Below are 57,671 nucleotides of genomic sequence, written 5' to 3'. Positions count from 1 at the left end.
CCACTAAGAATTGCAGATTCTGTACCAGACATTCCTCTCATAGAGAAATCGTGACCTTGCCAAGTGATAAACTCCAGATTCTCTTTATCCGTTTCTGAAGCATACTTACTAAGAATTTTTTGATACTGCTTGGCGATAGTTGCAGAGGTACAAGGTTGCCATATGATACTAGAAAGTAATGTTTCTAAATAGTTTGTTAACCAAAAGAATTCTAGTTTTGTATTTATCAATGTAAACATTGGTACCCTAATAGGTACTTCTGTACCTTCCGGTAATGCTTTTATCTCGATCGGTAAATAACCTAATTCATGTAATTCCGAAATATGCTGAATATCATAATCTACACCTAAATAATGATCTACATATTTTTTGTATTCTGAAACAACTTCTTCTTTTGGGAGATTAAAAAAATCTTGGTTGAATCTTTTTATCAAATATTCTTTTACAAAATACTGTAATCCAAAGAACACTACATGATTAATACCTTCTATTCTACTCTTTCTTGGAGTCCAATTAGAATACACTAAGGTAGTTCCATCTGGGTATTGTTCTTTGTGACCTAATTTATAACCGTCTGTTAATAGTAGTGGATTCATATAATTTTATTTTGCGTTAATTATACGCAAATATAGTTTTTATTTTGAAAACTAGAAAATATTTAATCCGATTTCTGTTGAATACCTATATTTTCTAGTCGTTTCGAGTACTTTCTAAATACTCTTTGAATGTTTTCTGAAAATTAATAAGATCTATCTTTTCTTTTTTAATTTTTTTTCCATTTTTATATTCTTCATAATAAGAGTCGGTCTCTTTCTCAAAGAAACGTATACCTTTTATTATCTCGCCTTTCTCTCCCGTAATAATATATCCTCTGAAAATCTCAGGTTCTTGTAGGCGTTGTCTATCTTCTTTTTGGATTTCTACAGTGAAAGCCTTAATAAACTCATCAAAAAAAGATTGCATATTCTTATTTGCGAAAATCTCTGGTTTCTCAAAATACATTTTTTGTATATCTATCAGATCTAACTTGCCTGAGTATTTTTTAAAACCGCCTCTTCCAAAATTATATGTAACATTATTTTGGTCATATGTAAACAATGTGCAATCAGCTGGTAAACTTTTGATTTCTCCTTCTTTATAATAGTTAGCACCTATTTTCTCTCCTTCTATGTGATAGTTAGTGATCCAAGTCTGGTTATCATTAAACAATCGTATTTCTATACTTTCTCCGGCTGCTGCTATTGTTGGAGATCCAATAATAAGTGTATCAGAAACTAGAACCAAAGAAGTCCTCTGATAATAATGCATTGCAAATGCATCAATATGCAATGCTGTCGTTTTTTCTTTCTCAATTTTTTTAGAAATTATTCCTGAATCCAATTCCATATACTCATATCCGTCTGTTATTTTACCATTCTGATAAACAGATTTAATATTCAATTTGGGCTTATACTTATTCTTGATATACTCATTATAATCTTCTTCATTCATTGCTTCTCCTTCTTCCTCTTGAAATCCATCTATTTCAGAAGATTCCATTCCTAAAGTCATTTGATAAATATCCAAAGAATATTGAAATTTTGTTTCTCCATTCTCATAATAATCCACTCTTGGAAATTCATCATTTCCTTTTGAGAAATATCCGTTATACGGTTTACCATCTTTATAAAAACCCTTATAAGTTTTCTGAGGTTTTTCAATAATAACAAAGGAATCATACTCAATAAAGTCATCCATATTTTGAGAATTTACAGTATTAAATAAAAAAATAAAGCACCCTAAAAGAAAAACAGCTTTAACGCTACTTTTGGTTGTATACCTTAACGGAAAATTGACAACAATCATTTATAAAATTTTAGAAGATAAAAATCGATACTATTTCTAACAAAAAACACCCTGTTTCCAGTTAAAATCGAAGGTGTTAATTTCGGCCTTTTTCATTAGGATACAAAGAAGTTAATGGATCACTTTGCCAAAATTCTTTGCTATCAATATCTAATATGGTAAGTTTTCCTGTAAAAGCTGCTCCCGTATCGATATTCAATAGGTTATATGCTTTTATTGGTGTTTCTATTTTATAATCAGTAGTAGGTGTATGTCCAATATAAATTTCTTTATAATGATTAAATCGCTTGGGAGAAGTAAGCATATCTTCTAACGTTTTTTCTTCTACTTTATCGGCTAGTAAGGCTGCTTCCCATAACGTTCTATCCCAATAATAATTAGATTCGTATTCTTCTTTACCGACACCATGCATCGAAGTAAATCCTGCGTGTAAGAAAAGCCTATTTTCTGTGTCTATATAATAATTCTGTAAATCCTTAAAAAACTGTTTATGCGAATTATCGGCTAATAAACCTGATTGGATATAACTGTTTATTGTTTCTTTTCCTCCATGAGCTAACCAAACAGGATTGGTAGCTCCTTTATCCAGCCATAAACCACACCATAAATCGTGATTCCCTCTAATAAAAATACATTCATTGGATACCGAAAGATCTATTAATTTCTGAATGGTTTCTGCAGATTCACTCCATCCATCAACATAATCTCCTAAGAAAATTAACTTGTCTTCTGTCGTTAGTTCTGCTCTTTTCAAAACCTGTAGCAATGCCTTGTAACCTCCGTGAATATCTCCAATTACTAGTGTTCTCATAGCTTATAATTTTAAGACCTCACAGGTTTTTGAAACCTGTGAGGTCTAGTCAATTATTTTGTCTTAAACTCAATATATTCCGTTGCAACCGAGTCCGTTAGCCAAACACCATTATCGGATTGATAAAATTCGATACCATCGCGATGCATATCTCCCGATCGAACCGTTAGTATAATCGGTACTCCTCTTCTGGAACCTACCTTCATTGCTGTTTCTAGTTCTTCGCTAAGATGTACATGATGTCTACTCATTTTTAGCAAGCCCTTTCTTCGTATATCTTCTCTAAATTTCCCTACCGTTCCATGATACAAAAATTCTGGAGGCTGTACGGGTGTATACTCCAAATCCACTTGTATAGAATGCCCTTGATTCGCTCTGATTTTCGTTTCGTCTTCATTAAACGCAAAACGCTTTTTGTCATTAGTAGCTACAACTTCTTTTAAAGTTTCTATATTTAGTTGATTACGATGTGTATTTGCTTTGGTTATCAACTCTTCTACATCTGCCCAACCATTTTCGTCTAATTTTAATCCTATTTTTCCTGGATTGTGCCTTAGAATAAGGCTTAAAAATTTACTTATGTTTTTATTCTTTGTATTCATTTTATATTTATTTATGTCAGTCTGAGCTTGTCAAAGCCCCATTCATCTTGCATTTACTTCGACAGGCTCAGCATGACATTCTAACTTCATTAAAAAGTTCTATTCATTATTTTTTTTAATTCTTCATAATCCGAAAGCACTATAAATAAATCGTGTTCATATTCTGGTATGATATTTATTTTTAAGGATTCAATGATTTCATTCCAAAAATCACCTATAAAGAATAGTTTAGGCCTATTCTCGGATGAATCTTTTCGAATAATATCTAATGTCAAAAATACTTCTGATAGTGTTCCTATGCCTCCTTTTTGAACAATAAAAAGATCTGTTTTATCAATTAGTATTTCAAGTCTTTGATATAACGTTTCGGTTACAACAGTTTCCTTTAGAAAATCATTCCCTTTTACTGAGCCTACTTGTTTACAAGTAACTCCTACTGCTTTTCCTCCTGCATCGGTAATCCCTTTAGAAACTGCTTCCATCATTCCACCATATCCTCCATTTTTAACTACATATCCTTTTCCGGCTAATAAGGAACCTATTAATAGGGTCTCTTTATATTCTTTACTTTCTCGATTCTTACCAGATCCTCCGAATAATGTTGCATATTTTATCTCTTTCATATCCTTAACAATTTATCATATAGCTTATAATTCTCTTCATCAAAGCAAACAAAAATCACCTCTTCTATTTCATCTGATTTAAAATCCTTAACTGTTTCAATAGCAATTTTGGCTGCTAGCTCTTTAGGGAACTTATAAATCCCTGTACTGATGTTGGGAAAAGCAATTGTTCTCGCTCCATTATCCATCGCTAATTGCAATGAATTGACATAACAACTTCTCAATAGCTCTTCTTTTATTTTTCCTCCAGTATTCCATACAGGTCCAACGGTGTGAATTACATATTTAGCAGAAAGATTTCCTGCAATAGTAATCACCGCTTCACCTGGATTACATTTACCTTGGGTAGCTCTAATCTTTCTACAAGCTTCTAAAATTTCAGAACCACCTTTTCGATGAATCGCACCATCAACTCCTCCTCCACCTAACAAAGAAGTATTGGCGGCATTGACAATAGCGTCTACTTTTATAGCGGTAATATCAGATTGGAGTACTTTTAGTTTCATCTTTATTCTTTATCTAGTTATCTAATTCCTATTCTTCGTTTTGTATCATCAGGAACTTCATATATTTTTTCTCCAGGCACTAATCTTTTAGCTTCCTTATATTTCCCTTCTTTTAGTAATAATCGAATTTTCTTGGTTAACGGAGTTAAATCGTTTATTTCCTGTATCCATTCTTCATTATACTCTTTTATTAAATCTCTACCAATACCCACCTGAATGGATCTAATTTGCATCTTAGTTCCTTTCAATGTTCTTTCTGGATCCCATTGAATATGAACTTTTGCATTTCGGAATTCCTTATCCCATAAAGCACCACTTTTATAAATAGTTTTATCGGGATCTGTTAACACTCCAATTGACAGGGCTTTTTCCCAACTAACTTTCTTTATTTTTATTCCAAGGATATACTCCTGATTGGATTTTGTTCCCCAATTACTTCGTTCCATTAACCATAAATACGATGGTTTGATCCAAGTCATTCGGTTAAAAGAAAAAGGTGATTCGAACTTATTATTTTTGATAGCAGACACTGCAATGGATTTACCATAGGCCTGATATACCGTAATCGTATCTCTATCATAATCTGCTCTTATTTCCTGCTCCATTTTTATCTTCCTACTATTATTTTAACTTCAAATATGTATTCAACTTCTCATTTCCAAAAATCAATGGTTTTTCAAAAGGTGTTACCAATTCTTCCAAATTATTAGATTGTACTAGTTCATATTGTTCTTTTACAAATTGTGAAATATCCTCTATCTCCAATATATCTTCGGACGCATATGATTTTATATACTCTTTTCTTAATCCAATCTGAATTGCTCTTCTTTCTAGCTTTACTCCATAAGGATCGTGATCAGGATCCCATTGTAGTCTAACATCAGAATTAGTAACATCCTCTTGCCAAGCTTCATAAGATGAATATAATTCAGGTTTAAATGAAGAGTACACCGCGTTACTTAGGTAACTTTCGAAAGCCTCTCGCTTTAGATGTATAGCTAACACAACTTCTTGTCCTTCTTTCGTTCCCCATCCATTACGATACATCATCCAAAGAAAATTAGGCTTAATCCAAGTCATTCTTTCTAAACTAAATGGACCTCCGAAAAATTGATTTTCAACTGCAAAATTTCCAATTGCTGGTCTGTATGATTGATATACCACTATTTTCTGATCATCATACTGAGCCATAATATGATATCCATGTTGTGGCCAGACTTGTTCTTGTTCTTTATAATTTGTTAACTCTAATTTCATTTTAATGTCCTTTTAAAAAACCTTTTATGGACTCAGCATATCTCTTACTTCCATCAGGGCAAAACCTAATAAGTTTTTTCCTCTCCATAAGTTGGGATTTTGAGCTTTTTCATTTGCTTGTCCCATCCCGATTCCCCATATGCGATCTCTTGGACTCGCTTCTACAATAATTCTTTTCTTGGTATTCAATAAAAACTGTTTCTGTTCTTCGTGCTGTGAAAACTTATGATAGTTTCCTTGTTTTACAATTTCGTACTTATGAGCATCCCATACCTTAGGATCAAAGTTTCTAACCTTTCTACCTAGTTGTTTTGCTTCCATTGGTTGATTGCAATCAATAATCTCTTTTAAAATTTCAATGTCTTCAAACAATCTGGCTTTTTCAGCCATCATCCAATGTTCTGCCGTTTTATAAACAACTCCTTCTACTTCGAAGGGTTGATTCCACCATTGACTAAAACAACTTTTACCAATACTTCCATCCTTATTAGGCATATGGCCCCAGAAGAATAAGTATTTTAAACTTTTTCCTTTATTGAATTGTTCCTGTATATGTTGTAATGTGTATTTCATTATTTCTTTTATTCTTCAATTGCCTCGTTCTCGATACATTTTGTATTCATTCCATTACTACAAAACACTCGAACAGACGTATAATTAAATTAAACTTTCATTAAATCTTTCTATCAAATCATCTATATCTTCAAACCTTGCTAACTGGAGTTTCCAAGTTTCAGGAATTGTATTATATCCATAATACAATCCTGCCAAGCCACCTGTTACTGCAGCTGTAGTATCCGTATCTTCACCTAGATTCACTGCTTTCAGTGCAGCTTCTTCATAAGATTCTGAATTAAGTAAACACCAAAATGAGGCTTCTAAAGTTCTCAATACGTATCCAGTTCCTTTGATATTAAATCTATCTTGTTTCGAGATATCTTCTTCTAAAATTCTGGAAAACAAAGTAATTTCTTTTGGATTAAAATCGTTTTCAATAGCAAAATCTAATATTGGCTTTTTAATAGCTTCATAGGCTTCAAATTTATCCCTGCCATTTAGAAGCAATAAGGTATATTCTACATAAATAAAACAAGAAAAAACAGATCTCAAATGCCCGTGTGTAATAGATGAAACTCTTTTAATAATATCATACCTTGTATTAATATTACTTTCATCTTTTAGAAAATATACCAGTGGTAATATCCGCATCAGAGAACCATTCCCATTAGAATATTCATCCAATCCTCCACATAAATCCGGTGTCATTCCTCTTTTATATTGATAGATTGCATTTTTAGTTGTTATACCAATATCAAAAACAAAACCTCTTGGTGTCCAAAAATTTTCATAAAACCAAGCTGCAAATTTTGAAGCTATATCATTTAAATCGTACCCGTTACACAAACTATCCATCAGGCAAAAAGTTAGTGAGCTATCATCAGACCAAGTTCCTTCTGGTTGATTATGTGTACCATATCCAATCATATCTCGAGCTGGTCTTTTATCCATTTGATCTCTATCCAAGAACTCATATGGTACTCCTAATGCATCACCAACGGCTACTCCAAATACTCCTCCTTTTATTTGTTCTAATAAACTTTTCATTTCACTTTCTTCTTTACTTCATTGATCAATTCTTCTAAACTATCTACTTGTTTTACTTCATATCGCTCACAGACAATAGCTACATTTCCTTTCCTCCAGAATCCGTCTGGACAACAAACGATTAGTTTTCCACTTCTAGCAAATAACCCTAATTCTAAAAGCGTAATTGGTGACTTGGTATTATTATCAAAGTACATTATGATCACATCAGACTTTTCTAACGCTTCTAGTTCCCAGTTTACTTGTTCCTTAAAAATGGGGTTGTCTATTTTTTGTTTCCAACTAGCATCCCAACTTGCTCTTCTGGGATTTAAAATCGTAATATCTTCTTCTGAAAACTCACTTATTACGATATCCTGCCATCTTTCTGCAACACCTACTTCGATACTACCTGCTAGAAAAACACTTAGATTTTTATCTAGTTCTATTTTTGTTGGTGCTGTTATTACTTTCATGGTTTTATATTTTAAAATCTTAGATTCCAGCCTGCGTTAGAATAACAGTATTTAATGTTTAGCTATATAACTGAAAACTGCACTACTTTCTCCTCTTCTATATCTCTAAAAGAATTGGTAGTAAAAACAGTATCAAATGACTTGTTTAATTTCTCAAAGCCTTTGCTAAAAATTCCGTGACTAACTACCAAGCTTAGCTTTCCTGCATTTTTTTCTTTTAATGCTGTTGCCAATCCTAAAAATGTTCCTCCTCCATCACAGATATCATCAACAATTACACAGTGTTTTCCTTTAAGATCATCTTCGTATACTCTAAATCCAGATAGTTTCCCTGTTTTTACATCTCTTTTCTTAGAACATTCTACAACTTCTATTCCTCCTAAATACTCAGATACTTTATAAATCTTTTTTAATGCTCCTCCATCTGGAGATATCAATACCACATCCTCCTTAATTTCATACAAACATTGTTTTACATACTCATAGTTCTCAATCACTTTTACATTATTCAACAACGCCGGAGTTACTTCAGAATGTGGGTCAAAAACCATCACCTGGTTATAGTTTTGCGTATTTATAATATCCGCATATACTTTTACACTTAGTGATTCTCCACTAACCATAACTCTATCCTGTCTTGCAGCAGGAAAATACGGAATCAAAACATTAATTAATTTCACATCCATTCTACGCAACGCATCTGTGGCCACTAACAATAAACCAACATCATTAAATGAATTCAATCTATGTGTAATTGTTACTTCATTACCTATGGATTTTTCAGAGATTTTGATATGTGGCTCACCACCATTAAAAACAAACGAAGTAAACTCAATTGATTTATCGAATGGAGTAAATGACTGATCTAAATGTAAATACTGCATAATTGTGTTATTTTTACGCAAATATAAAACAGATCAATATATTGACAAAATATTTTGCGTAAAAAATACAATAAACATTTAAAAAAATTCGAATTGACAGAATTACTCCTCCCTTCTGTCTTTCATAAAACAAAATTATTTTATGAGATCCACCTTCTCTCGTAAGGGAAGAAACCTCTATTTTTGACTATGATTATTTGGTATTAACGAACCTGAATAGTGGACAAGAATTTAAAATAAAACGGCGTCACTTCGAGTGATTTTTTTGTAAAAAAATCGTATCGAGAAGCTTTCATAAACAAAAAATTCACTTGTCTTCGATACAATTTTCTATCGAAAATCACTCTGACTGACGTAAATTTTCTTATCCATTATTACTTTATATCGAAAAGAAAACCTTCTTCTTTAAGTTTGAAGTATTGTTTATGATTGAATTTGAAAAGATTTGCTGGTCTTCCTCTTCCTTCAGAAATTTTTTCTTTTAACTCCTCTAAAATACCGAAGCTCAAAATTTTCTTTCTAAAGTTTCTTCGGTCGATTTGTTTATCGAGAATCGTCATATATAATTTCTCTAAGTCAGAGAAAAGAAACTTATCTGCTAATAAATCGAAACCTATTGGTTCGTAAGTCAATTTATTTCGTAATCTTTTCTTGGCTACATCTAGTATCGTAGCATGATCAAACGCTAACTCTGGGAGTTCATTGATATCGAACCAAGCTACATCATTAGCATCGGTATCTGCTTTTATAGTATGATGTTCTGGTTTTACTAAACCAAAATAGGTAATACTCACTACTCTATTTCTTGGATCTCGACCGGGTTTACCAAAAGAATATAACTGCTCTAAATAATCTACAGTAACGTTAGTCTCTTCTTTAAGTTCTCGTTCTACAGCATTTTCCAAACTTTCATTTTCTAATACCAAACCACCTGGTAAGGCCCACGAATCTTTAAAAGGCTCTATATCTCTTTTTATTAAAAGCACATGCAATGCTTTATCCTTGTATCCAAAGACCACTGCATCTACCGCTACTTTAATATTTTGGCGTACCATATACGCGAAACTACAAAATTACCCATCTTTATAAAACAAAAACTCCCGAAGAATCATCTTCGAGAGTTTTATATAATATATATTCTAAAATTAAGCGTTTTGCTTTTTAATTAGATTCAAAGCAGAACCTTCTTTGAACCATTCGATTTGAGAATCGTTATACGTATGATTTACTTCAATCACATCTTTAGAACCGTCAGCGTGAACAAATTCGATGTTCAACGTTTTTCCAGGTGTAAAGGCGTTTAAATCTAAGAAATTGATAGTATCATCTTCCTGAATTTTATCATAATCCGCTTCATTCGCAAACGTTAATCCTAACATACCTTGTTTTTTAAGGTTAGTTTCATGGATACGAGCAAAAGATTTTACAATTACCGCAACAACACCTAAATGTCTTGGCTCCATTGCCGCGTGCTCTCTAGAAGAACCTTCTCCATAATTGTGATCCCCAACTACTATTGTAGGAACACCAGCAGCTTTGTAAGCTCTTGCAGTATCTGGTACACCACCAAATTCTCCGTCTAATTGATTTTTAACAAAATTTGTCTTTTTCCCAAAGGCATTCACTGCTCCTATTAAGCAGTTATTGGATATATTATCTAAATGTCCTCTGTAGCGTAACCAAGGCCCCGCCATAGAAATATGATCTGTAGTACATTTTCCGAAAGCTTTGATTAACAGCTTTGCCCCTTTAATCTCATCACCTATTGGCTCAAAAGGAGTTAATAACTGAAGCCTTTCTGAAGTTGGGCTTACATTAACTTGTACTCCACTACCATCTTCTACCGGCGCTAAGTATCCTGCATCCTCTACTTCGAAACCTTTAGGAGGTAACTCCCATCCAGTTGGCTCATCAAACATTACTTCTTGTCCTTCTTCATTAATCAATTTATCCGTAAGTGGGTTAAAATCTAGTCGCCCAGAAACTGCAATGGCAGCGGTTAATTCTGGAGAGGCTACAAAAGCATGTGTATTTGGATTTCCATCTGCTCGCTTAGCAAAGTTTCTATTAAAAGAATGAACGATACTATTTTTAGGTGCATTTTTGGGATCACTATATCTTGCCCATTGTCCGATACAAGGTCCACAAGCATTAGTAAATATCTTGGCATCTAATTTTTCGAATATTCCAAGAATACCATCTCTTTCTGCTGTGTATCTTACTTGTTCAGAACCAGGATTAATTCCTAACTCGGATTTCATTTTTAGACCTTTATCCAATGCTTGTTGCGCAATAGAAGAAGCACGTGATAAATCTTCATAAGAAGAATTGGTACAAGAACCTATAAGTCCCCATTCTACCTGTAATGGCCAATCATTCGCTTTTGCTTTTTCTGTCATACTCGTACCAACCTCAGTAGATAAATCTGGTGTAAATGGCCCATTTAATAATGGTCCCAATTCTGACAGATTAATTTCTATAACCTGATCAAAATATTGCTCAGGATTTGCATATACTTCTGGATCTGCAGTTAAATGTTCTTTTACTTTATTAGCAGCATCTGCTACTTCAGCTCTTTCTGTAGCTCGTAAATAACGCTCCATGGATTCATCATACCCAAATGTAGATGTTGTAGCACCGATTTCGGCTCCCATATTGCAAATAGTTCCTTTTCCGGTGCAAGACATTGAAGTTGCTCCTGGACCAAAATATTCTACAATTGCATCGGTTCCACCTTTTACAGTAAGAATTTCCGCTACTTTTAGAATCACATCTTTTGGTGCTGTCCAGCCAGATAATTTACCAGTCAGTTTAACACCAATCAATTTAGGGAATTTTAATTCCCAAGGCATTCCGGCCATTACATCCACAGCATCAGCTCCACCAACACCAATTGCTACCATTCCTAAGCCTCCCGCATTTACCGTATGAGAATCAGTACCAATCATCATACCTCCCGGAAATGCATAATTTTCTAATACTACCTGATGAATAATTCCAGCTCCAGGTTTCCAAAAACCAATACCGTACTTATCAGATACCGATTCTAAGAAATTAAATACTTCACTACTAGTATTCATAGCTGATTGTAAATCTTTATCAGCGCCAACTTTGGCCTGAATCAAGTGATCACAATGTACTGTAGTTGGAACTGCAACTTTCTTTTTTCCAGCTTGCATAAATTGTAATAATGCCATCTGAGCAGTTGCATCCTGACAAGCGATTCTGTCTGGTGCAAAATCAACATAATCCTTACCCCTTGTAAATGCTTTTTTACTTTTACTATCCCAAAGATGTGAGTACAAAATTTTCTCTGCTAATGTTAAAGGTTTTCCTGTTACTTCGCGAGCAGCATCTACTCTTTCTGCAACCTGAGCATACACCTTTTTTATCATATCGATATCGAATGCCATATAGTTGTGTTTTATGTATTTTCGTTATTCTTTTTTTAAGTATTCCAAGATACGAAATATCGAATGACTACGAAAAGAGTATCGAGAATATAGAATGATTATAAAAAATATTCTATAAGCTTAAAAATAAACATTATACAGACTAAAAACAACTTACCCATACCGCCGATTGTAAGCAATCAATTTTAAACTTGATCCCCCAAACTGTCTATTTTCATCAAAAAATTTATTTCATATATCAAAAACATCTTTAGCTAAAACAAAAAAGCCTTAATACAACTCGTATTAAGGCTTTTAAACTATTATATATCTTTAATTACATAACCAACTGTTTCTGAGAAGGTTTAAACTTAGTTAATACAATACCATCAACAGCAGCTTCATATTCTTCCATGGTTGGTGTTCTACCTAAAATAGTAGATAAAACCACTACTGGTGTAGAAGACAACAAAGATTCTCCTTTTTTGCCATCGGCATCTCTAACAACTCTTCCTTGGAATAGACGCGTAGAAGTAGCCATCACCGTATCTCCTGGTTCCGCTTTTTCCTGGTTACCCATACATAAGTTACATCCAGGACGTTCTAAGTATAACATATTCTCATACTTGGTACGTGCTAAACCTTTTGGTGCACTATCATCAAACTCAAAACCAGAATATTTCACTAAAACATCCCAATCACCTTCTGCTTTTAACTCATCTACGATATTATATGTAGGAGGCGCTACAACTAAGGGAGCATTAAACTTAACTTCACCCTGCTGAGCTTCAATGTTCTTTAACATTTGAGCTAAAATTTTCATATCTCCTTTATGGATCATACAAGATCCTATGAAACCTAAATCTACCTTCTTTGTTCCTCCATAAAAAGATAATGGTTGAATATTATCGTGCGTATAACGCTTAGATACATCTTCATTATTTACATCTGGATCAGCTATCATTGGTTCTACAATCTTATCTAGATCAATAACAACTTCAGCATAATACTTAGCATCTGAATCTGGCTTTAATGCCGATTTAGTTCCTGTTTTAATTTCCGTGATACGGTTATTTGCTTTATCAACTAACCCTTTAAGATCTTGTTTCGGATTATCCATCCCTTTATCAATCATAATTTGAATACGATCTCTAGAGATTTCTAAGGATTCGATTAAAGTATCATCTTCAGAAATACAGATAGATGCTTTTGCTTTCATTTCTGCAGTCCAATCTGTAAATGTAAATGCTTGATCAGAAGTTAATGTACCAATATGCACTTCTATAATTTTTCCTTGGAAAACATTTTCACCTTCAAACTGATTTAACATCTGCTCTTGAGTCGCGTGAACAACATCACGGAAATCCATATAAGATTTCATTTCTCCTTTAAAAGTAACCTTTACAGACTCTGGAATTGGCATTGTAGCCTCTCCTGTAGCTAATGCTAAAGCAACTGTTCCTGAATCCGCTCCAAAGGCAACTCCTTTTGCCATACGTGTATGCGAATCTCCACCTATGATAACATCCCAATCATCAACTGCTATATCATTTAATACCTTATGAATTACATCAGTCATTGCGTGATATTTCCCTTCAGGATGACGCGCAGTAACTAATCCGAAGTCATTCATAAACTTCATTAATCTTGGAATATTAGCTTTAGACTTGTCATCCCAAACTGAAGCTGTATGACATCCTGATTGATAACCAGCATCAACAATTGGAGAGATTACTGTAGCAGCCATATTCTCTAATTCTTGAGAAGTCATTAAACCTGTAGTATCTTGAGAACCTACAATGTTAACTTCGACTCTAACATTCGAACCTGCATGTAATGTTTTACCAGGTGTTGTTCCTACTGCATTTCTATTGAAAATTTTCTCAACAGCAGTTAGACCTTGTCCTTCCACAGAAACTTCTTTGGAAGCAGCATACACTTGAGGAACGTCAATTCCTAAAACTTTACAAGCAAATGTTTGTAATTTCTTACCGAAAACAACAGCATAAGAACCTCCTGCCTTAATAAACTCCATTTTTGGTGGTGTTAAAGCAGTTGAGATATCTTTTAACTCTTTGTCTCCTTTATATAATTTCTTTGTTTTTGTATTTATTGTAAGAACTGTACCTGTAGCTACAGAATAGGCTTCTTTTAAGATTGCTTCTCCTTCTTCATCTACAATTGTATTTCCTTCAGCATCTTTTTGCTTTACCCAATTTTTTAAATCAATACCAATACCACCAGTTACTCCAACAGTTGTTAAGAATATTGGTGCAATACCATTGGTACCAGCAATTACTGGCGCTATGTTAATAAATGGTACATATGGGCTAGAAGGAATACCTGTCCATAACGCAACATTATTTACACCAGACATTCTAGAAGAGCCTACTCCCATAGTTCCTTTATCAGCAACTAACATCACTCGTTTATCAGGATGTTGTTGTTTTAAAGCCAATAATTCATTTTGCATATCCTTATTGTGCTCAAACATACACTGACCGTGCAATTCACGATCTGATCTAGAATGCGCATCCGCTCCCGGAGATAATAAATCTGTAGAAATATCACCTATACCTGCAACAAAAGTTACAATCTCTATTTCTTCTTCTACGTCTGGTAACTTTGTAAAAAACTCTGCTTGAGCATAACTCTCTATTAATTCTTTAGCAATAGTATTACCTGCTTTAAAAGCTTTTTCTAATTGTTCTGTATCTGCCTCGTACAAGAAAACCTGTGTTTTTAATACTTTAGCTGCTTCATTAGCTATAGCAGTATCATCACCCAAAGCTAAATCTAACAATACTTCTACAGAAGGTCCACCTTTCATATGAGATAATTGCTCAAAAGCAAAAGCAGGAGTAATTTCTTTAACTACTTCTTTACCTAAAATAATTTCTTTTAAAAACTGAGCTTTTACACCAGCAGCACTTGTGGTTCCTGGTAAAACATTATAGATAAAAAAGTTAAGGGAGTCATCACGATGTGCATTATCGTTATCCTTAATTTGCGAAATAATTTCGCTTAATAACTCAGCTCCATCGATTGGCTTAGGGTGTAACCCAAGGGATTTCCTTTCTTCGATCTCCCTGATGTAATCATTGTAAGTGTTCATAGTACGTAATAGAATTCTTTCCTGGTTTAATATAAATGTTTGGAAAACGATAACTTTCTCCTCCTTGTCAATAATAGAAAAAGCCCTATTATATTTATACTGCTATATAATGACAAGCTATATATTCTGTAGTGAAATTATGGTAGTCCTTACATCTTTTCAACATTCTTATTTGCCTTAAATTTCTCAAAAAAATCACTATAATTTTCTATACATAATAGTAAAGGTATATTCTTAACTGAGAAACAGTATTTTGTGTTTCTGCAACTTAGACTCATACCTCTTTATTATATCGATATCGAGAGCAATATTGTTTTATAACACATATTGAAAAGTCTGACGAAAATACGAATTTTAAAGGATTTTATTAAATGAATGACCTTAATAACCCTTTTTTACATTTTTGAAAAAAATATCATATTTATTTGTAGAAATCGTCAATTATAGAACTATTAAAATGGTAATCGTATAAAAAAATATCTAATATTTTAACTCTCATCTTTTAGAATTACGAAAACGTTATAGTAATTTGTTAAGTTATCACACAAAAAACAGTCATTTCTGACCTAGAAACTAAAAAAAAGTGAAGCTTTACCAGCTTCACTTTTTAAACGCACCGTAAACTACATTTAATAATCCCTTTTCTATTCTTTCTCAGAATTGGAACCTTTCTTTCTTTTTTTCTTCTTTATCTCTCCGTATTTTTTTAATTGTTCCTCGCTAAGAGATGATTCGAATTTATTCTTCTCAGTCTTCATAGCCTCTTTATGTGATTTTTTCATTTCTTTCTGATCATCACTTAGGGTTGATTTTAGTGTTTTATGCTTTCCTCTTCTCGAAAGATCTTCATTCCGTACAATTGCTAATTGTTCATCAGTGTATGTTGCTTCCAAAGTTTTCCTATGTTCCGTGCGCAACTGTCTTTGATATTCTAATTGTGCTTTTTGATCTTCAGACAAACTTTCATTAAACTCTTTTCTTAATTCTTTTTTTTGTCGACGACCCTCTTTTCTATCTGCTACATCTTCTGATTGGGCCGACATTGTCAAAATTCCCAAAAACAAAATCATTATGTAAGTTATACTATTTTTCATCTATCTATTTTTCTTAATTATTCAACTATATTTTAATGAACGTTCAGTACTAAGACTAAGAACACTCAAAAAGGTTTAATTAGGATAAAGAAAACTTATAAAAAACTTAGATAAAAACATTAGTATACCTTAGAATAGTGTTGCGGATAGTTGGTATTAAATAGCCAAAAATTAAAGATTTCTAGTTACACTAAGTTATTTCTTTACAAACCCTTAAAAGAGAACTAAAGAAATGTTAAAAGAGGGGTTATTTCCCCTTTATATTTTATTTTCGCGCTTTAAAATTGAAGATATCTGGTAATGGTTTTCCCCAAGTATCCATTCCTCGTAAGATTCAATTGTTTTTAATTGCACAAAGCCCATTTCCTACTTAAATGGGCTTTTATTTTTTTTTAGAAAAAATAATCTAAGCTCTTAAAACTTGAAATTGAATTCATTTCTCTTCCAAGAATTCCCATATTTCTTGGTTAAAAAATCTTTCATTACATTATTATAGCTTTTTATACTATCCATAACAATACACTTTGGAAGAAAACACCCATCAATTTCTTTAAACCTAAAATGATATTTTTTTTCAGTAGCGCTAAGAGGAACTATAAAATTTTGTCTCAACTCTTTGGCTAAGGCACTATCTATCAAATTACTGTTTAATTTACTGGAAAAAACTTGATAAGATTTTGCAATATAAACTGCTCTTTTCTCTGTTGTTATTCCTGTTATCAATAATGTAGGTTGACCCTCACGAAGATGTTTATGTGCAGAAGTTCTAGAAATAACATCTCCATATAATGTACATTCTGCAGTATTAAAATCCTCTTGAGCAACAATATTTATACAGAAAAATAATGATAAAAAGATAATTTTACACATTCTATTCTTCAACTATTTTTGCTAAAAGTAACCTTTAAAATAAACTTTGAATGATATCCTCAATACTTACTCCTTCTGCTTCTGCTTTGTAGTTTTTGATCATACGATGGCGTAGTATCCCCATCGCAACTGCTTGCACATCTTCTATATCCGGAGAAAACTTTCCTTTAATAGCTGCGTTCGCTTTTGCTGCTAAAATTAAATTCTGAGAAGCTCTCGGTCCTGCACCCCAATCGATATAACTTTTAACTAAATCCGTTGCTGATTCTCCATTCGGTCTCGTTTTAGAAACCATCGATACTGCATACTCTACAACATTATCAGCTACCGGAATACGACGAATTACATGCTGGAAATCAATTATCTCCTGCGCTGTAAACAAAGGATTAATAGTTGCAGAAGTATCTCCCGTAGTACTTTTTACGACTTCTACTTCTTCCTGGAAACTAGGGTATTTTAATTCTATTGCAAACATAAACCTATCTAGTTGTGCTTCTGGTAAAGGATATGTTCCTTCTTGCTCAATAGGGTTTTGTGTTGCCAAAACGAAATAAGGTAGATCTAATTTATAATTATGTCCTGCTACAGTTACTGATCGTTCCTGCATTGCTTCTAACAAGGCTGCTTGAGTTTTTGGTGGAGTTCTGTTAATCTCATCCGCCAGAATAATATTAGAAAATACAGGTCCTTTTATAAATTTAAAATGTCTAGACTCGTCTAAGATTTCACTTCCTAAAATATCACTTGGCATTAAATCTGGTGTAAACTGAATCCTTTTAAAATCCAATCCCAAAGCCTTAGCGATAGTATTCACCATTAAGGTTTTTGCCAGTCCAGGAACTCCTATGAGTAAAGCATGACCTCCAGAAAATACAGAAATTAGTATCTGATCGATTACTTCTTCCTGACCTATGATTATTTTAGCAATTTCTTTTTTTAGTTCGGTATGTTTGCTTACCAGTTTTTCTACTGCTGCAACGTCAGACATATTATTTTTCTTTTTTTAACCAGTTACCGCTAAATTCACAGTCTCTGTACTCTCCATTAATTTTTATGTAGGTATCATTAATTTTTTCTTCCTGCCACGCACGTATTGCTTCAATTTGTTTTTTTCTAAGAGCCAGTTCTTGTATTTTCAAATAGTCTTTAGAATAATCTGCAATATGCTCATCAAAACGATTTAGCACCGTAATTAATTTAAACTTTTTACGGCCTTGACGGTCTTGATCAGGGATCACTAATGAAACTTCATTAGTTTTCAATTTCGATACTTGATCGTACAATATAGGATCAATTTTGGTAAGTTCAAAACGTGTATCTCCCGTTGTTGGATTTAATAATTGTCCTCCATCTTCTTTCGTTTCCTTTTCGTTACTGAACTTTCGTGCAGCATCCTTGAAACCTATGGTTCCATTAACTATTTCTGTACGCACAGAATCTACAAGTTTTTGAGCTACTTCTACGCTTTCTCTTGTCACATCTGGAACTAAAAGAATATGTCTTACATCAATTTCTTCTCCTCTAACCTTATCCAATTGAATAATATGCCATCCAAAATCAGTTTTAAAAGGCTCACTAACTTCTCCTACCTGCAAACTAAATGCTACATCCTTAAATTCTTTAGCAAACGGTGTCTGACGGTTCAGTGTATATTTCCCTCCTTTTGATTTAGATCCAGGATCCTGAGAATATAACACTGCTTTTGTAGCAAAGCTACTTCCATTCTCTACAATATCTGTTCTAAACTGTTTTAGTCTATCAATTACTTTCTGTTCTTCTTCTTCAGGTATTTTAGGATCTATTACAATCTGCGCCAGTTCTAGTTCTGTACCAAAAAGCGGTCTTTCATCTTCTGGAATTTCATCAAAAAATTCTCTTACTTCTTCTGGTGTAATCTCAACGTCTTCTACTATTTTAGAACGCATTTGTTCTGCCAATCTATTTCCTTTATTAATTTCGAAAAGTTCTTTTCTAAAATCTTCTTCACTCTCTTTTCTATAGAATTTCAGTACTTTATCTATCGTTCCAAGTTCTCTTGTCATATAACTTAGTTGTTGATCAACCATAGAATTAACCTCAGCCTCCGTAACAAGAACACTGTCCTGAACCGCGTGATGCGCATATAGCTTATTCTCGAATAAACTTCCTGCCAATTCACAACGGCTAACATCAGATGCAGAAACTCCTTCACTTATCAATTGCTGATATGCAATCGTAACGTCGCTATCCAATATTACATATTCCCCTATAACCGCAGCAACACCGTCTATCTTAATTCTTTCAGACGGCTTTACAGAATCCTCTTTTTTCTCTACTTCCTTCTTTACATCTTCAATGATTTCCTGAGCGTATATCTGAGCACCTGCTCCAAATAGCAATAATGCGACAAGACAAGTAGCATTCTTAATTATAGATTTCAAATTGTTTGTTTTTAATAGCATCTTTCGTAATATCCTTTTCTAATTTTTTTATAAGCTCTCGCTTCCTCTTATTTAATATAATCTGTCGTATCGTTGGTTTTATATATGTTAAAGGTGCTGTTTCGTTTTTCTTGAGCACTTCTTCAATCTTAATCATGTATACTCCCAAAGAATCGCGCAATTGCACATATTTACCTTTTTTCAACACCTTATTTCTATCCTGAGTCTTAAGCACTGGTATCTTATTTAATACCTGATCAAATTGAACCCAGATAGAATCGCCAAAGGAAAATGTAACAAATTCTAACTTTTTTGTCAGCAAATCTTCTTCATCCTCTTCTTTAAAACGATTAAAACGTGTTTGCGTTGCAACAATATTATTATAATCAGGTGGCAAATGTAAGTAACGTAACTTTACTAATTCTTCATTAAGATTAAAATTTTCCAAATTTTCTGAATAATAGGAACTCATATCTTCCTCTGTAATCTCCATATTAATAGATTTATTGATCACAGCATCTTTATATGCATTAATATATAGCGTACTCTTATAGTCTTCTACAAGCTTATCAAATTCCTGAAGTTCTGTTTCGTTTAAGTTACGTTTAGACTGATCTATAAACAACTGTCTTGTTGCCCAAATATTAATGTAGTTGTTTATTATATTAATACTATCCTCCTTTGCGGTACGATCTGGTACTAAGTTTTTAATATCGTCTTTATAAAGATATGTTTCGTTTACTCTTGCTACTACTTCTCTATTCGCCTGACGATTTATATTTCCGCAAGAAATAAATAAAAGAAACAGCAATATGATTGAGAGATATCGCATTTATATGGATAGGTCTTTTTTAATTTTTTTCAGGGTCTTTTTGTTTAACTCTACAGAATATTTCTTTCTAAGTTCACTTAACCATTTTTTCTCAAGATCTTCTTGAAAATCATTAATCACCTTACCTTTAGTTTCTTCAAAAGTTTTAATTCTAGAAGGTATTATCTCTTCTACTTTTATAAGAGTTATATAGTCATTCTCATTAACACTAACAATTTGTCCTTTCTCTCCAGAAAAATCATTAGCAGTCGCGTTTTCACCCTTAATTATCTCCTCCTGAGAGAAAAGTACTTTATCTGTATCTGAAGTATTCACTTCTTTTTTTATTTCTTCTATAGATTTTCCTTTTTCAAAAAGAATTTTTACTTTTTCTATTAATGCTTGATTAGAAGCAGATGCTTTTATAACCTTATATGTTTCTTCTTGAAGATATATTTCCTTTCTGGATTCATAGAACTTTTTGAGTCCAACAGAATCTGTCTTTGCTGCGTTCCATATTTTAGACTCCATTAGATCAAATAACAACAATCCATCTCTATATTCGGAAATCACATTAGCAAAATCCTGATTATCTTCTTCTAGATGCTCTTCATAATATTGAAGCAACTGAGCAGATTCGTATTCATCATACATCATATCCACATAAACAGACACATCCGAAATTCTGCTTTTACCCGCGCCTCTCTCTTCTATAAACTTGGCGAAATCTTTATACAAATAACTTTGATCATCAATAGAAAACATAGTTTTCTCCATCAGTGGATCATTGGACGGAATTTCCCATTTTTCTTTGAAAATAGTAGCTGGCACAATCTTTTTGAAATATGTTATCGCTTCTTCATTTCTTTTTAAAGCATACTTTTCTTTAAGAGAATTTATAAATGACTTCGTAATTAACTGAGATCTACTATCTTTTTTTATTTTTTGAGTAAGCTCTCCTTTTAGTTCTTCAAAGGTTTTAGGAGGATGTTTTTCCAATAACTTTATGATATGCCATCCATATTTCGTTTTAACCGGTTCTGAAATTTCTCCAGGTGATTGTAAAGCAAAAGCAACTTTCTCAAAATTCTCAGAATTTAAGGCTCCCTGTCCAAAACGATTTATTTTACCTTCATTAACAGCAGTATTACGATCGTCACTATATTGTTTTGCTAAAGATTCAAAAGAAGCCTTTTGTTTTAATTGCGAACTAATCTCTTTAATTCTTTCTTCTGCTTCCGTTTCAGTTCTTTCTTTATTAAAAGCAACCATTATATGAGCTACGGTAACTTCTCCTAATGCTTTTTGTTTATCATTAACCTTTACAATATGATACCCAAAACGTGTTTTAAACGGTTCCGAAACCCCTCCTACTTTTGTTGTAAAAGCGGCTTGCTCAAAAGGATACACCATTCTAAATGCTGAAAACCAGCCTAAATCACCTCCGTTTTTTTTCACAGAAGGATCTTGACTATATTCAACCGCTATTTCTTTAAAATCAGCTCCACTAACAATTTTATTTCTAGCTTCAGTGATCTTCTGATATGCTACTAAAGTATCTTTAGGAGATGCACTAGATTGAACCTGAACTAAAATATGACTCGCATTTACTCTTTCTTGCAAACGGTCATACGCCTCTTTTACCAAAGCATCCGAAGCTTTTGTATCCGTAAGATATCCTGAAGATAGTTGTTTTTTATATCCTTCAAGTTCTTTAACATATGAATCTTTTTTATCTAGTCCTTGTTCTTTAGCTTCCTCTAATTTTAGTTTGTAGTTAATGAAAAGTTCTAAATATTCATCGATATCCTTTTGAGATTCATCTTTTACCAGATCAATATTCTTAAGATACACCCGCTTAAATTCTGATGTATAGACAGGTGAATTATTAATCATTAGAAGTACAGGATCTTTTTGTTGACCGTATACCAGGGAGCAAAATATTACTCCTAAAAAAAGTACAATAGATTTTTTGTGCATAGTTCTCTTTAATAAAGTCCCCAATCGGACAAAAATAACAATATTAATGCGTTTTGCAAGCTCTTTCTTGTAACGAATGATAATGGTAATATAGTATTAAATACCTTTTAAAATTTTGCTAATCTCCTTATCTTGTGTTTTTATATCATTTTATTAATATCTAAGCAATTGATAATACACGTTGGAAAGAAAACTAAAACTCATTTGGGATTTCAGAGGTCCCGCAGCAAGTAAAACAGCAGAGCATCACGAAATTCATCTTAAAGAATATATCATTTCAGAAAAATTATCTATGAATATCACTGGATATCAAGACATCAACGAGATGCATAGTATTGCTTTTATGGTGGTCGCAGATTCTGAAATGAAAATGATAAGAGATGCTTTAAAACCTCATCGCGGTCAGCTATATGAAGAATAGATTTTTAAAAAATATTTTTCTTGGCACGTATATTGTCTTAGACCTTATATATTTGCAAAAATTTTAAATAGAAAATAAAAAAAATCACAATGAAGAACATACTATTTCCGATTTTATTATTGATCATTAGTGCACAAACGATTGCGCAATCTAAGGTAGGAACAATCGACAGCGAATTTATTCTTTCTAAATTGCCAGAACTTACTAAAGTACAAGAAGATTTAAAAGCTTACAATACTAAGTTAGAAGGTGATCTAAAAGTAAAAGTTGATGATTATCAAGCAAAAGTAAAAGCGTATCAAGAAAGTGTAGCGACAATGACAGAGCCTATGAAAAAAACTAAGCAGGAAGAGATTATCGCTTTAGAGAATGATATCACCAAATTTCGCCAGAATGGATCTCAACTAGTTCAGATAGAACAAAACAGACTCTTACAACCTTTGTATACTAAAATAGGTACAGCATTAGAAGAAATAGCTAAAGCTGAAGGTTATACTCAGGTATTAACAATTACAACGAGTGGATTAGCTTATATTGATCCAAAATTTGATCTTACAAAAACTGTAATGACTAAGCTAGGTATTCCTGTACAATAAATAATAGAGACTTAAGCATATAAAAAAGCGTTTCAAACTATTTTGAAGCGCTTTTTTCATGTAGTTCTTTGAGCTTATCTTCTATTTGCATCAAATAGATCTCATTATACACTTCTTTATAAGGATCCGATTTCTTATACCCTTTAGATACTAACTCTTTAGCTTTTTCTATATATACTAAAGCCTGAGCCTTATCACCTATTTCTAATAATGTGATTCCTTTATAATAATAGGACAATGAAGATTTATCATACACCTTAATTCCTAAATCAAAATCGGCAAGTGCTTCTTTATATTTTTTTAAAGCTACGTAGCTTATTCCTCTATACGGAAAAGCGGAAGGATCAATATACTCGTTCCCTTCTTCATCTATAGCTTTTGTAAACTCTATAATGGCTTCTTCGTGTCTTCCTAATGCTTGCAAGACCTCTCCTTTTAAGAAATTCACATTATTACCCCAAGCATAATCAACTCTTCCTGGTGTGTAATCATCATATTGATTGAGATATTCTATGGCTCTATCATAGTCCTTATATAAATCTGTCATTAACCAAGAAGTATAATACAAAGCCTCTTCTGGGTCTAATTCTAATGATCTCTGCAACAAAGGGAAAGAAATATGATAGTCTCCTATTTTACTATGTGCAATAGACTTTTCTCTATGATAGGATTCATTATCTGGATTAAGCATAAGTAAGGTATCTAAATACGCCTGACGAATTGTATTGGCCTGGTAATAGTAGTTCCGTTCATACTCTAATTCTTTTGTTTTTAAAGCCTTTTCTTCTTTTGTTAGATTTTCTAACTCAATATTCTGAGTCTCTTGACAGGAACAAAGAATCAAAAACAGGAGAACATTACGGATATATGCGAATGATTTTTCCATCTTTTATTCTAAAACTTATGTAAATATAGGTGTCTATAACTTCATTGTTTCTTTGATTTCTTCCTGGAACCCAATCTTGTAAACTTTTTGTTATTTCAAAAATCTGATTACTAATAGTGTCCGAAAACTCTTTTGGATTATAGTCATAATCAAATGCCTGCTTTTCAAACATCCCTGCTTTTCCTTCACAATTAACTACAAAACGAACTTGAAATATTCCGGATTCTTCTGAATCTTCTGGAGCTTTATAGGTTTTAGCAAATATTTTTCTAATGTGATATAGTCCTCCATTATACTCGGTTCCTTTTCCATAATAACGGTCTACCGGATAATTTTTATTAATGTACGGGTTGCACAACTGAAAAGAAACTGGATCTATATTTTTCTGAGGCTTAGCAGTCGTATTATATGTAATTTTCTTATAATCTCCATCAACAAAACCAAATACTTCAATTTGATTTTCGGAAACTGATAATACCTGTTCTATGAATTGAAAATCTCTATCGCAGGCTAATTGATTACCTTTTTTAAGCAAAAACACTTTATCTTCATAAGAAACTAATTCGAAACAATGTCTTAGATAAGTATTAGTATCTTTAGGCATGTATTTAACTTTATAATCTTTTTCGAAGTGGAATACCCCTTTTTCATTTTCCCAATAGCTGGATAACAATAACTCCTTAAACCTAAAGATATCGACCGGATCAGAAGGTATAACTCGATGTGCTAACCATTTTCCAAAATAAAGTTTATCACCATTTACCCTATATCTTCGGATAGGAAAAACAAGTGTATCAAATACCAAAGAATCTTGTCTAAACTCTAATTTATAAGAATTTTTATTTTCTGAAGATAAATTTTTCAGATGCACAGAATCTCCTTTAAAAGTTAATTGACGAGTAATCGGTCTGTAAAAACCATTATCTAAATGAGCGGCTTGTATTAACCATTCCCCTTGAGCTGTTTCTTTATTTAAAAGCGATTCTTCGGCAGTATTACAACCATAAACCACCACTATCAAAAGTGACAACGAAATAGATGATTTTAAAAAGCTTATAATTTTCAAATGATTTATTGTTTGGTTAATAAACATACAAAAAAAAACGCTTCAATTATTTTGAAGCGTTTCTTATATCCTTTTTTTCGTATAAATTACCTACTATAATTCGGTGCTTCTTTCGTTATCGTAACATCATGAGGATGACTCTCGTTAATCCCACTTGCTGTAATTTTCACAAATCGACCGGTTTCTTTAAGTGTTGCTATATCTTTAGATCCGCAATATCCCATTCCTGCGCGTAATCCTCCAACAAATTGATGAATACTTTCATAAAGCTCTCCTTTATACGCTACACGCCCTACAATACCTTCTGGAACTAATTTTTTAATATCATCTTCTACATCCTGAAAATAGCGATCTTTTGATCCTTGCTTCATTGCTTCTACTGATCCCATTCCTCTATAGGACTTAAATTTTCTACCTTCATAGATGATGGTTTCTCCTGGAGATTCCTTTGTTCCTGCTAATAAAGACCCTAACATTACGGTATCTGCTCCTGCGGCAATTGCCTTTGGAATATCACCGGTATATCTGATTCCTCCATCTGCAATAACTGGAACACCAGATCCTTTAATTGCTGAGGCAACTTCTAAAACAGCTGAAAACTGAGGAAACCCCACTCCTGCAACCACTCTAGTCGTACATATAGATCCTGGTCCAATCCCTACTTTTACTGCATCAGCTCCAGCTTCTACTAAATACTTAGCCGCTTCTGCTGTTGCAATATTACCAACTACTACATCCAAGTTTGGAAACTTCTTTTTCACTTCTTTAAGAACAGTAACAACTCCTTTAGTATGCCCATGTGCTGTATCAATAATTACAGCATCTACTCCTGCCTTTACTAAAGCTTCTGCACGATCTACAGCATCTCCTGTTACACCAATTGCTGCAGCGACGCGAAGACGTCCTAAACTATCTTTATTAGCACTTGGTTTCAATGTAAGTTTTGTAATATCTCTAAATGTAATTAAACCTATTAGTGTATTTTCGTCGTTTACTACTGGCAACTTTTCGATCTTATTATTTTGCAGTATAACTTCTGCTTCCTGCAATGAAGTTCCTTCTCCAACAGTAACCAGATTTTCACTAGTCATTACTTCTGATATAGGTCTTTCATTATTCTTTTCAAAACGTAAATCCCTATTGGTAACGATACCCAGTAGCTTATGATCTTTATCCACAATTGGTATTCCACCGATGCTATGCTCTCGCATATTATTTTTTGCATCTGCAACTTTTGCATCTAATGGCAAGGTAACTGGATCTATGATCATTCCGCTTTCCGCTCTTTTAACCTTACGCACTTTCATAGCTTGTTCCTGGATAGTCATGTTTTTATGTAACACACCTATACCTCCTTCTTGCGCCATAGCAATAGCCATACGACTTTCTGTAACTGTATCCATAGCTGCAGAAACTATAGGAACATTAATAGTAATATTTCTAGTGAATTTTGTTTGAATACTTACTTCTCGTGGTAACACTTCAGAAAATGCTGGGACTAAAAGTACGTCGTCATAGGTAAGACCTTCTCCAAGGATTTTGGAATCGTGTGCTGTCATCGCAATTAAGATTTAATTGCGTGCAAATATAAGCCTTTTTTAAAGGAATCCTATAAAACAATAAGAGTAATATATTTTTTATTTTCAGGTGAATCGACCTAAAAACACTTAGCTCTGACTTCCTTTTCAAAATCCACTTAAAACAGCCTTAAACACTGAATTTAAACCTATTAAGAATAATTTCAATTAACCCACTCTTGAAAAAACGTTGATAAAATATTTACTTTTTTAACATTAATTTAATATTTAAACAGTATATTTCGTTCAGGTAGATCCCAAATTACCTGTAGCCCTAAAAAAGAATAACCTATGAGAATTAGTATTAGCTTGCTATTGGTATGTATATGTATCAATATTACGAATGCCCAGTTTACAGAATCCCCGCTTACCAAAGTTCAATTCAAAAATTCAAAACAAACCGAACGTAAGAAATCTAAAAAAAGTTTATTTACTAAAAGAATAATACCGTTTTCCCTAATTGCTTCGGGTATTCTTCTATCGACCAGTGATTTTGAGAAATCCTTACAAAAAGATATTAGAGGTTCTATAGGAAATGATTTTTATTTTGGTCTTGATGATTATACTAGATATGCTCCAATTGTTCAGATGTATGCCGCAGATATTTTTGGGGTTGAATCCAAAAATCATTGGTTTGATCAAACTAAGAATCTTTTAATATCATCTTTAGTAACAAGCGCTGCAACAACTATTCTAAAACGAGAAGTGGGTAAACCAAGACCAGGCGATCCATCAAAACTAAACTCTTTTCCTTCTGGACATACTTCTATGGCTTTTGTTTCTGCAGCTGTGTTATACGAAGAATTTATAAATACTAGCCCACTTTTAGCATATAGCGGATATGTTTTTGCTGTTACTACTGGTAGTTTAAGAATGATGAATAATAAACACTACCTGTCTGATGTGCTGGTTGGTGCAGGTATCGGAATCTTAACGACTCGATTAGTATATCATTATGAACACCTTATTTCCTGGAATCCTTTTAAAAATTCAGAAGATATTGCTTTTGCACCTCAGTTTACAGGTGATAGCGTAGGGTTGTACTTTTCTAAATCTTTTTGATCTTAATAAGTTAATAACCTTCTGCATAAGAGAAATTTTCTTTAGACATATATTTTAAGTAATCTAATTTTAATCTTGTAATTTGGTTAAAATGTAGATAGTCATGTGCCAACCAATTGGCTAGAAATTGAGAAGCGGTCATTGGACCTAGATCCGAATGTATGGTTATATTTTCCCATTTTGGATTCGTTAGAGATGTTAACCAATTTATTGATGTTTGTCGTTCTTCTAAAAAACGATATAACATTACATCATAGTCTTGCTCTATGTATTTTCGTTCCTGTACCCAGCCTTCGGGGTCGATTGGTGTAAATTGCTGATCAGGAACATCAAGTATATGTTTCGTTCTTTTTCTAAAATCTTCTAATTCTTCATCATACAGATGACTCACGATCTCCAGTAAGCACCATCTATTCGGTTTATCTTTCCATACATATTCTTTTCTGGGAATGCCTTGTAAAAGCCGTTTAAAAACTAATTTATTTCTTTGTAAACCTTCAATTACTAGTTTATGATCCATGCTCTTATTATATTATGATTTCTAAATTATTTTGTTATTGAAATACCTGTTTTAAAAGACAAAGAAGTCTCTAACTTATATAAGTTCGATCCTTCTAAAACACCACTTATCTATTACTTTTTTTAGTTATTAATAATCTCCACAAACCCATATAACCAAAATATTACCCCTAATAGAAAAGGGTAACAAACCCCTATTAAGATCAGTGGTTTCACTCTTTTTACATATAATGGTATGACTTACTTTTGGAAAAACAATATTGAAGTTCTTATAATTATTTGAATTAGCCAAATTCAATATATGTAATAAACAAAAAGCCTAAGAAATTACAACGCCAAAAACTCTCTCTTTGAGTATGGGCCAGTCAGAACCGAGGGTAAGAAAAAACTAGATGAATGTAATTGTATACATTTCTGACAACAGTGGAAGTATTCGAAACTAAGTGGTACTAATTTTTTTAGGCTTTTTTGTGATATTCAATTTCGAACTATTAAAAACATGAATCTATTGTACCAAATCTCTTCTTGTAAACACACCTACTCATCCGGTACTCATTTTAAATCTAAAAATGCTTAATTATGATCACCATTAGTTCTAAAAGAATCACCAGTTTTTTAATCATTCTTGCCATTTCGTTTCTCGGTATTACTTGTGGAAAAGAAAAATGCCCAAAACCGGATGCAGAAAGTATTCAAGCAACAATTACTATTGCTGCTGGAGGATTAGCTGTTAGTGGGAGTGCTGGATCTGTAAAACCAGGAGCTACCGTAACCATTACCGACGCTGCAGATATATCCACTACTGTAACCGCAAACAATGACGGAAGCTTTTTTGCTCCTTTTGGTCAGTCCAATGCTGGAGTTGGAGATGCATTATCCATTACTCAAAAAATCAACAATTGTGCGGAAAGTAATAGTACAAACATAACAATACAGCGACCTTAATAACCAACCGCGAAAGGGTTGTCAAATACTTAATAGTATTGTCAACCCTTTTTAAATCAATTTAGTTATCATAGGGATCCATTATACTAACGGGTTTATGCCCTTGTTCTTTTTTAAGTTGCTTTTTATTAAAACTTCCTTCGAACTCATTGGAGTATATATTTCCTGTATCAGCCAAACTTGTAGTCATTCCTACATATAACCTAAATCTAAATTTCGACTTAATTTTTCCTTCTAAACAGGGAGCGGTAAAATTCCAATATTCATTTGGATTGATATATACTGAATGATAACTATTACCACACCAACTACTCGGTAGGTATTCTATATCTTTCCATTTATTATTATGAAAAACTTGTCGAATAAGAGAAATTCTACTGTCTTGAGCAGATAGTTTAATAATGGAATCTGTATTATTGATTAGAAATACTTTAAACCCTTTCACTCCTTTTTCAAATTCAACAATAGAATCGGTATTGACAACAAGCTGAAAGTCTGAAGTCTTCCCTATTTCCTTAACAAATTGATCATTTTTTATAGGTTTGTTAGATGCCTGATAAAAACCTCCGGGAGCTTCTGTATCACTCTTACTAGTTCCTGCGTAAAAATATCCTCGAAGTTTATATTCGACATCTAGACATTTTAACTCCTGCGCCTTGGCATATCCAAAGCACATTATTAACAAAGTGGTAAGTATGCTATTTCTCATATCAATTGGTCTTCAAAACTTATACCAAACTAGTGATTGTTACCGCTAACAAAAACTGATATTTTGCTAAACCATCTTTTGACTGAGTTAACTTATGAGTTTACTTAGTAAATGTACTTGGGATACTATTTATACTAAATTCTTTTATAAAGCCTAAAAAAACTGTCTCGAAATAAAACAAGACAGTTTTTTAGGCTTTGGTAGTATTATTCTTTAGAGACTTCTTTTATCCAATCTAACATAATCAACGTACATATAAGTATTCCAAAAAATATTTATTCTAGAATTATTAAAAATTCCCGTATCCGAACCTACATTCAAATTAAATATAATATTGTGATCTTTAAAATTCTCTAGCTTCAGGTCATTATCCACACTATTAGTGTAGTTAGCAACACGATTACCATCTACATAAATTTGAACCGTCACAGAACCATTTCTATTGATCCATCTTTGTTGATAGGTATGCCATCCTTCTCCTACATTATAACCTCTTTCGGCATTGGTACCCAGCTGATTTTGTAAATAGTTTTGACCATAAAATAGATTACTTGCAAATCTTGCAGAATTACCAAAGGAATATCCTTCCATAATATCAATTTCTCCGCGAGTAGGCCAGGTATTACTTCTCTCATTCACCGTCCAAAATGCAGGCCAAGCGCCATAAGTATCTGCAAATCCTTTATAGTTGTTTCCTTCTCTAGCGATTAATTTAATTCTTGCTGTTAATCTATACTCTTCATTTCTTCCAGGATGAAAATCAAAATTGGATTTCACATGTCCTGATTCATAGGAATCATCACCTGATTTATAAGCTTGTAAACGCAAACAACTGCGACCATCAAGACTAGCTATCTCTGCATTCCAGTTTCTGTAAGTACAACGACTAGAGTTATAATCTTCTCTATTATGCGTTCTTTCCCATTTACTCAAATTACCATTAGCATTGAAATTATCTGTAAACTGTCTGCTCCAAGGTCCAGCCTTTTCGTATGACTCATCTATATTCTCTATATCATTAGAAGATTCTTCAAGGATGACATCTTCTGTTTCACAGGCAGATATAAAATAGATTAATAATAAAATTCCAACAGATTTGACTAACATTCTCATAATATTAAATTTTGGTTAATGACTATGTAGCCAAATTAAGAACGATTTTATCAATTTATTAAATAAACACATTAAACTATATTGAATATTCCGTTTTAATACTAATTTTTTAACAATAATCAAAAAACCAAAACTGTAAAAACTAAGATCCTACAAGGATTTGTAGGAATTTTAACAACGCAAACGTTTTCGTTATTTTTTTTATATTTTTCTGGTTAAATTCTAAAACATAAGAAAATTTTAAGATGTTTTAACAACAAAAAAACTTGAAATAAGGTTAATATCTTATTTTTTATGTTAAAACAGCAAGCATATTTTCAAAAAACAAACGTTTTTATTTTAGAAAATTAAATTTCAATTACTCCCCTATATCTTCATTCCAGATTTCAGGTTTATTTTTTATAAATGTATTCATTAAATCTTTGCAATCCTGATTATCCAGAACGATTACTTCTACTCCATTTTCTTTCAAAAGCGCTTCGGATCCCAAAAACGTTTCGTTTTCACCAATAACAACTTTAGGTATCCCGTATAACAATATAGCTCCTGTACACATAGGACAAGGTGATAAGGTAGTATATAATGTACATTCCTTATAAACAGAAGCTGGTTGTCTACCAGCATTTTCAAACGCGTCCATTTCCCCATGAAGCACTACACTTCCTTCTTGAATCCTTTTATTATGACCTCTGCCCAGGATCTTATCTTTATATACAATGACGGATCCAATAGGTACACCTCCTTCTTTAAGTCCCTTTTTTGCTTCTTCTATTGTAGCTAGCATAAATTTATCCATGAGTTTATAATTTAGGAATTTTTAATTCATCTTTTTTAATATCAAAAGCCTCATCCAACCAATTAGTAATTTGCCATATATGAGTATACTCCTTTCGTTTTCCAAAACGGTTAATGAAAACTTTGGAAAACGTCTGATGGTGGATAACCAAATAATATTTGGTTCCTATTTGCTTAATTTCTAGTTGAGAATATGTTTTATCCTCTAGACATTTTATTAATAACTTGAATAGGACAAAATTTTCGTTTTCCATATATGTATTCAATCTAACAATTCCAGAATTTTTTCTGAAACAGAACCACGTTCACTTATTCTTATAATCCCTAGTATGATTCCTGCAATAAACCCTGGATTAGTAATTATAGAGGCTTTTTCTGCAACTTTTTGATCCCTTTGTTCGATGAGTACTTTTAATTGATCATTTGGAATAGCAGCTAGTTCTTTGGCAAATTTCCAGGCCCCATCCCTAGCTAATTCCATGCTAAAGTCAACCAGAAAATTATCTACTTTACTGGTTAATTTTAGAATCTTTTTTAGTGTCGGCCAGATATTCGCCAAATCATTTTCAACTTCTATTACTAAAGATGAAAGAATCCTATTGATTTTATCAAAATCTTCTTTAAGATCTTGTATGTTTTTTCCTCTGGATACTTCTGCTGCTGCAATACCCAAATCCAAATTAATATGTGCATTTATTCCAACTAATAGATGCTGTAATACTATTGGCCAATAGTCCTTAGAAACTTTAAAAGCAATTTTCCAGGAATTTGTTATCCTTTTGTCTTCCTGGTAATCAAAATAAGCATCCAGATATCTACCCGCAAAAATCACATCCAGCTTTTCCATTCTTGGACCATCATCAAAAAAATCGTTCTCTATACCTTCCTTAACTTTTAGAGTTACTCTTCTATACAAGGCTGCAAAATATCCTAGTGGATCATTATCGGTTTGTGACTTTAGGATAATATCATCTAAAGAAGTAATGACCTCATCGATGGTTCTAATTGGCTTCAAAATGTAGTTTTATAATATTTATTCCCTCTAATGTACTAATAATTCTCTAGGAGTATATTGATTTTGGAAAGAAGTCACAAACGCACTAAATATTCTAATTTATTTAAGATTTCATTTCTCTTAATTTAATTTTCAGTAAATTTAATAAGACACTGATTTGCAATGAAAACGGTCTTATTATTCTCAATATTAGTATTCGGATACACTTCGTTTTGGGCTCAATCGGATCCGACTTTTTATGGTGTAAAATCACATTACGGTTTTATTATAGCGCATTCGCCCGAATTAAAACCTATTTCGCAAACGAATCCTTATGGAATACAACTAGAGTATAGTTGGCTAAAAACCAGTGATAAGGCCTGGAAAACATGTTTTTGTTATGGTAGATCAGGATTTTCTTTTGCTTATTACAATTATAATAATCCTGATGTATTAGGTAATTCTTATAACTTGATTTACTTTGTAGAACCCTATTTCACATACCGAGGTCCTTTAAAGTTTTCTCTTAGAGGTTCTATAGGGGGCACCTATCTGAATAAAATATTTGATGAAGAAACAAACCCAGATAACTTACTGTTCAGTACTCATTTTAGTTTTTATCTAGCTTTGTCTCTTAATCTTAACTACCATATTAATGATAGCTATTCTATCAATCTATCTGCGAATTATAACCACATTTCTAATGGAGGGCAAAAGCAACCTAATAAAGGAATGAACTTTCCAACGCTTTCTATAGGTATGGACAAAGTCATCAACTATAAACAATTAAAACGAAAGCCCAAATCCTTGCGATCATATGACACTTCACTAGATTATTATATGGGCACATTTGCCAGTCTAAGGTCATCTGATCGAGATGCTGAAGCTTCCAATCATCTTTTGATTGGGTTCACCGGTGGAATTCTAAAACCGGTATCCGGGATCAATGGTTTAAATACCGGTATAGAATTTTGGTACGATTACTCTGATCGAGAAATAGCAAAACAAGAAGGAATCAACGATTCTGCTTTTTCCTCAGCCATTACTGCTGGACATCATTTCTCTATTGGTGACTTTTATTTCTTACAGCAGTTTGGTTTTTATCTAACACGTCCAAAGAATATTCAAGGAAATTGGTTATACCAGAGATATTCTTTTTGGTACAGCATTGGTTCTTCTAAACGCTGGACTATCGGAGCTTCTCTAATAGCTTATGGTAAGGTTGCTGATCATATGGATGGTAGATTAATATACATTATTAATTAATCTATTATTTACATTATACAACCTCTTCTGTCATCTTCTTTTTTAACTGGATGATTTCTAATAAAATCTTTATTTCTTTCTTAATATTTTTTCGAACAGCAAGAAAAGGAATAATCCCACCGATGATGTATGAAACATCTATTAAAATTAATTTCCAAGTTTCAAAATACAAACTAAACTCTGGAGTAATCATATAAAAGCCTATCGTATACAAACCTATGATTCCAATAGTTAAAGGTCCGTGAATGGTTTTTCTAAAATTATAAAAAGTAATCGTATCATTCGTTGTCTGTAATGCGTCATTCACCATATTGATTTTTTTCGCTTTAGATACACTAATGACCTCTATTATAATTCTTATTAATAATCCGCCAACCATCAACCCAACACCTACTCTACTCAATAGCTCCTGGACAGGCGCAACAAAATAGAAAAAAGCGATTATTCCAATTAATACTGTAGATAACACTAAGATGTTTCCATAATGAAAACGTGTACTCCAACTTTTCTTTTTCTTAATTGATGAGAAGATTTCTTCCGCATCATTGGATGTACTCTCAATATTGCCTTTATCTTTTTTCCATTGATTCTGTAATGTTTCAAATTCGTTATTCATTATCTAATATTTTTTTAAGTCTTCTTTTAACCCTGTGAATCTTTACTCTTACATTTGTTGGTTTTATTCCCATGACTTCCGAGATAGTATCATAATCCTGCCCATCTAAAACCATCATAATTAACAATCTATCTAATTCTTCTAAGGTACCTATAGCATGATATAAGCTTTGATTTTGATCCGAAGACGATTCTGAAGATTCCTCTGTCAGCGCATATTCAACTTTTTCTATGGAAACCTTTTTCTTCTTTTTTTCTTTTCTGATATATTGCAGACAGGTATTCACCGTAATCCGATACACCCAAGTTTTATGACTAGATTTTCCCATAAAACTCTCCATTGCATTCCATATATTGATAAATACTTCTTGAGATAAATCATTGGCTAAATCTGCGTCTCCTTTCATATATCCCAGACACATTTGTAACACCATTGGATAGCATTGTTTATAAATTGTTTCGAAAAGTTGCTGGTTCTTTTTACTCATTTATCAAGAAAGCATTTACTTTTTCATAAAATAATTCTGGTTGATCGAACATAATAAAATGCTTACTATCTGGTATCATTTCTATAGTTTTATCAGATAGGGCTGCATATTGTTTCTCATAATTTATTTTTGCCATTTCGATAGTAGGAAAAGCCGCTCCTAAAATTAAAGTTTTTGCAGTAATGTTATCTAATACTTTTCTAAGATCTAATTTTAAAAGATCCGTATATCCATACACATATGTTTCTCTATCAGCTTTTAGTATCCAATTAAGTAAAGTATCGACTTTATCCTTTTTATTAGTCATATTTTGAGCCATCATCATGGCTGTTTGTTTAAACTGATCGTCATTCATTGCTAACATCTGTTTGTTATACGGGCTTTCGTATTGAATTTGATTTTCCGAAACACCTGGCATCATTAATTCACGCATACAAGGGATCGAATCCACAAGTACAAGTCTTTTTATTACATCAGGTAAAGCAGCAGCAATATCTACAGCTAAGTTTCCTCCCATACTATGTCCGATAATAGTAACATGAATTAGTTCTTTTTCTTTAATATAGTCAATCAATTCTTTCTTGATCGTATCATACCAAGGCATAGCAATGGGCGCATTACCATCAAATCCAGCATATGATATTAAGTGATATTCTTGATCACCTTGTATATGAGCGATAGTCTCATCCCAGACTGATCCAGGATTGGTAAAACCGGGTAAAAATAAAACCGGACTTCCGTTTCCTGATACTTCTGCCGTTATCGCAGGAGCTTGACTAAATGCTAGATTAATAATTGTAAATAATAAAAGTGTGATTTTTAAATTTCTCATAATGTTTTGTTTTTGATTTCCCCTTTGATGCAAAAGGTTGCAAATTGTTACACCACCTTTCTAAAAAAAAAACAAAAAACACCTAAGCACTTGATTTTTATATCTTAAAATTCAAAAAAAAATCCACTTTATTGTATTTTTAAAATCATCTATAATAATTGACTATAGATATTCAATAACTTAATCCACTAAAAAAGCCTATCAAAATTGATAGGCTCGTCTATTAAAAAAGTTATGTAGTATATATTAAATTACTTTTACATTTACTGCGTTTAAACCCTTTTTACCTTCTTGTAGATCAAATTCAACTGCATCGCCTTCACGAATTTCGTCTACTAATCCTGAAATGTGTACAAAATGTTCTTTGTTTGAACCTTCTTCCGTTATGAATCCAAATCCTTTGGCGTCATTGAAGAATTTTACTGTTCCTTTGTTCATTGTTAAAATTTAAATTAATTATTTATTGATTTGCAAAGATGATGCCAAACCTGAGTTTTAAGAATTAAGCATGTCTTCGTTATTCGTAAAGCTACGAATAATAATTTTATATTGGTTATGGGAATACCGTTGATCTTTTAATACATTACAATTTACTTCTTCTGTATAAAAATCAACATATTCGATTTTCCAAACGAAAAGTTTGAAATAATACCTCTACAATTTTCTACTAACAAGTAAAATAGGAGAAGGTAACAAAATGGTACTGTCTTTGATATACCTATACTAAGTAAATAGATTGTGAGTTGATTACAACTATTTGAAAAACAATAAAAATAACCTAACTTTATTCATTACCGAGGGAAAAAAATCACACAAATGCAAGCTATTAAAATCATGAAAAACACTCCAATTATATTAATCCTATCATTACTTTTTTCTTTGGTAATGAAAGGACAATCTCCTATTGAAGGAGGGTATATACAACTTACTATTGATGATTATAATGAGCTCATTGATATCAATCAAGAAAATGAGCTTAATGGTAAATATTATGTAAGAGAATTTAAGGATAAAAAACTCATCAGTATTCATAAAATTGAATATAGAAAAGGTAAAAAGCATGGAGAATGGTTGCATTTCCAAATTTTTAGAAAAAAAGGATCTTTAGATCTATCAACAATAGAGAATTATGAAGATGATCAAAGAAATGGTTATTATTATAATTCTGACAATGGCTTTACTTTTACTGAAGAAGGAAATTATGAAAAAGGGAAAAAAGAAGGTTTATGGTATATTACGAAAGGAGGTTCTAAAGAAAAGGTTAACTACAAGAATGGAAAGAAACACGGTGATTATTGGCGTCAAGATGCATCTGGTGTTATTGTAAAAGGAGCATATAAAAAAGGAGAAAAACTAGATGATTGGACGATCGAAGATCTTTCTGGAAATACCAAAATAGAGGGAGAAGATACCAGCACTGACTTAACTTCTATAACTCCTGTTAGCGCAACCGAAATACAAACAATAGAAGGTAACATTCATAAACCAGATGGATCTATTGTACCCATTGCCGTTGTAAGATTACAATTATCTGATGCTTCTTGTGCATATGCTTTTTCAGATTATGATGGAAAGTTCAGTATAGAAATTGATACTGATAAAATTACTCCAGATAGTTATTTTGAAATAGTTATCGAAGGGTTTCCTAAAAAAACAGTTCCTTTTTCAGAATTCTCTAATAACGATACTATTGTCTTGGAAAAAGGCAGAAAAAAAGTAAGCTATAATGAGTACCGCAGCTATTATGAATCTATGAAAGATTGTCATTTATAATCTATAGAATGCTATTTTTCCTTAAATATTCCGAAATAGAAATCGTCAATTCGATTTAGTCGAAATAAGAAAACGGTAGGGTATCACTTACAATCAAGCGTTATATACTAAAGAGAACGCTATGATATTTTTAAAAACACATTTTAGATTCAGTTTTAAATTGGTAATGAATTTTCTAAAAGAATTACCTTCTTCTTGTGGATATGCAATACGAAAATAGTTAAACTTACATCTTGTAAACAAGTTTCGGATTAGATCGATCTTATATCATTTGTCCTTTGAATTTACTTCCCAATAAATTCAAAGGACAAATGATTAACAATAATATTAGATGTTTCATTATAAGTCATCTTAAATCTAAAAAGTAGAAACCTGAAAAAACAGTTGTAAAAAGTTCAACAATTGATTTAACTGGTTCTCATCACCTCAGCATAATCAAATTTTTTCTACAAAATCTAAAAAAACTTTTTTATGAAGTTCTAGATCCATGTCAGGTGAAAGTGCGACACGAGCGATATAATCCTTGTCACCCTCTTTAGTTGTTCCTTGGGTAGATGTCGCTGGTATTGTCCAATAACATCCCTTTAACTGCCCATAGCTCACACAGTATTTACTTTCATTGGGGATTTCTGTAATCATTAAATTGATTAATTTATGATTCAATGCTCTTTTGTAAGATTCTTTTTCTTCGTCGGTCTTACCTTTGGTTGGTAGATCTAATGAAAACACAGATGGAGTAAACCCTTGCTCTGCCAATTCCTCCGAAACAAAATTAATTTTTGCCTCTGGTAAAGTATCATTAATAAAATTCACAAACTCACGGGTATTGTGGTACGCATCAATAATTCTTTGATTCATTGAAGGCAGCTGTTTTGCCAATATCTCATATTGTAGTGCTGTTGCTTCATTATCACAAAGATTAAGATGGAATTCTATTTTTTCCATTAAAGCTTCTGCTTTTTTATTCCCCACCACATAGCCAGCTGTACATTGTCCTCCACTTGGAAATTTTGATCCACTAGCGTACGAAATAGCGCGAACCGTAGAGAGTATTTCACCTTCCCCCAAAAAGAGCACGTTTGGGCAAAACGTTTGATCCAAAATAAAAACGGGATCGACAGCAATTTCACCAGCTGCAGTTTTACGTACTTTACTTAAAGTCTCTTTCAATTGTATTAGATCAGGAACTTCTACTCTAGGATTCGTAGGGATTTCGGCAATTATATAAGGGATAGCATCTTCCTTAGCAATTTTATCTAAAACGACATCTATACTTTGCACCATATCATTATCACCATCCACTGGTAAGTCCATCACCTCTACATTATCAATACAAGCAGCAACTCGTCTTGCTTGATCATTTGTTCCTCCATAACAATTTGGTGGAACAACAAATTTGATAGCCTTTCCATTATGTTTTTCCTGTGCATCATGAACTAACCCCATCATAATCGCATACTGAATAGATAAGCCGCTAGAACCAACTAGTGGTTTTGTGTTTGTTCCGGTAATTGATAAAATTGAATCTAGAACACTTGTTTTGTTTGTCTCTACATTACTTTTCTTACTATCAAAAGAAGAATTCTTTGTTAGTGCCTGTAATGCAATAAGACAATTAGCCGGTGTCATAGCGATGGTCTCTCTTCTTCTTACATGCTGAATTTCTGAAATGTAACTTTGATTTTGTTCTCCATTTATTAATAAAACACTTCCTAAGTTAGGATACATACTTATAAAAAAGTCAACATTTGGAATAAGACCAATAGTGTTAATTTCATCTTCTTCAGAAATTAAAATAGTACTGCCATTAAAATTAGGAATGGCTGAAACATCCTCAATATGTTTTAAATCAAACTCATAACCATATACATTCTTTAATACTTCCGCATCAAAAAAACGAGGTAATTCATTTGTATAAATAATTTGGGTGTGTTTATTATCAAATACGTTTTTTCTTAGAATTGCCAGAATAGGAATTGTCTTTGAAGAAAAACTGATTACATTTTCTGGTTTTAAACTGTTTAAATTAGCGATTCCCCATTCTAGGACACAAGATAATGGGTGACCTAATCGAATATAATCATAAGCCGTTGGTAATTCGGCTAGTGATGATGTTTCAGAATTATTGTTATTAAATAAGGATTCAAACTGTTCTAAGAACTGAGTTTTTGCCAGTTTTTCATCATAAATATCTAGTCGATGCGTAGTCAGATTTAACCAATTAGTTGGCATATTTTCTAATACATCTTTAATATAATTTAGCATTTTATTTACTCCCATAACTTCCACCTTTTGATAGGCTTTCAATATACATTAATTAGTTTTTTTTAAGTGTTACCAAACACTCTTGTCAGTGTCTCATATGGTAAGATCCCTAACCACAAATCTGTCGGCTTTAAAAATATTTCTTACACGATTCCTTGAGTTAATTTTTAGAATTTTATTGGCACCCCCAAAGGTTTAATACTCCGAGGCTTGCCTCGGGGTAGTTGACTAATATTCGGTTCTATCAGTTTTCGAGTCCCATTTTTGAAAAACTTTTAACGCTTCATCACGCAGCACGTTGGTAAACTCTATTTGTCTATTATCAATGCCCACCGCAATCTCATCATAAATTAATTGATCATCAAATTCGATATCTGCAGCATCTTCTCGGGTACAGCCATAAAACACTTTTTTAGGTCTAGCCCAATAGATAGCTCCTAAACACATAGGACATGGTTCACAAGAAGTATAAATGATACAATCTTCTAACTGAAAAGTATTTAATTTTTTGCAAGCTGTACGAATGGCATCTACTTCTGCATGCGCAGTAGGATCATTCTGAGAGGTAACCTTATTACATCCTTCTGCTATTATTTTTCCATTTTTTACAATCACCGCTCCAAACGGACCTCCTGTATTAGAATCCATACCATTTTCTGCTAGCTCAATCGCACGTCTCATAAATTTCTTATCCTCTTCTGTCATTTCTTTATAATTTAATGTTTTAGTCTGTGTCCTCAACCACGAATTAAAATCGGATGGAAATGTATCTTTTTTAGGTTAAGAAACAAAATATATTATTGGTTCACATTTTTTATTTTAATAACCTGAGCAGCAATGCTTACTGCAATTTCATTTGGGGTTTGACTTTTTATAGCAAGTCCTATAGGTGCGTGAATCTCGTTCAATTGAGAGATTGTAATACCTTCTTTTTGTAAAACCTCCCACATTGTTTTTAGTTTTGCTGTACTCCCAAGCACACCTATGTATGCAAAGTTTTTTCTAATAAGTTTACTAAGTACTAATTTATCATCAGTGTATCTGTTAGTCATAATAGCTACATAATTGTCTGGACCCTCAGGAATATAATTCGCTATCTCATTGAAATCTAATATTAACTTCTGGTGCGCGCTTGTGTTTAATTCGAGTGTATTTAGCTGTTCTCGATTATCAAAAACCACCACATAAAACCCAAGAGTAACAAACAACTCAGAAACTGCGACACTCAAGTGTCCTCCACCAACAATATATAATGTACTTCTATACCCTATATGTTCTTTAAAAAACCAATCTAAAGATGATGCTATCTTATATTCGAATGCATTAGCTAGTTGGTCTTTAGAAAAATTGATCGAAGTAGGTGTTACGACAAACGTGCCTTTTCCATTGTTTCGCAAACAATCTAAAATAGCTTCAACCACAGGAACGTGTGCTATGTTTAATGGGTGGAAGACCACCGTTTGTTCTCCAGAGCAAATCATTCCAGAGCCATTTTGTTTGTGACCTTGGTGAACTTGCTTTTTTAGGAATATTTTGAGATCACCAGTTTGTAGTAATTTTTTCGCCTCTTCTACTAATGAAAATTCCATAACGCCTCCTCCTATAGAGCCAAAAATAAAACCGTCTTCAGCAACCAGCATTTTAAATCCCCTTCTCCCAGGAGAGCTCCCAATATTTTCTATAACCGTTAGTAAGTATACGTTTTGGGTATCTTGTAATTTTGATAAAAGATGTTGCCAGAATTCCATACGTTTTATTAAAAAATGTAACCGCTTCTAATTAAAAATCACTTCACTCATTGCATAATAAATAGCCATCAATGCAGAGAAGATAGCACTAGCCAAAAATCGCCAACTTAAGTTTACTTTATTTTGAATTAAATAATTAGCTATAAACGATATTGGGATATTGACCAAAAACGACACCCATGCTATTTTCAGCAAATTTAAGTCGATTTGATTAAAATTTCCTGAGAAAAGTTTAATAAACAACAAATGACGAGCGATCCATAGAGGATTAAAATACAGTATTGCCAATCCTGTTTTAACGAGTGTTTTTTTTGTTCCCGTTATATCCTTTGTTTTAACCTCTATCCAGGCAAAATAATTTGGAATTTCTAAAGCATACAGTGTAGCTCCCAATACGATCATACCTACAAGTCGATACATAGAAAATTCTCCTAATAGTAGTGAAGCGATCAAATCTCCAGAACTATAAATAATAGCTCCTCTAAGAATATTAGCTTTGGTGTATTGAAGTTTTATGGTTTTGCTCAAGGTCGTTACTTTTCGTACAATCCCATTAATACCTTTTCTGGTGTAAACGGCGAATCAAACTTTAATTTATAATTTTCATTGAATGCTTTTACGGCTTGCTGAATGGCAAAGTACGTACCAATTCCATACATTAATGGAGGTTCGCCTACCGCTTTAGATTTATGGATCGCCATATCGTTTCCATCAGTTTCTACAGCTATAGTTTCTATTGTTTTGGGGGTAGAAAATATGTCCGGCACTTTGTAAGTCGATAACGCATTCGATAGTAATCGCCCATCGTTATTATAAGAGATTTCCTCCATAGTCATCCAACCAATTCCTTGCGCGAGTGCGCCTTCTACTTGGCCTATATCTACACCAAAATTCATACTTTCTCCGAAGTCATGAACAATTTTCACAGCGTCTATTTCATAGGTTCCTCTCACACAATCCACCGTAACTAATGTAATTGCAGTTCCATATACGTGGTATGCAAAGGGATGTCCTTTTTCTTTTGTTTTATCAAAATGAATGACGGGTGTTGCATAATGTGCGTTTTCTGATAAAGCAATTCGTTCCGCCATAGCCTGAGCCACGATTGCTTCCCAAGTTATATTTGATTTTTTTCCATCCACAAAAACATAATCTTCTTGAAAAGAAATTTTAGATACCTCTACTTCCAACATTTTAGCAGCCACTGCTGTCAATCTTTCTAATAATGAGGTACACGCCTTCAGTACAGCTTTTCCGTTTAAATCTGCTGTAGAACTTGCCGCAGAAGGCGAAGTATTAGCTACACGAGTGGTATTGGTTGTTTCTAATTTTACTTTGCTAGCAGAAATACCTAATGCATTCTGAGCGACTTGTAACATCTTTGTGTTAACGCTTTGTCCCATTTCTACTGCTCCTGTGCTCACCCCGACACTACCATCCTGATAGATATGAATCAATGCTCTTGCATGATTCATCATCGTGTTTGTAAATGAAATACCAAAGGTAACGGGCATTAAAGAGATTCCTTTTTTCAAATGAGTATTACGAGCATTAAAGTCAACGACTTCTTGCTCTAGTGCATCAAGATCAAATTTTTCTTTTGCCGTAAACCAAGTATTCTGAGCCTCTACGTTGGTTGCGATTTGTCCATAAGAGAACTCATCGTTTTCTGCCAGTAAATTGGCTTCCTGGATTTTTAGTTTATCAACGCCTATTGTGTGTGCTGCTTTGGCAATAGCTGACTCAATAACGAACATTCCTTGCGGGCCACCAAAACCCCTAAATGCGGTATTGGGCGGTAAGTTTGTTTTACAACTATATACAGTTGTGCTCACATTTGGAACAAAATAACTGTTAGTCGCATGAAATAATGTTCTTTCGGCTATTGCAGGAGATAAATCAGCAGCTGCACCAGAGTTTTGTAAAAACTCCGCTTCAAAAGCTATAATCTTTAAGCTCTTATTGAGTCCAATTTTGAAAAAAGAGGAATACGGATGACGCTTTCCTGTCATTCGCATATCATCGTGACGGTTTAGGATGTATTTTACAGGTTTATTTAAATGTTGTACTGCGACTGCTGCCATAACTGACCAAGGAGTTGCTTGATCTTCTTTCCCTCCAAAACCTCCACCTAATCGGATAACATCTATTTCTATCTTATGCATGGGTACCCCTAAAACTTTTGCAGCTGTTTTTTGTACTGCTGTTGGGCCTTGTGTAGACGATGTGATCTTGATACTTCCATTTTCTTGAGGAACCGCATAACAACCTTGTGTTTCTAAGTAAAGATGCTCCTGACCGTTAGAAAATGTTTCACCTTCGATCACATAATCACAATCCGAAAAAGCAGCATTGGTATCTCCTAGTGTAAAGGAACGTGGCGCATTGATAAAGCTTTTTTTCTCTTTAGCTTCTTTTGCAGTTGTTATTACGGGTAATTCTTCTATTTCTATTTCGATAAGCAGACGTGCTTTTTTTGCAATGGCTTCTGATACTGCTACGATAAATGCAATTGGTTGTCCCCAAAAATGAACTTCATCTTCTGCCCATAAAGGCTCATCAGGAATAATTCCACCGATTTGGTTTTCTCCCAAAACATCTTTGTAGGTAAATATTTTTATAACGCCCTCTACTTGTTCTGCCTTTGTATAATCTACATGTTTTATTTTCCCGTGTGCCTTTGGTGAATCAAACACCAATCCATACAACGTATCTTGTCTGGTAATCAAATCATCTACAAATAGGGATTCTCCTCGTACATGTGTAAAACTGTCAATATTTTTCATCGTCTTCATCACGCTATCAGTTTTTGAAGTTGAACCTTTGTTGGAAATAATTCAATAAAATGTGCAAAGAACAATTGTTTTGCTAATAGCCTCTTATAATCTGATGATCCTCTTACATCACTTATGGGCGCAATTTCTGACTGCAAAATCGAGACTGCTTGTTTTACAGTTTCGGAATCAATTGTTTTTCCAATTAAGAAATCACTAGTATCGAATAGATATTTTGGAATTGGAGCAACACCGCCCATCGAGAAATGTGCAGCTTTGATGATGTTGTTTTCTAAGGTTATTTTTGCTGCGGTATTAACACTTGCGATATCTAAATGTGTTCGTTTACTTACCTTTTCGAAATTATAAAAATCTTGATTTTCTAGAACAGAAAAAGAAATATTTTTTAAAATTTCTCCTTTTTGTAAATCATAAGTTTTATATCCTTTATAAAACTCATTAAAAGGTATTTGTCTTTCCGAATTTGTTTTGGTCTGTATCGTTAGTGTAGCATTAAGTGCCAAAAAGAAAATTGTCATATCTCCGATAGGAGAAGCATTGACAAAGTTTCCTCCTAAAGTCCCCATATTTCGTATAGGTTCTGAAGAAACTAGTTTAAGAAATGATTTTAATTTCGGAAACAGCAACTGTAATTTTTCATTTTCTACTAATTCTGTAACTGTAGTATTAGCACCTATAGTACAAATTGTATCTGTAAATTGAATTCCTATCAATGCTTTATGACCGGCAATTAACTGAACTTGTTCCTCTGCAAGTTGATCTGCATTATGAACGTATAGATCCGTTCCATTGGCAACTATTTTTCCTTCGCCAGTAATCAGTTCGGGCTCTAAATCTTTTAATTTTTGAGGAATTGTTTCAAAATAATTAGGAATAAACCCCTCTTTGATCAACCATGCTATCGTATCATTAGTATCTTTTTCTTGTAGTTTCGCTTCTACTAGAAAGCCCGCTTTCTCTATAGATTTATATCCTGTGCACCTACAAATATTACCACTTATAGCATCATTACAAGAATCCAAGATACTTTCATCGTTCTGCATAGCGTATCCAGTCATAGAAACTACAAAACCTGGTGTACAAAATCCACATTGCGTAGCGTAGTTATCAGTCATAGCTTGTTGTACGGTATTCAATGCTGTAGGTAAATTCATCCCTTCGATCGTAACAATATGTTTTCCATTGGCATTCCCAAGAGGTGAAATACAGGATGTAATATTTTGATAGGAAATCTTGCCCTCATTTAGTATTCCTACCAAAACTGTACAAGCACCACAATCTCCTTCACGACAACCAATTTTTGTTCCTTTTAATTGCTGGTGTTCCCTTATAAAATCTAGAAGCGTTATTCCTGCATTAGCAGATGTTCGAATAACCTCATTATTTAAAATAAATTGAATCATATGTAAGAGGCAAGGTACTAAAAAGTTCTACCAAATTTTACATATCAAAAATCAATTTTCAGCTTCATTACTTCGAACTGCTTGTATTTTTTTACCGTTTTCATAGGTCTCAGTTAACAATAGCCCCCCTTTATCATTATAGATTTTCCATACTCCATCTTCTTTACCTTTTATTTTTTCTCCAGTTCTATAAATTTGACCATTTTTATAAAAATCAGTCCACAAACCATGTGGTCTCCCATTTTTATAGTTTTCTACGGAAGCCAATTCACCAGAATCATAATAACTTTTCCATTCTCCTGTACTTCCTTCTGTATCATAATGCTTTATATATTTAAGAGTTCCATCATCTAAATAGTGTTTCCAAGTTCCGATTTTAGCGTTTTGTTGATGTGCTCCATCCATATATAATTTTCCTGTTGGATGAAAGACCTTCCAAGCCCCTTCTAATTTTCCATCTTGGTAGCTTTCTATTTTTGAGGGCTCTCCGTTTTTGAAATAGCTTGTCCACTCCCCGACTTTTTTATCATTTTCATACTGCCCTGACACAAGTAATTCTCCACTTTCATAATAATCCTTAAAGACTTTTACACTTTTTTCATAACTAATATTTATACCATTATCATTTGACTGGTTAGAATTTTGTTTACAAGCTAAGAGCAAGCACATCATCATAAAAAATAATATGTAGGTTCTTTTTTTCATGTTTTGTAGTATTTATTAATGGTAATGGTTTATCTGTAGTCTTTATTTTACACTTTCGAATATTGTGTAATCGACATTCTCGAATGAAGGTATTTTAAAATCAAAATTTTCAGTTATTAAGTTTTTACCTCCATTTGTAAATGCTATCACTTTTATGCCCGCCTTATTTGCTGCTATAATTCCTGAATTTGAATCTTCTATCACAATACAATTATCAGCCTTTTCATTTAATTTTTGTAGAGTACTTAAGTAAATATATGGTTCTGGCTTTCCTTTTTTCTCGAATTCCGCTGATGATATTGTTTCGAAATCCTTAATAATATTCATTTTATTTAAGACTTTTGGAATTATTCTATAGGGAGAATTTGTCGCTAACGCTAACTTAACACCTCTTGACTTAAGTTCTTTGATTGTATCTACTACACCTGGAATTAGACAATTTTCTAATTCAATCAATTCTATTACTCGATCAATCACCATATTTTCAACTTCCTCAATCCCCTTGTTTTTCCATGGATTTCTTTTAAACCAAAACCTTGTAACTTCATTAGTAGTCATTCTTTGGGTTATGCGACGTAATTCGTCTGTTATCTCTACTCCCAAAGATGTAAAAACCTCTCTCTCAGCTTTCTGCCAAAAAGGTTCGGAGTCTACAATCACTCCATCCATATCAAAAATCACAGCATTAATCAATTTCTCATTTAATTTTATTAGTTGCTTTTATTTTTCTTTTATTAGATACAACATCAAATATATGAATCTGAATAAGGCAAACATACCTGAACCAATCGATTTATCCGTGTTTTATTATTTCTTTAGTTAATATTTATAAAAATCTGACAGTATTACAAAAGAGAATGACCTCTGGAAAATTATTTCGGAATTTTCGAAGTAGATAAGTGCAAAGCAATAAACTATACGCTTTATTATATACTATAATCTTTTAATTTAGCAGCACAGGAAGGATATATTCTTTAAATAATTTTCTTGAATGACTCCATTTCCCGTTTCTATAATTCCCAGCTGTTATTACAACCACGGATTCCAACTTTGGAATTACAATAATAAGCTGACCTCCAGCTCCTCTTGCTTCAATAGACTGAACAGATTTTCCATTGATCATATAATTGTCGTGCCACCAAAAATAGCCATATTCATTCTTATCTTTTACGTCTTGTAGTCTTGTGTGTTTTTTAAAAGATTCTTCAACCCAAGCTTCTGAAATAATCTGTCTTCCTTTCCAGATCCCCTTGTTAAGATATAGCTGCCCAAACTTTAGTAAATCTCTTGGGGTTAATCGGAAACCTCCTCCAAAATATGGCGCACTTTCTTTATCGTCAGTATTCAATATATAATTTGTAATTCCCAGAGGCGAAAAAAACTTATCTTGCATATAAAATTCTAGAGGTACATCTAATCTTTCGTTTAAATAAATACCAAGTAGAAATGGATTTGCAGATCCATAATCGGTATAAGTCCCTGGGGCTTTTACCATAGGAGCCTCCAACACTGTTTTTAACCAATTACTGGACTCTTGATAATAATCTTCTGATGCTGCCTTATTAACATCTAATCCAGAGCTCATAGTCAATAAATCCTTGATTGTTATTTTAGCTTTTAAAGTATCTTTTGTATACTGATATTCTTTAGGTATAAAATCATATAGACTTTGATCAACGCTTTCTATAATTTTATCATCAATAGCTATACCGATGATGGCTGATGAAACACTTTTTGATGCGGAACGTGTATCGTGTGGAATAGCAGCATTAAAACCAGCAAAGTATTTTTCGTAAGTGATTTTACCTTTTTTTGCAACAAGAGCTCCCTCTATACCTATTAAGTCACCATTATGGATATCTTCCTCCATTTTTTTAAGTATTAAAGGATTTTTTGATGATTTCCAACCGTCATTAATTTGTAAATTCTCTTGTACAGAGTTGGAATGGTTTTTTGTACTTTCTGTTCGTCTTTTAAATGATGTTTTTGTTATAAACTTGCCACCCAAACTAATATTCAATATAATTTCAGAGGGTTTTAATTGCCCTTCAAATTCAAGCCCTGTTTTATAATCTACAAATGAAATAGCATTCTTATTTTTCTTAAAATCGTTGCACCAAAGGCTTCCAAGAATCGGGTAAGCAGGATATTCCTCATTTGGGGTATTACTTTCTTTTATAATTAAACGTAAAGATTGAGATTGTAGATAGTGAAACACCGACAGATTCCATTTTCCTAAGAAACGATCTCCTTCTTTAACGAGTTTCGTAGGAAACAAATTTCCCTTTGATTTAATAAAACCACTTATTTCTGATTGCTCATTATTAACGATCCCACTAAAAATGAAGTTCTTATCTAATATAACATTGATTTTCTTTCCAAATCTGAAATCTTTTGTTACTATTTTTTTGTTGTTTGAAAGTGTGAAAACAGCATCTGTTCCATTCAGTTTTTTGATAGATATCTCTAAGTTAAGAGCATTTTTAATTTCCGTTTTCCCTTCCCATTCCCCTATGTAATCTTCTATAGTTTGTTGAGCACAGCTTGATAATATATAAAGTATTAAAACGGATAGACAAATAGATTTTTTAAGCATCATAAGAAATTTAAACAAAAAATAATTTGCGTTACTTTCCAAATCTCTGTCTTTTTATACACATAGAAAAATAGTATTCGTCCTATAATGTCCTATTGCGAGCGTTGAGACTATTATGATTTCTGCTTTACATATTCTAATGGAGTTAGCGAAGTGCTTTTTTTAAAGATTCTATAAAAACTACTTTTAGAACTGAATCCACAGGACAACCCTATACCAACTATAGAATGATTTTCCATTGCTTTTGATGTTAAAATAGCCTTAGCTTCTTCTACGCGATATGCATTAATGGTATCGTGAAAATTACTCGATAAAACCTCACTAAAAAATGCTGATAATTTTCGTTCTGAAGTATCCATTTTATCCGCTAATAATTTCAAGTTCAAATCTTGTAGTAGAAATATTTTTTGTTCATTCATACACTCACGAAACTTTTCTTTTAACATACTTTTCTCTATCGATTTTAAATAAGAAGATTCCTTCTTAGCATCGTTTGAAATTGGCATATGAGTCAAAAAGCTGGGTAAAAAAACAGTAGATTGTGTAAGACCATAATACCCAAGATAAAACATCGCGAAAATTAAAAAAAACACTGTAATGTAGGCATCCCAATCTACATAATAACCTACTATAATTTCTACAATGGTTATAATAAGGTCTACAATCAATACAATTAAAAAACTGATCAGAAATTTCTCAATCCATAGTACATCTTTCTCTCTAATATTAGAATAGTTTACCTTTAGTAAGTTCTTAAACTTATAAAATAAATGTAAAGCTGCAATAAAATAAAGGATCCCAAAAATGTCCTGTACTATTGCCCAGTTAGGTACATATACGTGAATTGTGTAAATATATGTAGCGTTTGGATATAAAGATTTTGGTAAAATGTATGCGGTAAAATAAATAAAGAAAACTATAAAATGTTTTATATTTTCTCTTATCAGTCCAGATGGTTTGAAAAAAATAGATTTCACATATACATATAACAAAGGTGGAATTAAAAAACGAACACCGTTCTGTAAATAATTGGTTATAAATTGTAATAGTGTTAATTCATGTAAAGTAGCATAGAAATATATGATAATGTTAAGAATTAATATCCAAAAAACAATCAATAAATAATGGGGTAACTTTTTTTCTTTTAGCTTAACGATACCTATTATAGGTAGAATACTTAATACTATTCCAATTACCAATACAAAGTTTAATGCTAATTTCATATATATCGTACTAATAATTCTTAACTAGTAATTTAAACATAAAGAATGTAAAATCTTAAACGAAAATACAAGTTTAATTTAATTTTGTTAGTTTCTAAAGTTTTAGATAATAATTGGATGATTATTCAGAAAAGCCATTCAGATTGTTAATTCTTTTTTTTTGAATCAATGTTATTTAAAGATTGGATTCGGACGTAATCGAATGCACCTTAATTGCGATTATGCATTGTTGGCAAATCGGTTTACTTTTTTGCCAATATTTTTACCATTTGATAGTTTTCGATAATTTGACCAGTCTCAAAATGGTTAGGTACGATGTCTAGTAATTTATAACCCATTCTTTTATAAAACTCTATTGTTTTAAGGTTTTCTTTATGTACGATTAATTCAATTCTTGAAATATTATTTTTTTGTTGCAAAATCATCAGTAAATTTAATCGTTTTTTTACCAATTTTTTTTCCTCTATAGTCTTCTAGAAGGTATAATTTATCTAACAATAAAAATATCAGTCTCTCTTTTTAGTCCGAGCTACCCCACATGTACCCCTTCATACGTGAGTAAAAAATAATAACTTCCATTTTTAACTTGTTGCTCTATTGCTTTTGCTGTTTGATATTTATTTATGAAATATTTAGTATGCTCTTTCGTTATAACGGCTTTGCAAAAAGTTTTTTAAATACTTTTTTTAATCCATTTACCAAATAAAACTCCAACTAAAATTGCAGGTAATAATCCAACTATTGTTATCCAGAAGAAAGGTTTCATAATATAATCCTCAAACGAGTCCCAAAAAGTATCATAAGGCTCCATTCCTTCTTGCATAAATCCAGTCCATCCAACAAGAAAAGCTGTTATTATAAGAGTCAAAAAACCGTATTTTGCTCCCACTCCGCCAGAGCTTTTTTTCTGTATTAAAATTTCGTATCCAGCATTTTTTCCGAAGAAATATGCAAGTCCATAAAAAATCCCAATTCCGATAATGATATTTATCCAGTAATTCCATTCCGTCATCCATTGTATATTTCCGCCAGAAAGCAATATCATAAACAGAAAAGCAATGAACATTCCAATAGTCGCAGATTGTAGTGCTTTCCTAATTCCGATGTTTTTTGCTATTTCAGATTTCATTTTGAGTTTTGAAATGTTTGACAACAGTTCTTAAACAGTTTTTAGTGTTAGGAGGTAAGTTAGCAAAAAAGAGCGAAGAAATTCTGCAGAACTCCCTAAATCATTATTAAGCACTATGAACTATAAAAGTTGTTTCAGCACGTTTTATATGAATTGGAATTATATATATTCAATCATTTTAAAAAGTGATTCTTTTATCTTTCTTTCTGCAAATATTGACGCGACTATTTTGACCGTTCTTCGAGAACGTTTATATCAAATTAGCGATGAAAACACCAAAACATATCACTACCAGCTTGGATAAATTAAACTTATGACCTTCACCTGTTTCAAACAAAATAGTTGTAGCAATATGTAAAAAGATACCGATCACTATAGCATTAACAAAATCTATATATTCATTAACTAAAACTGTATTATTAGACATATAGGTACCTAGAGGTGTCATTACCATAAATATTAATAAGAAACCAATAACTTGAACTTTACTATAACTAGATTGAAATAAATACGTAGTGATTAATGCAGCTATTGGAATTTTATGTATCAATATACCATAGACCATATCATTATGCTGATGAATAGGAAACCCTTCTAAAAAACTATGAATACAAAGACTAATGAATAGTACCCAAGGAAACTCTTTATTTTCCTTATGTAATTGGTCATGACCATGCTCGATGCCTTTTGATAAAAATTCTAAAATAATTTGTAATAGTACTCCACACATTATTAAAAGCCCAGTTTGCTTGGCTTCTAAATGATGATATACTTCTGGTAATAAATCAAAAAGCGTTAATGCTAATAGAAATGCACCACTAAATGATAATAATAATTTAGTGCCTTTAGATTTTTGCTTTTTGGTGATAAACCCAATAATAACGCCAATAACAATGGCAATAACTGGAAGTAAATACTTATTCATAATGATATCGTTTATTTTGCTCTTTCTATTTTTTAAGAATCGGGGTGGATATTATAGAATTAATGTTCTAATAAACCTTAAGCCGATTTATCTATTATTGACATTACAAAGTTGCGTCATATGTATAGAGATTAATATGATGTGTGGTAAGAAAAAAGCTTGATCCCTATCAAAGAATAAAATTGATTTAAATCAATTTTTATTTACAAGCTTAAACTGTTTATGCTTAATGATTCTATAGAAATTAACCAATAGAATACTTGTACGTGTTGCGGTACTCAACTTATGAGTAAAAGAAGTTAGTAAAACACTTCGTTCTATAGCATTTTTTAGGTTTGGAAAGGTAGATTCATAAACATATGTAAATGAATCTACCTTTAGTTAAGAAGTAACTATTTGAACAACTATATTTTTTCAAAAATTGCCCCTAATGGTTTTCTAACCTTTTTTGTGTTTTGGGTATCGTCTTCTTCGCTTCTATAACCAATTGCTAATACAACACTGGTTTTCAAACCTTTATCTTTTAAGTTCAAAATTTCGTCATATGATTCTGGCTCAAAACCTTCCATAGGTGTACTATCTAATTTAAGTTCGGCACAGGCATTAAGGGCGTTAGACAATGCTATATAAGTTTGTTTCGCAGTCCAAGATTGTTTCTCATCTGCAGATTTTTCTTTCATTTTCATTTTCATGAAATCACTGTAGTCTTTTAAATCAGAAACTTTTAAACCTTGCGTTTGTGCCTTTAAATCGATATAGGCCTCTATGTCTTTATCTGTAACATCATCATAGCTACAAAAAACAAGTAAGTGAGATGCATCTGTTATTTGGGGCTGTCCCCAAGATACGGGTCTCAACTTTTCTCTAATTGACTTATTTTCAACGATAAGAACCTTAAATAATTGTAATCCATAAGACGTTGCCGATAGTTGAATTGCTTCTTTTATTTTTTCTAAATCTTCAGAACTAATTTTCTTTGAAGTGTCATATTTTTTAGTGGCGTATCTCCACTTTAAGTTTTCAATTAATTGCATTTAATATATTTTTTGAATTTGATTATTACTAAAATCTTAAACTAATCTCTACTATTTGTTTACCAAAAGGTTCTTCGTTTTTTTAGACATGCTGTTATTTAGAATCTTGTCTAGTGTAAAATATTTTACTCACTATTTTCCACTGTCCGTCTATCTTCAATACATGCATAAAATCAATGTAAGTAAATGTTGGAAATTGAATCTCTAGTTGAGCACTTGCCGCATTTCCAGAAATATTTACTGAAACAACTCTCGTTTTTATCTTTTCTTTAAGTGGAGATCCATCCATCCCTTCCGTTAATCCTTTAATGGCATTGACTTCTTTATAATCTTTATCTATCCATTTCATAGTTGCGGTAGGATGAAAAGCTTTTGTTAAGGTCTTAGCATCGTTATTTACCAATCCGGTGAGATAGTAATTCAGTGTTGTCTCAATACGCTCTAGATCTGTTTGTTGCGCATGTAACTCTGTTGTAATTGTCATAGTAATTATTGTTATAAATGTTATTAAGACTTTTTTCATATTTGTTTTAATTTAATTTGTTATTTATTTTTTAATAAAATCAGGCCATGATTTCATCATTTCGATAAACTTCGGTCCTAATCCTTCGTTCTTTAAATGAGAAATAGAAACTGGTAATTGTTCTGGCACAAAGCTATCATTGTTCATAACCCTAACAGGAAAATCATGGTGAATGATTCCTGATCTTCCGATAGCAACAAAATCTGCACCTGCATTAAGGACTTCATGAACTTCTTTGCCTCCGTTAATTTTTCCAGCTACTGTTAATTTAACTTTCTTATACTCTAATTCTAAAAAATGCTCTAATAAACTTTTCTTAGTATCAGAATGCTTTTCGGGTTTTTTAAATACGTCCCATAATGACAAGTCTAAAAAATCAATTTTATTTGAATCAATAAGCCATTGTGCTACTAATTTCACTTCATCTAATACCATTCCATATCGTTCTGGAGATAAGCGTACTCCAATAGCAAAATCTGAACCACAAGCTTCATAAATGCCTTCAACAATTTCAAAAATTAATCGCGCTCTATTTTCTAGACTTCCTCCATATTTATCATTTCTATGATTAATTTCACTACTTAAAAACTGTGCCAGCAAATACCCATGTGCGCCATGGACTTCAACCCCATCATAGCCAGATTTTTTTGCTCTTACAGCAGCAGAAATGAAATCGTCTCTAACTTGATATATTTCATTTAGGGATAATGCTCTCGCTTTAAATTCTTCATTATCGGAGGGGCAAATAGGTTGTTCATCTATCAATTCTTTTGGAGACCTCATACCACCATGAAATAGTTGAATTACAGCAAGACTACCATAAGCTTTAATGTTTTCTGTTAATTTTCGATGTCCTAAGAGTTGATTGTCCGAATAAATCCCTAACTCTCCAGGCCAAGCTTTACCATTGGCTTGAACATTGACGGCACAAGTCATTACTAATCCAAATTGGCCTTTAGCTCTCATTCTTAACCATTTTAACTCTTCCTTTGATAATGTTCCATTATCGTGACTCTGTTTATTGGTAAGCGGAGCTAACATAAATCGGTTCTTCATTGTTTTGCCACTAGCAAAATGTAAAACCTCATTGGTTTGGACAAGATTGTTCTCTTTCATAAAATTGAGTTATTTCTTTTGTGATTAAATACCCTCACCTTTTTTCAAGCGTTCTTTGTATTTTATGAATCTAGCTTCAAAATGCTTTGGAGTGTCATCTCCAGTTTTTTCCAAAGCCTTCAACGCATTTTTGAAATCTTTTTTAGCTGAATAAGCTCTAGCCAATCCATAATGACTTGGAAAAACACCATTATTATTTTTGACATTCGCTTTCATGATTTCTATCGCTTTGTATAATTCGCCATCCATGATGAATCTTAGTCCTAATTTGTAAAGTTCGTCAGGACTTCCCAATGGAATAGCTTTTTGTACCATATCCTGGGCTTCGGCAGTCTTTCCTTGTTTTTGTAAAATCTGAGATTTCAAAGAAAGATTACTAAATGTTTCTTTACTGAAAAAATTACCTTCAATAGAAGCATTAACCCATTCCTGCGCTTGGTCTAATTGCCCCACACTAAGAGCATAATTGGCTGCACTATCCCAAGTAGATTGCTGAAATCCTTTTGGACTCCTTAAATCATTACGAATTCCCTCCATGACAATTTCATCTACTGCTACATCAATTCTAAAGGGTATCTCTTTGGTGTCCCAATGTAAAGAAACCGTTGCATTATAGGGTGTCATCGAATCAAAACTATATGTCAGCATTTCTGTGCTAGTATTTTTATCTATAGAAGTAACTTTAAAACGAAGTATATCTTCATTTACATCATAAAAATACGATCCCCAAGAAGTAGTATTAGAAGATAAAATAATCATCACTTCTCTATTTTCTTCTGGTACCATAAACAAGGCATATTTTCCTGCAGGAACTTTGTTACCTTGTATACTAACCTCATGTGTAAAATTAATCGTAGTATTATAATCTGATCCCGCTCTCCAAGGCGCAGCTTTAGAAGTTCCAAACCCTAAATAATTAAAACCATAGGGTACTAAACTGCCCCAGATTTTTCGGCCTTTAACAGATGGTCTGTTATAGTGAATCGTAATATCGGTAATACCTACACGTTGACTAACCTCTGCTTCAGGGCTTTTAGCTGGTAGCGTGATTTGTGCTTTTAAGTTTGACATATTAAAGAATGATTATAATTAAAAGAGAAATAACAGGCTTTTAAGCCTTTATTAAGAATAATTCATATTCTGACATTAGATATCTATTTAGCAATAGATTTAAGAGTAGGATCTGCATTCCAAATGTCTACAGCCATTTTCCACTCTCCTTTTTCATTTTTTTTCCAAATAGAAACCACCTTTTCAAATTGATTTACCGTGTTGCCATCTTTATCATCAAAATTCACTAACATTTTATCTATAGTATACCCTAAATCTAAACTCTTAGACACAAATGCTTCTTGCGGTTCCCATGTGACCCTAAAACCAGGTAGTGATTGAAACTCTTTCAACACGTTTTTAATCTTTTCATGACCTTCTAAAAGAGGTTGGCCAGGAGCCATCATGATACCACCTTCACCAATAAAACTAAAATATTCTTCAGTAGAGAATGATTGAGACCATTTGCGACTGGTCTCCATTAAATTGGCTTCTTCCTGTGTTATGTTTATCGTTGTTTCCTCATTGGCGCAGGAAACCAACAAAATTCCTGCGAATACAACTAAAAATAATCTTCTCATATTGGTAATGCACTTTATATTATGGAGTCGAATAATGTGTCAAAAAAGATTTTCTGGAAACCTTTTTCGACACATTATTAACTTTCAATTTGAAAAATATTATGGACGTAAAGCCACTTTAAGCGTTCCTGACGTTCGATCACGCATTAAATCATAGCCCTTTTCTGCTTCAGATAAGGGTAAAACATCTGTAAAAATTACACTAGGATCAATAACACCTCTTTCTACTATAGGAAGTAATTTTTTCATATACGCTGCTACATTTACAACACCTGTATGAATAGTTATATTTCTAAACAAAGCTGAGGAGTATGGCTGCTCTACTGGTTCATAAAGATGACCAAATCCCAGAACACTTATTGATGCACCAGCCTGAGTCATTTCCATTCCTTGTGTAATTGCTGTTTTATTACCGACAGAATCGATTACAGAATTTGCACCTCGTCCTTCTGTAAGTGACTTCACAAATGCTACAGGGTCTTCATTTTTTGAATTCACTACGTGTGTTGCTCCAATAGTTTTTGCTAACTCTAATCGACTATCGTGACGTCCTACAAGAATAATCGTAGAAGGACCAAATAATGTTGCAGCCATTACTGCACTTAGACCTACTGCACCATCACCTATAACTACTACAGTTTCTCCAGTTTT

General features: G+C 32.7%; 59 protein-coding genes (2 of these 59 cut by a window edge). 6 read left to right on the top strand and 53 right to left on the bottom strand.

Translation table 11 applies throughout. The features are described from left to right. The 21 genes from D1818_RS22375 to D1818_RS22275 all read right to left on the bottom strand — a co-directional run. Positions 1 to 596: the 5' end (the start) of a nicotinate phosphoribosyltransferase gene (locus tag D1818_RS22375; protein WP_118462031.1), read on the bottom strand. It extends 850 nt beyond the left edge of the window; 596 of the gene's 1,446 nt are visible here — the first part of the coding sequence; its start codon is at positions 594 to 596; its stop codon lies off the left edge, out of view. Positions 597 to 690: 94 nt separating this feature from the next. Continuing rightward, positions 691 to 1,737, bottom strand: a complete 1,047-nt coding sequence (locus D1818_RS22370) for a hypothetical protein (protein ID WP_147406106.1) — start codon at positions 1,735 to 1,737, stop codon at positions 691 to 693. 184 nt (positions 1,738 to 1,921) lie between these two features. Then, a complete protein-coding gene (locus tag D1818_RS22365) occupies positions 1,922 to 2,656 on the bottom strand; it encodes a metallophosphoesterase family protein (protein ID WP_118462027.1) in 735 nt (244 codons plus the stop codon). A gap of 53 nt (positions 2,657 to 2,709) precedes the next feature. Continuing rightward, positions 2,710 to 3,258, bottom strand: a complete 549-nt coding sequence (locus tag D1818_RS22360; protein WP_118462025.1) for an RNA 2'-phosphotransferase — start codon at positions 3,256 to 3,258, stop codon at positions 2,710 to 2,712. An 89-nt stretch (positions 3,259 to 3,347) separates the two neighbouring features. Further along, on the bottom strand, positions 3,348 to 3,881 hold the full coding sequence (locus D1818_RS22355; protein WP_118462023.1) for an LOG family protein: 534 nt from the start codon (positions 3,879 to 3,881) through the stop codon (positions 3,348 to 3,350). Next, positions 3,878 to 4,387, bottom strand: coding sequence for an O-acetyl-ADP-ribose deacetylase (locus D1818_RS22350; protein ID WP_118462020.1), 510 nt, complete (start codon positions 4,385 to 4,387; stop codon positions 3,878 to 3,880). The genes D1818_RS22355 and D1818_RS22350 overlap by 4 nt, the downstream gene beginning before the upstream one ends. 17 nt (positions 4,388 to 4,404) lie before the next feature. After that, entirely contained in the window at positions 4,405 to 4,992 is a 588-nt protein-coding gene (locus tag D1818_RS22345; RefSeq protein ID WP_118462018.1) for a DUF4291 domain-containing protein, read from the bottom strand. Positions 4,993 to 5,008: 16 nt separating this feature from the next. Further along, positions 5,009 to 5,644 carry a DUF4291 domain-containing protein gene (locus tag D1818_RS22340; RefSeq protein ID WP_118462016.1) on the bottom strand — a complete coding sequence of 212 codons (636 nt, stop codon included), beginning with the start codon at positions 5,642 to 5,644 and terminating at the stop codon, positions 5,009 to 5,011. A 24-nt stretch (positions 5,645 to 5,668) separates the two neighbouring features. Next, on the bottom strand, positions 5,669 to 6,217 hold the full coding sequence (locus D1818_RS22335) for an NADAR family protein (RefSeq protein WP_118462013.1): 549 nt from the start codon (positions 6,215 to 6,217) through the stop codon (positions 5,669 to 5,671). An 84-nt stretch (positions 6,218 to 6,301) separates the two neighbouring features. Next, positions 6,302 to 7,249 carry an ADP-ribosylglycohydrolase family protein gene (locus D1818_RS22330; protein ID WP_118462011.1) on the bottom strand — a complete coding sequence of 316 codons (948 nt, stop codon included), beginning with the start codon at positions 7,247 to 7,249 and terminating at the stop codon, positions 6,302 to 6,304. Further along, positions 7,246 to 7,704, bottom strand: a complete 459-nt coding sequence (locus tag D1818_RS22325) for a nucleoside 2-deoxyribosyltransferase domain-containing protein (protein WP_118462009.1) — start codon at positions 7,702 to 7,704, stop codon at positions 7,246 to 7,248. Before D1818_RS22325 ends, D1818_RS22330 begins: the two co-directional genes overlap by 4 nt. 62 nt (positions 7,705 to 7,766) lie before the next feature. Continuing rightward, positions 7,767 to 8,588 carry a ribose-phosphate diphosphokinase gene (gene prs / locus D1818_RS22320; protein ID WP_118462006.1) on the bottom strand — a complete coding sequence of 274 codons (822 nt, stop codon included), beginning with the start codon at positions 8,586 to 8,588 and terminating at the stop codon, positions 7,767 to 7,769. A gap of 374 nt (positions 8,589 to 8,962) precedes the next feature. Further along, positions 8,963 to 9,643 (bottom strand): NUDIX domain-containing protein, encoded by a 681-nt coding sequence (locus tag D1818_RS22315; RefSeq protein ID WP_118462004.1) that lies wholly within the window; start codon positions 9,641 to 9,643, stop codon positions 8,963 to 8,965. Positions 9,644 to 9,733: 90 nt separating this feature from the next. Continuing rightward, a complete protein-coding gene (locus D1818_RS22310; RefSeq protein WP_118462002.1) occupies positions 9,734 to 12,001 on the bottom strand; it encodes an aconitate hydratase in 2,268 nt (755 codons plus the stop codon). A gap of 316 nt (positions 12,002 to 12,317) precedes the next feature. After that, positions 12,318 to 15,095, bottom strand: a complete 2,778-nt coding sequence (locus D1818_RS22305) for a bifunctional aconitate hydratase 2/2-methylisocitrate dehydratase (protein ID WP_118462000.1) — start codon at positions 15,093 to 15,095, stop codon at positions 12,318 to 12,320. A gap of 644 nt (positions 15,096 to 15,739) precedes the next feature. Next, positions 15,740 to 16,189, bottom strand: coding sequence for a hypothetical protein (locus tag D1818_RS22300; RefSeq protein ID WP_118461998.1), 450 nt, complete (start codon positions 16,187 to 16,189; stop codon positions 15,740 to 15,742). Between the two features lie 414 nt (positions 16,190 to 16,603). Next, the gene (locus D1818_RS22295) at positions 16,604 to 17,059 is read right to left on the bottom strand and encodes a hypothetical protein (RefSeq protein WP_118461996.1); all 456 of its coding nucleotides are present in this window, start codon (positions 17,057 to 17,059) and stop codon (positions 16,604 to 16,606) included. Positions 17,060 to 17,093: 34 nt separating this feature from the next. Continuing rightward, positions 17,094 to 18,047 carry a MoxR family ATPase gene (locus D1818_RS22290; protein ID WP_118461994.1) on the bottom strand — a complete coding sequence of 318 codons (954 nt, stop codon included), beginning with the start codon at positions 18,045 to 18,047 and terminating at the stop codon, positions 17,094 to 17,096. Between the two features lies 1 nt (position 18,048). Further along, positions 18,049 to 19,479, bottom strand: a complete 1,431-nt coding sequence (locus D1818_RS22285; protein WP_370449367.1) for a peptidylprolyl isomerase — start codon at positions 19,477 to 19,479, stop codon at positions 18,049 to 18,051. Beyond that, entirely contained in the window at positions 19,463 to 20,311 is an 849-nt protein-coding gene (locus D1818_RS22280) for a peptidyl-prolyl cis-trans isomerase (RefSeq protein ID WP_118461990.1), read from the bottom strand. The genes D1818_RS22285 and D1818_RS22280 overlap by 17 nt, the downstream gene beginning before the upstream one ends. Continuing rightward, entirely contained in the window at positions 20,312 to 22,186 is a 1,875-nt protein-coding gene (locus D1818_RS22275; RefSeq protein WP_162897300.1) for a peptidylprolyl isomerase, read from the bottom strand. It lies immediately after the preceding gene. A 265-nt stretch (positions 22,187 to 22,451) separates the two neighbouring features. Here D1818_RS22275 and D1818_RS22270 point away from each other — a divergent pair, with 265 nt between their 5' ends. Both D1818_RS22270 and D1818_RS22265 read left to right on the top strand, forming a co-directional pair. Further along, a complete protein-coding gene (locus D1818_RS22270; RefSeq protein WP_118461986.1) occupies positions 22,452 to 22,691 on the top strand; it encodes a hypothetical protein in 240 nt (79 codons plus the stop codon). Between the two features lie 89 nt (positions 22,692 to 22,780). Further along, positions 22,781 to 23,287: an OmpH family outer membrane protein gene (locus D1818_RS22265; protein ID WP_118461984.1), complete on the top strand. Its 507-nt coding sequence runs from the start codon at positions 22,781 to 22,783 to the stop codon at positions 23,285 to 23,287. 37 nt (positions 23,288 to 23,324) lie between these two features. On the opposite strand, the gene D1818_RS22260 is transcribed toward D1818_RS22265, so the two are convergent. The 3 genes from D1818_RS22260 to guaB form a co-directional block, all read right to left on the bottom strand. After that, positions 23,325 to 24,173: a tetratricopeptide repeat protein gene (locus tag D1818_RS22260; protein WP_118461982.1), complete on the bottom strand. Its 849-nt coding sequence runs from the start codon at positions 24,171 to 24,173 to the stop codon at positions 23,325 to 23,327. Beyond that, positions 24,145 to 25,239, bottom strand: a complete 1,095-nt coding sequence (locus D1818_RS22255; RefSeq protein WP_147406107.1) for a hypothetical protein — start codon at positions 25,237 to 25,239, stop codon at positions 24,145 to 24,147. Before D1818_RS22255 ends, D1818_RS22260 begins: the two co-directional genes overlap by 29 nt. Before the next feature lie 86 nt (positions 25,240 to 25,325). Then, positions 25,326 to 26,798 (bottom strand): IMP dehydrogenase, encoded by a 1,473-nt coding sequence (gene guaB / locus D1818_RS22250; RefSeq protein WP_118461977.1) that lies wholly within the window; start codon positions 26,796 to 26,798, stop codon positions 25,326 to 25,328. Positions 26,799 to 27,107: 309 nt separating this feature from the next. Here guaB and D1818_RS22245 point away from each other — a divergent pair, with 309 nt between their 5' ends. Then, a complete protein-coding gene (locus D1818_RS22245; protein WP_118461975.1) occupies positions 27,108 to 27,878 on the top strand; it encodes a phosphatase PAP2 family protein in 771 nt (256 codons plus the stop codon). A 10-nt stretch (positions 27,879 to 27,888) separates the two neighbouring features. On the opposite strand, the gene D1818_RS22240 is transcribed toward D1818_RS22245, so the two are convergent. Then, entirely contained in the window at positions 27,889 to 28,398 is a 510-nt protein-coding gene (locus D1818_RS22240; RefSeq protein WP_118461972.1) for a DinB family protein, read from the bottom strand. 578 nt (positions 28,399 to 28,976) lie between these two features. On the opposite strand from D1818_RS22240, the gene D1818_RS22235 reads away from it, so the two are divergent. After that, positions 28,977 to 29,342 (top strand): hypothetical protein, encoded by a 366-nt coding sequence (locus tag D1818_RS22235; protein ID WP_118461970.1) that lies wholly within the window; start codon positions 28,977 to 28,979, stop codon positions 29,340 to 29,342. 61 nt (positions 29,343 to 29,403) lie between these two features. Here D1818_RS22235 and D1818_RS22230 read toward each other — a convergent pair whose 3' ends face one another. The 5 genes from D1818_RS22230 to D1818_RS22210 all read right to left on the bottom strand — a co-directional run bounded on the left by D1818_RS22230 (position 29,404) and on the right by D1818_RS22210 (position 32,974). After that, a complete protein-coding gene (locus D1818_RS22230; protein WP_147406108.1) occupies positions 29,404 to 30,051 on the bottom strand; it encodes a hypothetical protein in 648 nt (215 codons plus the stop codon). Between the two features lie 213 nt (positions 30,052 to 30,264). Continuing rightward, a complete protein-coding gene (locus D1818_RS22225; RefSeq protein ID WP_118461965.1) occupies positions 30,265 to 31,164 on the bottom strand; it encodes a glycoside hydrolase family 16 protein in 900 nt (299 codons plus the stop codon). Between the two features lie 358 nt (positions 31,165 to 31,522). Then, positions 31,523 to 31,960 (bottom strand): nucleoside deaminase, encoded by a 438-nt coding sequence (locus D1818_RS22220; protein WP_118461963.1) that lies wholly within the window; start codon positions 31,958 to 31,960, stop codon positions 31,523 to 31,525. Positions 31,961 to 31,964: 4 nt separating this feature from the next. Further along, the gene (locus D1818_RS22215) at positions 31,965 to 32,213 is read right to left on the bottom strand and encodes a hypothetical protein (protein ID WP_118461961.1); all 249 of its coding nucleotides are present in this window, start codon (positions 32,211 to 32,213) and stop codon (positions 31,965 to 31,967) included. A gap of 8 nt (positions 32,214 to 32,221) precedes the next feature. Then, positions 32,222 to 32,974: a DUF5995 family protein gene (locus tag D1818_RS22210; RefSeq protein ID WP_118461959.1), complete on the bottom strand. Its 753-nt coding sequence runs from the start codon at positions 32,972 to 32,974 to the stop codon at positions 32,222 to 32,224. A gap of 162 nt (positions 32,975 to 33,136) precedes the next feature. Here D1818_RS22210 and D1818_RS22205 point away from each other — a divergent pair, with 162 nt between their 5' ends. Then, on the top strand, positions 33,137 to 34,219 hold the full coding sequence (locus D1818_RS22205) for an acyloxyacyl hydrolase (RefSeq protein ID WP_118461957.1): 1,083 nt from the start codon (positions 33,137 to 33,139) through the stop codon (positions 34,217 to 34,219). 13 nt (positions 34,220 to 34,232) lie between these two features. Here the strand turns inward: D1818_RS22205 and D1818_RS22200 are convergent, their stop codons facing one another. From D1818_RS22200 to D1818_RS22185, 4 genes are all read right to left on the bottom strand, one after another. Beyond that, positions 34,233 to 34,835, bottom strand: a complete 603-nt coding sequence (locus D1818_RS22200; protein ID WP_118461955.1) for a hypothetical protein — start codon at positions 34,833 to 34,835, stop codon at positions 34,233 to 34,235. Then, a complete protein-coding gene (locus D1818_RS22195; protein ID WP_118461953.1) occupies positions 34,828 to 35,322 on the bottom strand; it encodes an RNA polymerase sigma factor in 495 nt (164 codons plus the stop codon). Before D1818_RS22195 ends, D1818_RS22200 begins: the two co-directional genes overlap by 8 nt. After that, positions 35,315 to 36,154: an alpha/beta fold hydrolase gene (locus tag D1818_RS22190; RefSeq protein WP_118461951.1), complete on the bottom strand. Its 840-nt coding sequence runs from the start codon at positions 36,152 to 36,154 to the stop codon at positions 35,315 to 35,317. The genes D1818_RS22195 and D1818_RS22190 overlap by 8 nt, the downstream gene beginning before the upstream one ends. A gap of 246 nt (positions 36,155 to 36,400) precedes the next feature. Next, positions 36,401 to 36,592 (bottom strand): cold-shock protein, encoded by a 192-nt coding sequence (locus tag D1818_RS22185; protein WP_091410689.1) that lies wholly within the window; start codon positions 36,590 to 36,592, stop codon positions 36,401 to 36,403. Between the two features lie 378 nt (positions 36,593 to 36,970). Here D1818_RS22185 and D1818_RS22180 point away from each other — a divergent pair, with 378 nt between their 5' ends. Continuing rightward, the gene (locus D1818_RS22180) at positions 36,971 to 37,927 is read left to right on the top strand and encodes a hypothetical protein (RefSeq protein ID WP_118461949.1); all 957 of its coding nucleotides are present in this window, start codon (positions 36,971 to 36,973) and stop codon (positions 37,925 to 37,927) included. Between the two features lie 435 nt (positions 37,928 to 38,362). Here the strand turns inward: D1818_RS22180 and D1818_RS22175 are convergent, their stop codons facing one another. From D1818_RS22175 to D1818_RS22085, 19 genes are all read right to left on the bottom strand, one after another. Continuing rightward, on the bottom strand, positions 38,363 to 40,207 hold the full coding sequence (locus D1818_RS22175) for a PLP-dependent transferase (protein ID WP_118464027.1): 1,845 nt from the start codon (positions 40,205 to 40,207) through the stop codon (positions 38,363 to 38,365). A gap of 213 nt (positions 40,208 to 40,420) precedes the next feature. Next, the gene (locus D1818_RS22170) at positions 40,421 to 40,897 is read right to left on the bottom strand and encodes a nucleoside deaminase (protein ID WP_118461947.1); all 477 of its coding nucleotides are present in this window, start codon (positions 40,895 to 40,897) and stop codon (positions 40,421 to 40,423) included. A gap of 92 nt (positions 40,898 to 40,989) precedes the next feature. Further along, positions 40,990 to 41,940 (bottom strand): XdhC family protein, encoded by a 951-nt coding sequence (locus D1818_RS22165; RefSeq protein ID WP_118461944.1) that lies wholly within the window; start codon positions 41,938 to 41,940, stop codon positions 40,990 to 40,992. A gap of 27 nt (positions 41,941 to 41,967) precedes the next feature. Further along, positions 41,968 to 42,468 (bottom strand): hypothetical protein, encoded by a 501-nt coding sequence (locus D1818_RS22160; protein ID WP_199726264.1) that lies wholly within the window; start codon positions 42,466 to 42,468, stop codon positions 41,968 to 41,970. A gap of 5 nt (positions 42,469 to 42,473) precedes the next feature. Continuing rightward, positions 42,474 to 44,735 (bottom strand): xanthine dehydrogenase molybdopterin binding subunit, encoded by a 2,262-nt coding sequence (locus D1818_RS22155; RefSeq protein ID WP_199726265.1) that lies wholly within the window; start codon positions 44,733 to 44,735, stop codon positions 42,474 to 42,476. After that, positions 44,735 to 46,138 (bottom strand): FAD binding domain-containing protein, encoded by a 1,404-nt coding sequence (locus tag D1818_RS22150; RefSeq protein ID WP_118461942.1) that lies wholly within the window; start codon positions 46,136 to 46,138, stop codon positions 44,735 to 44,737. The genes D1818_RS22155 and D1818_RS22150 overlap by 1 nt, the downstream gene beginning before the upstream one ends. Positions 46,139 to 46,189: 51 nt before the next feature. Continuing rightward, the gene (locus tag D1818_RS22145) at positions 46,190 to 46,843 is read right to left on the bottom strand and encodes a toxin-antitoxin system YwqK family antitoxin (protein WP_118461940.1); all 654 of its coding nucleotides are present in this window, start codon (positions 46,841 to 46,843) and stop codon (positions 46,190 to 46,192) included. 42 nt (positions 46,844 to 46,885) lie between these two features. After that, a complete protein-coding gene (locus D1818_RS22140) occupies positions 46,886 to 47,536 on the bottom strand; it encodes an HAD family phosphatase (RefSeq protein WP_233558509.1) in 651 nt (216 codons plus the stop codon). 250 nt (positions 47,537 to 47,786) lie between these two features. Continuing rightward, the gene (locus D1818_RS22135) at positions 47,787 to 49,439 is read right to left on the bottom strand and encodes a serine hydrolase (RefSeq protein ID WP_158596907.1); all 1,653 of its coding nucleotides are present in this window, start codon (positions 49,437 to 49,439) and stop codon (positions 47,787 to 47,789) included. 113 nt (positions 49,440 to 49,552) lie between these two features. Continuing rightward, positions 49,553 to 50,662, bottom strand: coding sequence for a helix-turn-helix domain-containing protein (locus tag D1818_RS22130; protein ID WP_118461936.1), 1,110 nt, complete (start codon positions 50,660 to 50,662; stop codon positions 49,553 to 49,555). A gap of 242 nt (positions 50,663 to 50,904) precedes the next feature. Next, complete coding sequence (locus D1818_RS25970) at positions 50,905 to 51,087, bottom strand: GNAT family N-acetyltransferase (RefSeq protein ID WP_118461933.1); 183 nt, start codon at positions 51,085 to 51,087, stop codon at positions 50,905 to 50,907. A 248-nt stretch (positions 51,088 to 51,335) separates the two neighbouring features. Next, positions 51,336 to 51,791 (bottom strand): hypothetical protein, encoded by a 456-nt coding sequence (locus D1818_RS22120; RefSeq protein WP_118461931.1) that lies wholly within the window; start codon positions 51,789 to 51,791, stop codon positions 51,336 to 51,338. Between the two features lie 250 nt (positions 51,792 to 52,041). Continuing rightward, on the bottom strand, positions 52,042 to 52,716 hold the full coding sequence (locus D1818_RS22115; RefSeq protein ID WP_118461929.1) for a ZIP family metal transporter: 675 nt from the start codon (positions 52,714 to 52,716) through the stop codon (positions 52,042 to 52,044). 404 nt (positions 52,717 to 53,120) lie between these two features. Next, positions 53,121 to 53,750: an NAD(P)H-dependent oxidoreductase gene (locus D1818_RS22110; RefSeq protein ID WP_118461926.1), complete on the bottom strand. Its 630-nt coding sequence runs from the start codon at positions 53,748 to 53,750 to the stop codon at positions 53,121 to 53,123. Positions 53,751 to 53,844: 94 nt separating this feature from the next. Continuing rightward, positions 53,845 to 54,273, bottom strand: a complete 429-nt coding sequence (locus D1818_RS22105; RefSeq protein WP_118461924.1) for a nuclear transport factor 2 family protein — start codon at positions 54,271 to 54,273, stop codon at positions 53,845 to 53,847. A gap of 24 nt (positions 54,274 to 54,297) precedes the next feature. Further along, positions 54,298 to 55,389, bottom strand: coding sequence for an NADH:flavin oxidoreductase (locus D1818_RS22100; RefSeq protein ID WP_118461922.1), 1,092 nt, complete (start codon positions 55,387 to 55,389; stop codon positions 54,298 to 54,300). 24 nt (positions 55,390 to 55,413) lie between these two features. After that, positions 55,414 to 56,460, bottom strand: coding sequence for a DUF2911 domain-containing protein (locus D1818_RS22095; RefSeq protein ID WP_118461920.1), 1,047 nt, complete (start codon positions 56,458 to 56,460; stop codon positions 55,414 to 55,416). A gap of 83 nt (positions 56,461 to 56,543) precedes the next feature. Continuing rightward, positions 56,544 to 57,020, bottom strand: coding sequence for a hypothetical protein (locus D1818_RS22090; protein WP_118461918.1), 477 nt, complete (start codon positions 57,018 to 57,020; stop codon positions 56,544 to 56,546). A gap of 99 nt (positions 57,021 to 57,119) precedes the next feature. Then, a protein-coding gene (locus D1818_RS22085; RefSeq protein ID WP_118461916.1) for a zinc-binding dehydrogenase crosses the window boundary here: on the bottom strand, positions 57,120 to 57,671 show its 3' portion. It continues 528 nt past the right edge of the window; 552 of the gene's 1,080 nt are visible here — the last part of the coding sequence; the start codon falls outside the window, past its right edge; the stop codon is at positions 57,120 to 57,122.

This window comes from Aquimarina sp. BL5 (genome assembly GCF_003443675.1).
GTDB lineage: Bacteria > Bacteroidota > Bacteroidia > Flavobacteriales > Flavobacteriaceae > Aquimarina.
This window is presented reverse-complemented; position numbering and strand designations above follow the sequence as displayed.

Bases quoted from the DNA above. Each gene is read 5' to 3' on its own strand.
- D1818_RS22180 (WP_118461949.1), top strand. From the start codon at position 36,971: ATGCAAGCTATTAAAATCATGAAAAACACTCCAATTATATTAATCCTA.
- D1818_RS22325 (WP_118462009.1), bottom strand. From the start codon at position 7,704: ATGAAAGTAATAACAGCACCAACAAAAATAGAACTAGATAAAAATCTA.
- D1818_RS22345 (WP_118462018.1), bottom strand. From the start codon at position 4,992: ATGGAGCAGGAAATAAGAGCAGATTATGATAGAGATACGATTACGGTA.
- D1818_RS22095 (WP_118461920.1), bottom strand. From the start codon at position 56,460: ATGTCAAACTTAAAAGCACAAATCACGCTACCAGCTAAAAGCCCTGAA.
- D1818_RS22290 (WP_118461994.1), bottom strand. From the start codon at position 18,047: ATGTCTGACGTTGCAGCAGTAGAAAAACTGGTAAGCAAACATACCGAA.
- D1818_RS22205 (WP_118461957.1), top strand. From the start codon at position 33,137: ATGAAAACGGTCTTATTATTCTCAATATTAGTATTCGGATACACTTCG.
- D1818_RS22190 (WP_118461951.1), bottom strand. From the start codon at position 36,154: ATGAGAAATTTAAAAATCACACTTTTATTATTTACAATTATTAATCTA.
- D1818_RS22135 (WP_158596907.1), bottom strand. From the start codon at position 49,439: ATGCTTAAAAAATCTATTTGTCTATCCGTTTTAATACTTTATATATTA.
- D1818_RS25970 (WP_118461933.1), bottom strand. From the start codon at position 51,087: ATGATTTTGCAACAAAAAAATAATATTTCAAGAATTGAATTAATCGTA.
- D1818_RS22225 (WP_118461965.1), bottom strand. From the start codon at position 31,164: ATGAGAATGTTAGTCAAATCTGTTGGAATTTTATTATTAATCTATTTT.
- D1818_RS22200 (WP_118461955.1), bottom strand. From the start codon at position 34,835: ATGAATAACGAATTTGAAACATTACAGAATCAATGGAAAAAAGATAAA.
- D1818_RS22145 (WP_118461940.1), bottom strand. From the start codon at position 46,843: ATGAAAAAAAGAACCTACATATTATTTTTTATGATGATGTGCTTGCTC.
- D1818_RS22170 (WP_118461947.1), bottom strand. From the start codon at position 40,897: ATGACAGAAGAGGATAAGAAATTTATGAGACGTGCGATTGAGCTAGCA.
- D1818_RS22115 (WP_118461929.1), bottom strand. From the start codon at position 52,716: ATGAATAAGTATTTACTTCCAGTTATTGCCATTGTTATTGGCGTTATT.
- D1818_RS22090 (WP_118461918.1), bottom strand. From the start codon at position 57,020: ATGAGAAGATTATTTTTAGTTGTATTCGCAGGAATTTTGTTGGTTTCC.
- D1818_RS22360 (WP_118462025.1), bottom strand. From the start codon at position 3,258: ATGAATACAAAGAATAAAAACATAAGTAAATTTTTAAGCCTTATTCTA.
- D1818_RS22305 (WP_118462000.1), bottom strand. From the start codon at position 15,095: ATGAACACTTACAATGATTACATCAGGGAGATCGAAGAAAGGAAATCC.
- D1818_RS22370 (WP_147406106.1), bottom strand. From the start codon at position 1,737: ATGGATGACTTTATTGAGTATGATTCCTTTGTTATTATTGAAAAACCT.
- D1818_RS22365 (WP_118462027.1), bottom strand. From the start codon at position 2,656: ATGAGAACACTAGTAATTGGAGATATTCACGGAGGTTACAAGGCATTG.
- D1818_RS22240 (WP_118461972.1), bottom strand. From the start codon at position 28,398: ATGGATCATAAACTAGTAATTGAAGGTTTACAAAGAAATAAATTAGTT.
- D1818_RS22105 (WP_118461924.1), bottom strand. From the start codon at position 54,273: ATGAAAAAAGTCTTAATAACATTTATAACAATAATTACTATGACAATT.
- D1818_RS22245 (WP_118461975.1), top strand. From the start codon at position 27,108: ATGAGAATTAGTATTAGCTTGCTATTGGTATGTATATGTATCAATATT.
- D1818_RS22175 (WP_118464027.1), bottom strand. From the start codon at position 40,207: ATGGGAGTAAATAAAATGCTAAATTATATTAAAGATGTATTAGAAAAT.
- D1818_RS22150 (WP_118461942.1), bottom strand. From the start codon at position 46,138: ATGATTCAATTTATTTTAAATAATGAGGTTATTCGAACATCTGCTAAT.
- D1818_RS22215 (WP_118461961.1), bottom strand. From the start codon at position 32,213: ATGGAAAACGAAAATTTTGTCCTATTCAAGTTATTAATAAAATGTCTA.
- D1818_RS22340 (WP_118462016.1), bottom strand. From the start codon at position 5,644: ATGAAATTAGAGTTAACAAATTATAAAGAACAAGAACAAGTCTGGCCA.
- D1818_RS22335 (WP_118462013.1), bottom strand. From the start codon at position 6,217: ATGAAATACACATTACAACATATACAGGAACAATTCAATAAAGGAAAA.
- D1818_RS22220 (WP_118461963.1), bottom strand. From the start codon at position 31,960: ATGGATAAATTTATGCTAGCTACAATAGAAGAAGCAAAAAAGGGACTT.
- guaB (WP_118461977.1), bottom strand. From the start codon at position 26,798: ATGACAGCACACGATTCCAAAATCCTTGGAGAAGGTCTTACCTATGAC.
- D1818_RS22265 (WP_118461984.1), top strand. From the start codon at position 22,781: ATGAAGAACATACTATTTCCGATTTTATTATTGATCATTAGTGCACAA.
- D1818_RS22185 (WP_091410689.1), bottom strand. From the start codon at position 36,592: ATGAACAAAGGAACAGTAAAATTCTTCAATGACGCCAAAGGATTTGGA.
- D1818_RS22260 (WP_118461982.1), bottom strand. From the start codon at position 24,173: ATGGAAAAATCATTCGCATATATCCGTAATGTTCTCCTGTTTTTGATT.
- D1818_RS22230 (WP_147406108.1), bottom strand. From the start codon at position 30,051: ATGAGAAATAGCATACTTACCACTTTGTTAATAATGTGCTTTGGATAT.
- D1818_RS22280 (WP_118461990.1), bottom strand. From the start codon at position 20,311: ATGCGATATCTCTCAATCATATTGCTGTTTCTTTTATTTATTTCTTGC.
- D1818_RS22110 (WP_118461926.1), bottom strand. From the start codon at position 53,750: ATGCAATTAATTGAAAACTTAAAGTGGAGATACGCCACTAAAAAATAT.
- D1818_RS22275 (WP_162897300.1), bottom strand. From the start codon at position 22,186: ATGATTAATAATTCACCTGTCTATACATCAGAATTTAAGCGGGTGTAT.
- D1818_RS22330 (WP_118462011.1), bottom strand. From the start codon at position 7,249: ATGAAAAGTTTATTAGAACAAATAAAAGGAGGAGTATTTGGAGTAGCC.
- D1818_RS22300 (WP_118461998.1), bottom strand. From the start codon at position 16,189: ATGAAAAATAGTATAACTTACATAATGATTTTGTTTTTGGGAATTTTG.
- D1818_RS22165 (WP_118461944.1), bottom strand. From the start codon at position 41,940: ATGGAATTCTGGCAACATCTTTTATCAAAATTACAAGATACCCAAAAC.
- D1818_RS22315 (WP_118462004.1), bottom strand. From the start codon at position 9,643: ATGGTACGCCAAAATATTAAAGTAGCGGTAGATGCAGTGGTCTTTGGA.
- D1818_RS22155 (WP_199726265.1), bottom strand. From the start codon at position 44,735: ATGAAGACGATGAAAAATATTGACAGTTTTACACATGTACGAGGAGAA.
- prs (WP_118462006.1), bottom strand. From the start codon at position 8,588: ATGCAGTATTTACATTTAGATCAGTCATTTACTCCATTCGATAAATCA.
- D1818_RS22100 (WP_118461922.1), bottom strand. From the start codon at position 55,389: ATGAAAGAGAACAATCTTGTCCAAACCAATGAGGTTTTACATTTTGCT.
- D1818_RS22235 (WP_118461970.1), top strand. From the start codon at position 28,977: ATGATCACCATTAGTTCTAAAAGAATCACCAGTTTTTTAATCATTCTT.
- D1818_RS22120 (WP_118461931.1), bottom strand. From the start codon at position 51,791: ATGAAATCTGAAATAGCAAAAAACATCGGAATTAGGAAAGCACTACAA.
- D1818_RS22295 (WP_118461996.1), bottom strand. From the start codon at position 17,059: ATGTGTAAAATTATCTTTTTATCATTATTTTTCTGTATAAATATTGTT.
- D1818_RS22350 (WP_118462020.1), bottom strand. From the start codon at position 4,387: ATGAAACTAAAAGTACTCCAATCTGATATTACCGCTATAAAAGTAGAC.
- D1818_RS22355 (WP_118462023.1), bottom strand. From the start codon at position 3,881: ATGAAAGAGATAAAATATGCAACATTATTCGGAGGATCTGGTAAGAAT.
- D1818_RS22195 (WP_118461953.1), bottom strand. From the start codon at position 35,322: ATGAGTAAAAAGAACCAGCAACTTTTCGAAACAATTTATAAACAATGC.
- D1818_RS22130 (WP_118461936.1), bottom strand. From the start codon at position 50,662: ATGAAATTAGCATTAAACTTTGTATTGGTAATTGGAATAGTATTAAGT.
- D1818_RS22310 (WP_118462002.1), bottom strand. From the start codon at position 12,001: ATGGCATTCGATATCGATATGATAAAAAAGGTGTATGCTCAGGTTGCA.